Raw genomic sequence first — 57,671 nt, 5'->3', positions numbered from 1 at the left:
GTCATTGAAGTTGCTATTGACGCTTATAATCGTATTGATATGCTCTTTAATAATGCTGGTTTATATAAAATAGATTCTATTTTCTCACGTCAACAAGAGAACGATTCCAATGTACTTTGTATTAATGGCGTTTTGATAGAAATAAAACAATTGACGTCATCTTTTATGAAACATCAAGAAGAAGTAATGCTAACTGATTTACCTATTTTCGGTATTATTAGTACAAAAGAACAGTCATTTCATACAGTAGGAACCCTAGTATAATAGTAGAAAACCGCCCAAAATACATATGTGGACGGTTTTTTTGTATCTGTATGACGTAAAGAAAAGTGATGCTTTATCGAATACGTTTTTCTGTCGTACTATCAAAGAAATGTGCCTTATTCATATCGAATGCAAGTTTGATTTGATCACCATGTGTAAAGGTATGTCTTGCATCCAGACGGGCTGCAAAATCTTGATTTCCAAGTTTCATATATAAAATAGATTCTGCACCTAATAGTTCAGCAACTTCAATTTGAGTTGTAAATGTTGTACCTTGTGAAGCTTCTAAAAATAAAAGTTCGTCATGGATATCTTCTGGACGTATCCCCAATACAATTTCTTGATTCACATAACCTTGTTCGTGTAATAACTTCATTTTGCCTTCAGATACTTTGATTTTTACCTTATCATCTATAACAAAGTATTGTTCTGTTAATTTACCATGGAAGAAATTCATTGCAGGTGAGCCAATAAATCCACCAACAAAAATATTTTCCGGTGTTTCATATACTTCTTTTGGTGAACCGATTTGTTGAATTTTTCCATCTTTCATAACGACAAGGCGTGAAGCCATTGTCATCGCTTCTGTTTGATCATGTGTTACATAAATTGTTGTTGTCCCAAGTCTTTGATGCAGTTTAGAAATTTCTGAGCGCATCGCTACACGTAATTTTGCATCTAAATTTGATAATGGCTCGTCCATTAAGAAAATTTTTGCGTCACGAACGATAGCACGACCTAACGCAACACGTTGGCGTTGTCCACCAGATAATGCTTTTGGTTTTCGATTTAAATATTCCGAAAGTCCTAGAATTTGAGCCGCATCCTTTACGCGGCGGTCAATTTCGTCTTTTGGGATTTTACGAAGTTTTAATCCAAATGCCATGTTGTCATAAACGCTCATATGTGGATAGAGTGCATAGTTTTGAAAAACCATTGCAATATCGCGATCTTTTGGAGGAACATCATTCATTACCTTACCATCAATAGAAAATTCCCCTTTTGAAATGTCTTCAAGTCCAGCTACCATTCGTAATGTTGTCGATTTTCCACAGCCAGATGGACCAACGAAAACGATAAACTCTTTATCTTGAATATGTAAATTGAAGTCTGTTACTGCTGTTACGTTATTATCATAAATTTTATAAATATTTTCTAACTTTAGTTCTGCCATGACTTTTCCTCCTAGAAAAATTATGCAAACGTTTTCTTTGAGTTCATTATAAACGAATGTATTTAAAAAATAAATAAAAATGATACAAAAAAATAAAACGTTTTCATAAAGGGGGGGATATTTAATAGATAAAGCCTCTTCTCTGTGAAAATTGGCTAAATTAAAATAGAAAAATGTAAGCGCTGTTTTCATTTGTTTTAAAATCTGTTATCATTCATTAATGAAAACGTTTGCGCCTGGATTTTTCGATTTAAAAATGAAATGGGGTAGCATGATGGAAAAACAATGGTGGAAAGAAAGTGTTGTATATCAAATTTATCCACGTAGCTTTATGGATAGTAATGGTGATGGAATTGGTGACCTTCGCGGAATCATTTCAAAGCTTGATTATTTACAAAACTTAGGTATAGATGTAATTTGGTTATCACCAGTCTATGAATCTCCCAATGATGATAATGGCTATGATATTAGTGATTATCGTAATATTATGGATGAGTTTGGAACAATGAACGATTGGGACGACTTATTAAGTAAAATGCATCAACGTGATATGAAATTAATGATGGATTTAGTTGTTAACCATACTTCTGATGAACATAATTGGTTCATCGAATCTCGTAAGTCAAAAGATAACCCGTATCGAGATTACTATATTTGGCGTCCTGGGAAAGATGGAAAAGAGCCAAATAACTGGGAAGCGGCTTTTAGTGGATCTGCTTGGCAGTATGATGAAGCGACAGATGAATATTATTTACATTTATTCTCTAAAAAGCAACCAGATTTAAATTGGGATAATGAAATAGTGCGAAAAGATGTTTATGAGATGATGGAGTTTTGGCTTGAAAAAGGAATCGATGGTTTTCGTATGGATGTGATTAATTTTATTTCTAAAACAGAGGGATTACCAACTGTGAAAACGGAGAAAGAAGGTTATGTATCAGGCCATCAATACTTTATGAATGGACCAAATATTCATGCATACTTACATGAAATGAATCAGAAAGTATTGTCGAAATACGATATTATGACTGTTGGTGAAATGCCGGGTGTAACAACAGAGGAGGCTAAACTGTATACAGCTGAAGAACGTCAAGAATTACAAATGGTATTTCAGTTTGAACATATGGATTTAGATTCTGGAAAAGGAGGAAAATGGGACGTAAAGCCATGCTCACTCTTAACGTTAAAGCGTAATTTAACAAAATGGCAGAAAGCGTTGGAACAAACAGGATGGAATAGTTTGTATTGGAACAATCATGACCAGCCCCGTGTTGTCTCACGCTTTGGTAACGATAAAACATACCGCATAGAATCAGCGAAAATGTTAGCGACGGTACTTCATATGATGAAAGGTACTCCTTATATTTACCAAGGAGAAGAAATTGGGATGACAAATGTTCACTTTGATTCGATTGATGAGTACCGAGATATTGAAACGCTGAATATGTACCGTGAAAAAGTAATAGAGCGTGGTGAAGATGAAGAAAAAGTAATGCAATCGATTTATATAAAAGGGCGAGATAATGCTAGAACACCAATGCAATGGGATGATGGAAAGCACGCTGGATTTACAGCTGGAGAACCATGGATTGCATTAAATTCTAATTATAAAGAAATTAATGTGACACAAGCGTTGCAGGATAAAAATTCTACTTTTTATTACTATAAAAAATTAATTGAACTTCGTAAAAAACATGAAATCATTGTGTATGGAACATATGATTTAATTTTTGAAGAACATCCATCTGTTTTTGCCTATATGCGGACATGGAAAGATGAGAAAGTACTTGTCATTGCGAACTTTACTGAGAATGAGTGTGTATTTGAAATACCAGAAGAGGTAAATTATAATAGTTCAGAATTATTGATACACAATTATGATGTGCAAAATGAAACAATTAAGAGTATCGATTTACAGCCATATGAAGCGAGGGTATACAAGTTAAAATAATGAAAAGCCTTGGGTCAGAAATGACACAAGGCTTTTATATTTTACCATTTCAAAATTGAAAATCCATATGGTGGAAGTGTAACCTGTAATGAGTCTGCTTCTGCTGAAAATTCTTCGTTTGTATATAAATTTACAATTTTTTTACCGGCGATATCAAAAGGTATAGGAGCTGAAATTTCTTGGTTTGTTGGATTTAAAACAAAAAATATCGTTTCTTCTCCGTATGTTTTCGTATAAGAAATGTAACCTTGTTCATCGTTTACTTCAATACATTGGAATAATCCATGTCCACCAAATGCTTTATATTGTCTTCGTAATGAAATTAATCTTTGTATATGCTTAAATAATACTGTATCTTGCTTATCTTCATCCCAGACCATACATTTCCGGCACCCAGGATCCATTCCGCCATCCATACCGATTTCATCACCGTAATAAACGCATGGTGAACCGATGAAAGAAAGGTGGAATAAATAAAGTAGTTTTACTTTATTTTTATTTCCTTTACAGGTTGTTAAAATTCTCGGTGTATCATGGCTGTCTAATAGATGAAAAGCAGCTTCGTTTACGTTCATGGAATAGGAGTGAAGAGAAGCTGTAATTTGTTCCATAAATTCACTTGCCTCAATTGTTTCGTTTGCAAAGTAAGAATGCAGAGCATTTGTAACAGGATAGCTCATGACGGCATCGAATTGATCACCTTGTAACCATGGCTGAGCATCATGCCAAATCTCTCCTAAAATATAGACTTCAGGGTTAATTGCTTTTATTTCACTACGGAATTCTCTCCAAAAGCTATGATCAACTTCGTTTGCTACATCGAGGCGCCAGCCATCAATGTGAAACTCTCGTACCCAATAACGCCCTACTTTGAGTAAGTATTCTTTTACATCTGGATGGGCTGTATTTAATTTAGGCATATATGGTGTAAAGGCGAAGGTATCGTAGTTCGGAAGTGGCTCTGTTACAATTGGAAATTCGTGAATATGAAACCAGTTGGTATAGCGAGATTGCTTTCCTTTTTTGAGAACATCTTGAAATTTATCAAAGAAATATCCGCTATGATTAAAAACGGCATCTAGCATTACTTTTATACCTCGCTTGTGGCAGGCGTTAACAAGTTTTTTAAAAGTTTCCTTCGTCCCAAATTGCGGATCAATTTCCATGTAATCAATTGTGTCATATTTGTGATTAGAGTGTGCTGTAAAGATTGGAGTGAAGTAGATTCCGGAAATACCAAGTTTTACAAGGTAATCAAGGTGCTGGATAACTCCAGCGAAATTTCCGCCAAAAAAGTTAGTAGTTGTTGGATCAGTGCTCCCCCAAGGAAGAGTATCAGCTGGATTACATGAAGGATCTCCATTAGCAAAACGTTCTGGGAAAATTTGATACCACACTGTATCTTTTATCCATGAAGGAGTTCTAAAAACATCCTGTTCATGAATAAATGGAAAGCAAAAAAAGTTGCCAACATCATCATTAGGTGTTTCAGGGAAAAAGCCGCGTTCTGTATAGACGATCGTTTCTGTATTATTTTTTAGTTCAAATCCATATCGTAAGCGCTTAAAGTTCGGTTCGATTGAAACGAACCAATAATCAAATAAATCTGTTGAGCCGCTCTTTTTCATCGGTATGTTTGCTGTGATCCACTTTCCATCTTGCCATTCATAAGGATCGCCATGAATGAGTGAGGCGATATCTACATCATTTTTTTTTGTGCGCAATCGAATATGGAGCGTTTTTTCATCGTAAGCGTATGCGTAATTATCTTTCGGTCTATGGTATATTGCTTCTTTAAACATATAGAAAATCCCCCTTTGATATCTCGATAAATAATAATATATTGCAAACGATTGCTTTTTATATAACTTCAATATTGCTTATAAGAGTAGTATTCATTTTATATAAAGTCAATGGATATAAAGAAAGACTTCATGAATTTTTTGAAAAATACATAAAGAAAATATTTGCAAAATATATAAAAGAATGTATAATGATAGACAAATAGCGCAAACGTTTTCATAGATTAGAAGATTGTTTGCGCTTCTATAAAACTTGTAAGTGCAAACGTTTTCATTTTAGTCGATTATTACATATAACTTAGGGAGGTTTTGAGGGTGAAGAAAGCATTATCATTATTAACAGTTTCAGCTTTGACAATTGGTATGTTATCGGCATGTGGTCCGAAAGATTCAGGAAAAAAGGAAGCGAGTAAAGAGAAGAAAGATTATGACCTTCTTGTTTGGGAAGATCTGAAAAAAGGTCCTGCATTAGAACCAGCAGTAAAAAGCTTTGAAAAAAAATATAATGTAAAAGTAAAAGTGGCCGAAATTCAAATGACAGATCAAACAAAAAAACTACGTTTGGATGGTCCAGCAGGTACCGGACCTGATGTTGTAACATTACCGCATGATCATATTGGAAATGTTGTTACTGAAGGGTTAATTGATGAAGTAAAGGTTGATGATGCTGTAAAGAGCAAATTTACCGATTTATCTATAGAAGCTCAAACATATAAAGGGAAATTATATGGTTTGCCAAAGGCGATCGAAACACCTGTATTTATTTATAATAAAAAGCTTATGCCAAAGGCACCAGAAACAATGGATGAATTATATAATTTCTCGAAAGATTTCACAAAAGATGGTAAGTACGGATTTTTAGCACTAGGAGATAATTTATATTTTGCAAATGCATTTATGGCTGGTATGGGAGGGTATGTATTTGGTGAGAAAGATGGAAAACCGAATACAGCCGATATCGGATTAAATAGTAGTGGCGCGGTACAAGGGATGGAATATATTCAAAAATGGTACAAGGAGAACTTGTTCCCAAAAGGTATTATTGGTGAGTCTGGTGGGGCAGCTGCAGATGGATTGTTTAATGAAGGAAAAGCTGCATCCATTATGAATGGTCCATGGGCATTTCAAGCTATGGAGAAAAACGGAATTGATTATGGTGTAGCACCGATGCCAAAATTACCAAATGGTCAACCGATGAAAACTTTTGTTGGTGTAAAAGGATGGCATGTAACAAGCTTTTCAAAAAATAAAGATTTAGCAACGAAATTTGTTGATTGGGTAACAAATGAAGAAAATGCAAAAATTCGTTATGAAAAATCAAAAGAAATTCCGCCTGTAAAATCATTAATGGAAGATCCAATGATTAAAGACAGTGAAGCTGCAAAAGCAATAACGAAACAGGCTGAGACAGGTATTCCAATGCCGAATATTTCAGAAATGCAAGAAGTATGGGAGCCTGCAAGATTTGCATTAGAGTTACTTGCAGCTGGAAAACAAGAACCAAAACCAGCACTTGATGAAGCTGTGAAACAAATTAAAGGAAACATTGAAGCAAACCATAGTAAGCAAAAATAAGACGGAATTCGTATCTCTTATAAAGAAGGGATACGAATTCTCCTCCTTCCAAGGGGAAGAAAAAAGGGGGAAGAAATATGCAAGCATCCATTGAACCAATGCAAGAGGTAAATGGTTCAAAATACCGCAAAACAGCCGCGATGTTGTCAATCATTCCAGGCGTTGGTCAAATATACAATAAACAATATGTAAAAGCTCTTATCTTTCTTGTATTAACAGGTTCATTTATCGTAGCATTTGCGGATTTGTTAAATATGGGATTGTGGGGAATTGTTACACTTGGTACAGAGGTTCCTCGGGATCATTCTATCTTTCTATTAGTAGAAGGGATTTTAGCACTAATTGTTATTGCGTTTGGACTAGGAATATATGCTTTTAATTTATATGATGCCTATCAAAATGGGAAAAAACGTGATATAGGAATACCGTTAAATTCTGTGAAAGAACAATACCGTAATTTATTAGATCAAGGTTTTCCATATTTGATGGTTTCTCCGGGATTTCTGTTATTGATTTTTGTAGTTGTGTTTCCAATTATTTTCGTATTCTTAATTGGATTTACAAACTATGATTTATATCATTCTCCACCAGCGAAATTAGTCGAGTGGGTTAGTTTTAAAAACTTTACTGATATTTTCACATTACCAATGTGGAGGGATACATTCTTAAGTGTATTCTCTTGGACTGTGATTTGGACATTTGTCGCGACTACTTTACAAGTAGCACTTGGAATTTTCTTAGCAATATTAGTGAATCAGCCTGGTATTAAAGGGAAAGCAGTGATTCGTACAATCTTTATTTTACCGTGGGCAGTTCCAGCATTCGTATCCATCCTTGTCTTTGCTGGTATGTTCAATGAATCATTTGGAGCAATTAATAATCAAGTGTTAGCGCTATTTGGAATTGAAAAAATTGCTTGGATGACAGATCCATTTTGGGCAAAAATTGCTTTGATTTTTATTCAAACATGGCTTGGTTTCCCATTTATTTTTGCAATGACAACAGGTATACTGCAATCGATTCCAGGGGAATTGTATGAAGCTGCTACAGTAGATGGAGCAACGGCATGGCAACAATTTCGTAAAATTACATTGCCGCTTGTTCTATATGCAACAGCACCAATCTTAATTACACAATATACATTTAACTTTAATAATTTCAGTATTATTTACCTATTTAATGGCGGGGGGCCTGCTGTTTCGGGACAAAATGCAGGTGGAACAGATATTTTAATTTCCTGGATCTATAAATTAACAATGACATCAGCGCAATACGGAAAAGCAGCGGCACTTACGATGATTTTATCGTTAATTGTTATTTCTGTGGCGTTATGGCAATTTAAAAGAACAAAATCATTCCAAGAAGAGGATATGATGTAAATGAATATAAAACGACAGAAGATGTTACGTCTTTCATTAAGTTATTTCGTCATTTTCATAATGTGTGTCATTATTTTCTATCCATTACTATGGATTGTTGGTTCATCGTTTAATCCAGGAGATAGTTTATCAGGATCAAGTATTATTCCGAAAAATGCAACGCTAGATCATTATCGAGACCTACTTAATCTTGATAAGAGTAATTATTTACTTTGGTACAAAAATACACTGAAAGTTAGTGTATTGACGATGATCTTCTCAGTACTATCCATTAGTTTCACCGCTTATGCTTTTTCAAGATATCGTTTTGTCGGAAGAAAGAATGGATTATTAACGTTTTTAATTCTACAAATGATACCGAATTTTTCAGCGTTAATCGCACTCTATGTATTAGCGCAGTTGACAGGATTAATTGATACGCATCTAGCGTTAATCTTAATTTATGTGGGCGGAGCAATTCCAATGAATACGTGGCTTATGAAGGGTTACTTTGATACGATTCCAAAAGAATTAGATGAGTCGGCTCGTATGGACGGGGCAGGGCACTTCCGGATTTTTTGGCAAATTATTATGCCGCTCGCAAAACCAATTGTGGCAGTTGTAGCTTTATTTACCTTTATTGGTCCGTTTACAGATTTTATTTTAGCAAGTATCATTTTACGGACACCAGAAAACTATACATTAGCTGTTGGATTATATGAAATGGTAGCGAAGAAATTTGGTAATGAATTTACAACATTTGCAGCGGGTTCCGTATTAATTGCTATACCGATTTCAATTTTGTTCTTATCATTGCAAAAATATTTTATTTCTGGTTTAACAGCTGGAGGTACGAAAGGATGAAAATGGGACATTATGTCCCATTTCTCTTTTTTAGGGAGAATTTCGATTCATATGACATTGTAAGGGGAAAGATGTGAAAAAAATAGTATATTATAGTATAGGAAAATAAGCTTGTATCCCTTACAATACATGAAGAGGGAGAATATTAGTTTACATTAATATAATTTTTTGAGGAATGAAATAAAGTAATGGCGGCTTTCGTTTTCTCCTACTACCTGTAGAACTGCAGGATAAAAATAGATATGAATGAAGAATTAGAAGAGAGGAGGAGATTTTATGACAGTTACAATTAAAGATGTAGCGAAAAAGGCAAATGTTGCGCCTTCCACTGTGTCTCGTGTAATTGCTGATAATCCAAGTATAAGTGAAAAAACAAAGCGCCGTGTCCGTAAAGTAATGAGTGAACTAGGGTATCATCCAAATTTAAATGCGAGAAGCCTTGCGAATCAAACAACAAAAACAATCGGTCTTGTTATGCCGAGTTCTGCAAGTAAAGCATTTCAAAATCCATTTTTCCCAGAAGTAATTCGAGGGATTAGCTCGTTTGCACATGTCGAAGGTTATGCGTTGTATATGTCAACTGGTGAAACAGAAGAGGAGATTTTTAATGGCGTTGTGAAGATGGTACAGGGTCGTCAAATCGGCGGAATTATTCTTCTTTATTCACGTGAGAACGATCGTATTATTCAATATTTACATGAACAAAATTTCCCATTTGTTTTAATTGGAAAACCATACGAAAGAAAAGATGAAATTACATATGTAGATAACGATAACTATACAGCTGCAAGAGAAGTAGCGGAATACTTAATTTCACTTGGCCATAAACAGATAGCGTTTATTGGCGGTGGTTCTGATTTACTTGTTACGAAAGATCGTTTAGCTGGAATGAGCGATGCTTTAAAACTAGCTGACATTATGTTGCCAGATGAATATATTTTACATTTTGATTTTTCAAGAGAGGGTGGTCAGCAGGCTGTAGAAGAGTTAATGGGACTTGAAAAGCCGCCGACGGCAATTATGGCAACAGATGATTTAATCGGTCTTGGGGTGTTAAGTGCGCTTGCCAAAAAAGGGCTTGCTGTACCAAAAAATGTTTCAATCGTGAGCTTTAATAATGCTTTATTATCTGAAATTGCGAGCCCGCCGCTTACAACTGTTGATGTGAATATTTATCAATTAGGGTATGAGGCTGCAAAAGCGTTAGTTGATAAGGTGGAGCATTCCGAGTCCACTTCAAAATGCATTATTATTCCGCATAAATTACTGAAGCGCCAAACTTGTGATCATTATGCGTAAAAAGCTAAGAGTGTTATCTCTTAGCTTTTTGTTTTAAAAATTCTTCTAAACGATCGCAGCCTTCTTTTAGTGTTTCCATACTATAAGCGTATGAAAGACGAATATACCCTTCACCATACTCTGAAAATGCTGTTCCTGGAACAACAGCGAGTCTAGCTTCTTTAACAAGATCAATGGCAAAATCAAATGATGAGGATGTAAGATTTCCAACGTATGGGAATAAATAAAAGGCACCAGTTGGTTTCTCAACAGTTAAGCCCATTTGAATCAGTCTGTTGTATACGTAATCACGGCGTTTTTTATATTGATGACGCATCATTCGCGGTGCATCTTTTGCTGCTGTTAACGCTTCGATTGCAGCGTATTGTGCGATTGAAGTTGCACATGTAACGTTGTATTGATGAACTTTCAAAATATGCCCTGTTAAATAGCTTGGAGCAAATAAAAGACCGATGCGCCAGCCTGTCATTGAATGTGATTTTGATAGTCCATTAATGACGATTGTTTTATTACGCATTTCTGGAAAATGAGCGATGGATGTATGACTATCTTCATATACAAGCTCACTATAAATTTCATCAGAAAGAACGAAAATGTTTTTATCTTTTAAAACAGATACAATATCTGTTAGTTCTTCTTTTGACAGTGTAACACCAGTCGGATTAGAAGGATAAGGTAAAACGATGCATCTTGTTTGATCTGTAATTGCATTTTGAATCGCTTCTGCTGTTAATCGAAATCCAGTTTCACGAACATCTACAAACACAGGGATTGCCCCGCACAGTCTAATAATGGGTTCATAGCCTGGATAAATAGGAGCTGGTAAAATAACTTCTGTTCCAGGTTCTAAAATAGTACGAAATGTAACATCGATCGCTTCACTAGCACCGATTGTAACGATGGTTTCGTTTTCAGGTGAATAGTGTAAATCGTAATTTTCCTTTAGAAAATGACAAGCTGCATTGCGTAATTCTAATAGGCCGGCGTTGTGTGTATAGCTCGTATAGTTTTCTGTAATCGCTCGTTTAGCAGCTTCTTTGACTAAAGAATGAGTTGGAAAATCAGGTTGTCCAATTGTTAAAGAAATGAGATTATCATAGTTTTGAATCATATTAGAGAATTGACGAATACCGGAAATTTGGATATCCTTCACTCTAGGATTAATGAATTGTTCCATTTTGTCTCCCTTTCTTCCGTTTACAAAATTTCTTTTATTTTATCATAAATTTTATATTTTCGCTTTGGAGCGCAAAAAAAAAAGCCGCTTAAAGCGACTTTTTAATACCCATATTCCCAATCTATTTCATCTTCATTCCAAAGAACTGAAGAAACTTTTCCAAGGTGTACCACAGATTCATTCACAGCGCATGTGCAATTTTCTTCCCCAGCTTTGTCTTGCAATTCTTCGTATACTGATTTATCCACATTTTCGAGAACGACCAAATTCTCCTCTTTTAAAACAAGCGTAGTTCCTGTCATAGTTATCATCCTCCTACTAAAATAATAATCACTTCTTTGTACACGTAGATAGTATGGATTATATGCTGTATGTTATTATGGTTGTCTGTTTATTGGACTATGTTTTATTTTATTTGTTAACCCGTATTCATTGTATACTGCATCATGGTAGTTTGGTACAGGGTTTACAATCATTTCGGAAAGTTGTAACATTTCTTAACGTTTATTCACAAATAATTTACAAATATGTTAAGAAAAATCTAAATTTTAAAACAAAAGAAACTGTAAAATGATATAATCATATCAAAATACATATAGGGGATGAGAGGCTATGGAGCTAATTCGTGACTTAATGATCCAAGTCGCGATCATTATTTTGCCACTGTTTTTATATGAAGCGATTCGTCTAAACCGTTATCAAGATATGCTTCCAAAGCCCAATCGCTACTTTATTATGTTCTTATCTAGTATTACGCTTGTTCTCTCTATGACGTATCCGATTTGTTTTGTCGATGCTTGTAGTTACAATTTCCATGCGATTCCGATTATGAGTGCTTTTTTGTATGGTGGGATTGTAGGGATTATCCCAGCTTGTATTTTTATTGTATACGAATGGTTTTTGAATGGTTTACAGTGGTTTCGGATAATAGAAGTTTTATGTCTTGCAATCATTCCTTTCCTGCTATCAAAAAAGTGGTCTGTTTTTCCGAGAGAAAAAAAACTTATTGTGGCCTTTATTATTTCATCTTTGTATGTTCTTGTCGGTTTAGTGTGTAGTATGTTTGGGATTTTACTGAGAGTAGGCTTTACGCCACCTATGTCGCATTTGTATAGTGGATACATATTTGCTTCCTTTATTATGGTTATGACAATGGTATTTCAAGTGTATTTAACAGAGTATTTAAATGAAAATGCATTGTTACGTACAGAAATGCAAAAATCTGAAAAGTTAAACATTATAAGCGAGCTAGCGGCAAGTGTAGCACATGAGGTGCGAAATCCCCTCACAGTTGTTCGAGGGTTTATTCAGCTATTAGAGAGTACAGAAGATATGAAGAATAAGGACTATATGCGTCTTGTACTAGCTGAGCTTGATCGGGCCGAACAAATTATTTCGGATTACTTAAATTTAGCTAGACCGCAAATTGAAAAAAAGGAACATATATGTTTATCAGCGCAGCTCATAGAAATGACTACTTTAATGTCTTCATTTGCGGCTATGCAAGGCGTTTATTTACAAGTTGAAATTTCTGAGAGCCTTTATACGATTGGTGATAAGACAAAGTTAAAGCAAGCGATTATGAATATCGTTAAAAATGGAATTGAAGCGATTCAAGAAAACAAAGGGTATTTAAAAGTAACCGCCATTCAAAAAGATGATGTGATTATAGTGCGAGTAAAAGATAGTGGCGTTGGAATGACGAAAGAACAGCTAGCAAGGCTTGGACAACCGTATTATTCATTAAAAGAAAAAGGAACGGGTCTAGGGCTTATGGTTACCTTTAGTATTTTACAAGCACATAATGGTACGCTGGAATATAAAAGCGAGAGTGGAAAAGGAACGGAAGCAATTATTACATTACCAGCAGTTAGAAATAAGGAATAAAAGTTACCGATATAAGGTAACTTTTTTATTTATCTATATAAATTCAAGTTGAAAAAACGACATAAACTCCTTCGTTTTAGTTGGGAGAGAGGATCCAGCCATGCATAGAAGCGGTCAGAGCCTTTTCCTGCCCCATGCCAAGTAAAAATAGAAAGAGAAAACAACTAACGGTTACTTTTTCTGCTTCGCGTGAGCGACTTATATGTCGTAAAACTAAAATAGATTTATATACGTGAAAATGAAAGGCTTGTAAAGCTTCTACCTTGGATGATGAAAAGCTAACGATGAAGGTTTTATTCATTTGTTTTTTCTGGTTTGACTCGAATAAATAAATTTTTAAATGATTGAAATAAGCTTTGCTCCTTTGAGGCGGCGATTAGTCGTTTTGTTTCTTGAATTTCACGAATGACTTGCATAAGCTGTGCATCTCGATTGTTGTCTTTATTGTAAACGTGATTGACAAGCTTGTTCATTTTTTCTTCTTGCTTTGATTCACGCTTATACATATGATTCATCAATAAGTCCATTTTTTCTTTTTGTAGGGCATCTGTTTGAGCTGCGTGATCAATAAGCTCTTGCAGCATTTCTTCTTGTGTACCTTCTTTTACATAAACTTGTTGCATTAATTCATCTAGTTTTTCATCTTTTAAGCGGTTTTGTGTAATTAAGGTAGAGTTTTGATGAATAATTGCTTCGTTTAATTGGGCGAGCATCTCAAGTTTTAACATGAATTCTTCAAAGTTTCGGTCTTCTTCTTTCGCATGTACTTCTTGATTTTGTTTTAACATCGGTACAGGTGGACTGTCTTTTTCTTTTAAAATGATAGGAATTGTTTCTGTAATATCTTCTTGTAAAGTGGCTGCTCGTTCGTGAATTGATTTTAAAAGCTTCATATCATCCATTTTATATATACGAGCATCAGCAGTTTTTGCAATCATATAACCATGTTGTTCTAAAAGTTGACTATATTTTCGAACTATATGTTTCGGGATTCCTGTTTTATTTGTAACATCCTTCGTTTTATATGTCGCCTCCATAACATTTCCTCCCCAAAAAGTATCGTATATACAAATTCCATCTTTTATTTAGACTTCCTTTGAAAAAGAATGTCGGAAGTCTAGAAGTTTTCTACATGATTAGCAAAAAGTTGCATAAAAATGAATGTTTTTGGCGTAAAGGGGAGGAAGGGATAAAATAATGTCTGAAAACATATATGGAGGAAGTTTGTTATAATAGCCTAGGAAAAGAAATTGGGTCGAAAAACGGAGGTACATATATGAAACAATTAAAAGGCATTATCATTTCGATTATTGCTATTCTTTCTATTTTAGTTGCTGTCTATGAAGCGTTTATACCAACAGAACCAAAGAGTAAGAAAGAAGTTACATATGATCAAGTTCTAGAATTTCCAAAAGAACGTTATCCAGAGACGGGGAAACATATAGCAGATGCGATTAAAGAAGGGCATTCTAAAGTATGTACGATTGATCGAAGTGGTGCAGCTGATAGAAGAAAGTTGTCTCTAGCTCCATATCCAGCAAAAAAAGGGTACGATCGTGATGAATGGCCAATGGCAATGTGCAAAGAAGGTGGAAAAGATGCGCATATTGAATATATTAACCCTGCTGATAATAGAGGCGCAGGTTCATGGGTGGGAAATAAGCTAGATAAGTACCCAGATGGGACACGTGTGAAGTTTGAGGTTAAGTAGTAGAAGGGAATGGTGCTTGTGGAATTAACAATTTCCTACTCACAATTAATCGTGATGAATTATGATGGGGAACAGCCTTATGTAGACTGGACGAATGAAGATTTTGAGAGGGGATACGCTGAAGCAGAAGGAGTAATTATTTTTGAGGCACTTTCTGATTATACGTGTGAAATCAAAGCAACAGTTGGGAAGCGTATTGAGAAAGAAGAGACAATGAGAACGATATCAGTCCCTTTTAGGGTGGGGGACGAAGGAGTTTTTGTAAGGAGTATTCTTTCTGACAAATTTCCCATTTCAATTCCAAAAGGTGATTATCTGTTGGTACTACAAGCAATACCGCTTGAGGAACCAACAGATGATGAATTGTACAAGATACAATATGAATTGTTTTTTGAAAAGAAAGAGTAAAAAAAAGGCCACGGTATCGTGGCTTTTTCTTTTAAACTTCGTTACAATGAAGAACGGAAGAAGGTGTAAATATACGCCAAGTTTGCGGCGTAATCTTATCATTTATTGGATCGGCTGCTTTTCAACATCGTGCGGATTAAGTTTGGTTATTCTATTTGTGTTTCTTTATATAGAAGAACTAGGAATTGATGATGTGAATAAATTAGCGTAATTGTCAGGAAGTTCATTTTATTTTTATTTGTACCACCTTGTTATTGGCGATGAACGCTAGTTGAAATATAGAATAAGGGTATCCTTTTAAAGGACACTCTTATTTCCTTATGCGTTTGTTTTTAGAAGAGAGCGGGCCTCTTTAGCAGCTTGAACCATATGCTCTAAAGCAGGTATAACTTCTTCTGTTCTTCTTGTTTTTAAACCACAGTCTGGGTTAATCCAGAAGTATTTTGGATCACATACTTTTAAGGATTGTTCTACAATTGTATACATTTCATTTTTACTTGGAACACGAGGGCTATGAATATCATAAACTCCTAAACCAATCCCTTTTTCATATGTTGTATGTTCTAATGTATGAATGAATTCACCATGACTTCTTGATGTTTCGATAGAAATAACATCGGCATCTAATGCACGAATTGCATCTACGATATCTTCGAAGTTACTGTAACACATATGTGTGTGAATTTGTGTTTCATTCGCTACAGAAGAAGTTGCTAGAAGGAATGATTGAACAGCCCATGTAATATATGTGTTCCAATCTTTTTCTTTTAGCGGCATTCCTTCGCGAAGTGCTGGTTCATCGACTTGAATAACACGGATACCGGAAGATTCAAGCAATTTAATTTCATGACGAAGTGCTAATGCGATTTGGTAAGAAACTTCTTTTCGTGAAATATCATTCCGAACGAATGACCAGTTTAGAATGGTCACAGGACCTGTTAACATGCCTTTTACAACTTTATCTGTAAGGCCCTGGGCATATGCGGTTTCTTTAATTGTCATCCCATTAATAAAGGCAACATCACCATAGATTACAGGTGGTTTTACACAGCGGGAACCGTATGATTGAACCCAACCATTCTTAGTGAAAGAGAAACCAGCAAGTCTTTCGCCAAAGTATTCTACCATATCAGTTCGCTCAAATTCACCATGAACGAGCACATCAAGGCCGATTTCTTCTTGATATCGAATCCATTTTTCAGTTTCTTTTTCAATAAATTGTTCATATTGTTCATTTGTAATGTCACCGCTTCGCCATTGTTTACGCGTTTGACGAACTTCAGTAGTTTGCGGGAAGCTACCGATTGTTGTTGTTGGAAGTAGCGGTAACTGTAATGCTTCTTGTTGCAAAGCATAACGTTGTTCAAATGGAAGAGGACGAGAGAAATCTTCTTCTTTAAGAGTTGCTCTTGCTGTTTGTACATCTTCACGATTACGTGCAGCTGAAGATCGAATTGCTTCATGAGCGCTACGGTAAGTAGCTAATTCCGTACTAACACTTTCTGCACCCTCAGAAAGCGCGCGTTTAATAAGTGTAAGTTCTTCTAATTTTTGATTTGCAAATGCAAGGGCATCAAATAGTTCTGTTGATAAGTGTGTTTCTTCCGTTTTATCAATTGGAGTATGTAATAAGCTACATGAAGGCTGAACGATCCACTCTTTCGGTGTAATGTGACCTTGTAATGTTTTAAATAAAGAAAGGACTTCGTCAAGATCAGCTCTCCAAATGTTACGGCCATCTATACAACCGACTGCTAAAATTTTATCGGATGGGAATCCATACTCTAAAACTGTGTTTACATTACCTTCTTTACCGTGAACAAAGTCCAATCCAATGCCGGATACAGGGAATGTAATAATTTCTTCATAGTTCTCTTCTACACTATCAAAATAAGTTTGTAAGATAAGAATTGCATTTGGAACGCTTTTACGAATTGTCGCGTAAAGTTCTTTCGCCTCTACTATTTCTTCTTTTGTTAAAGATGCAAAAATTGGTTCATCAATTTGGATGAGTTTTGCACCAGCTTCGTGTAATTCAGTTAATAGCTGTACATAAGGAGCAACTAGTTGATTTAAAATAGTAGCAAATTGCTCTTGTTTATATCCTTTTGCTAATTTTAAGAATGTATAAGGTCCTAATATAACTGGTTTTCCATCAACGCCTAATTCTTGTTTTGCTTCTTCGTATAAGCGAAGTGGTCGATTGTCTTTTAAAGAAATCTCCAATCCTTCTTCATATTCTGGAACAATATAATGATAGTTTGTGTTAAACCATTTTGTCATTTCGGAAGCCACGTGATCTTTAGAGCCACGTGCCATTGCAAAATATACATCAAGATAAGAAGTGCACTCTGAAAAACGAGATGGAATAAAGCCAAGCATGTAGGCTGTGTCCAGCACATGATCATAATATGTAAAGTCGCCAATTGGAACTAAATTGATTCCTTTTTCTTGCTGAGCTTTCACATGTTGAAGAAGAATTTCTTTCATTGTTGTTGAAAATTGCTGCTCATCAATCTTATTTGACCAAAAAGCTTCCAACGTTTTTTTCCATTCTCTGTGTAACCCAATTCGTGGATACCCTAAATTACTTGTTTGAATTGCCATTTAAAATTCCTCCCTAATTGAAAGTAAGCATTTCCGTTTACTCGGAAATGCATGTAACGAAAAGTATAAAGGTACAGAAAATAGCCCTCTCTTCTCGTTCATAACACCTAATCATCATCCGTGAGTCTATCAGTGTTGTTAAAATAGGCAGGTCTCCTGGCTTATGCTTCATATGACTTCTTTCACCTTCCCGTTTTCACAGTGGTATAGAAAAGAAGTCTCTGCACTTACAGTGGCGGGACCGCGTTGGAATTTCACCAAACTTCCCTTTTCAACACGAACTCAGAAATGTCGTGTACCTATTTTCCTTTTGAAAGGAATTTAACAAGCGAATATGATATTGAAACAAATTCTAACATAATTTTTTGAATTTTGTCTACTGTTTTAAAATAAGAATATTTATAAAAACATAATTTTCACCATTATGAAAATTATGATTTTATAAATGGGATGGAATCAAAGGTTCTATGTTTGTTTTCAACATGAATGATGAGGATTTATGTCTAAATAAGAGAGAAGAAATAATAAAGAGCATAAGGCGGTGGATGGTAGGGAGAATGATCAGTGAGGAAAATCCCCACTGATAAAGTGTCAATTTACATTCATTCCTATTTCTGAAAGGCGACCAGCACTTGCATCTTTATGGAGTTCATTTAACCAACGTAATTCAACAGTAATATGTTCAATAACACTGTTGAAAATATAAAGCTGTGCACGCGGAACATTTTCCTTGCTATGTTCGTATATGGATTGCATCGTATGTAAATATTGAATTGTGTCATCTCTCTTTTTTTCTAAAATAGGAATGATTGTTTTTTCATCACCAAAGTGAGAGAAGGATAGTGCTGAATAGATTGGTTTATATATTTGGTTTTTTGCCTCGAATTGCTTTAAAAGCAGTGTATGGAAAAATTCTCTTCCAGTTTCAGTTATATGGAAAATTGTCTTATCTGGTCGATTGGTATCTCGTACAACATTTGTAACCGCAATTGCCCCTTGTTTCTCCAATTGTTCAAAGGCGTAATAGAGGGATCCTTTTGCGTATTTAATATAACAATTCATTTGTCGTTCTTTCATTATATGCTGCACTTCATATGGATGTTTATCTCCTTCGAGTAGCAAGCCGAGAATGACTAATTTCATGCTCACGCTGTCTCAACTCCTGTAATATAAACTTTATACATATTATAAACGGTATATCTCTTTATCGAAAGAGATATACCGTTTCATTTTGGTGTGTATTAACTTACCTGTTTCTGTTTTTTCTTTGTTCCCGTTAAGAGACGTTCTTTACCCATCAGTATAATACAGATAATACTTAGAACAGCTGGGATAAGCGCCCAGCAAAATGTATCGGCAATAGATGTCCCAAGTGCTTGTTTAATTCCATCCAATATTTGAGGTGGAATTTTTTCAGTAGCATGTGGTGACAATAAAAAGCTTGTGTCTCCACCTGTTGGTACCATTTTTTCTAATTCTGGAGGGAAAACAGCTTTTAATTTATCAGTGAAAATCTGATTTTGAATCGTACCGAAAATTGTCACACCAAGAGTCATTCCAAGAGAACGGAAGAAAGAGTTTGTTGATGTAGCAGAGCCGCGATCTCTCATTTCTAAATTGTGAATAGAAGACATACTTAAAATAGAGAATGAGAAGCCAACTCCAAGCCCAGTTAGAATCATAAAGGTTGTTACGAGTGTACGTGATGTTTCTAGTGTTAATGTGCCAAGTGAATAAATCCCAAGTACAAAGAAAATTCCAGATACGATCATAATGTTACGGTAACTTGTTCGAGACGCCAATTGTCCACCTACTTGACTTCCGACTACAGAACCGACCATCATTGGTGTTAAAATTAATCCTGCATTAGATGCTGAACCGCCAAGAACGCCTTGGACAAAGATTGGAATGTAAACTGTACAAATAATAAAAGTTGCTCCATAGAAAAAGGCAACACCTTGGCTCGCTGCAAATAAGCGCTTTTTAAATAAATGGAAAGAAATAATTGGCTCTGTTGCTCGTCTTTCTACGAAGAAGAAGATAATAAGCATAATAGCAAAAGTAGCAAATAAGCCAAGAATCATATTAGAATTCCAAGCATATTCCTTACCACCAAGTTCTAGAGCAAACATTAAGCAAACAATGCTTATTACAAGTGTAATGGCACCAGCCCAATCGATTTTTTGTTTTCTATATTGTAGAGATTCTTTGTAGTACTTCGAGATGAAGAAGAAGGAAATAAGCCCTAATGGAATATTGATATAAAAGACCCAGTGCCAACTTATATAATCAGTAATATAAGCCCCTAATAAAGGACCGAATACGCTTGATGTTCCAAAAACTGCTCCAAATAGTCCAGTCATTTTCCCTCGTTTTTCCGGCGGGAATATATCATACATGATTGTGAATGCAATTGGCATTAAAGCGCCGCCACCAATTCCTTGAATCGCTCTATAGATACTTAACTGTTCAATACTTGCTGCTGTACCGCAAAGAATAGAACCAAGCAAAAAGAGAAGCAATCCACCGATATAAAAACGTTTACGTCCATACATATCAGATAATTTCCCAAAAATCGGCATCCCTGCCATTGTTGCTACCATATAAGCTGATGTGACCCAAACAAATTTATCAAATCCTCCTAGGTCTCCAACAATTGTCGCCATGGCAGTGGCAACGATTGTATTATCCATTGCTGCCATTAAAATACCAAGTAACAATCCGGCAACAACAAACTTTGTTTTACTTACTTTGTTTTGAGATGCTTGTTCTTGCAAACATACCCCTCCTTTTATATAAGATCAACTGTTCTGTAGGAAAATCTTATTAGTAGTTCGTACTTTAGCATGTCTTTATGTATGACTATAATTTCACTATTCCTTTTATAAGAGAAGATAGTGCCATAAAGAATAGAAAGCATAAATCATATTATAGTCAAATTTGACTAAAAGGCAAATTTTTTTATTTTATCCCGCTATTTTGGGGCAGTAATATTCCCACCTCAAGATTTAGCGAAAGCTCAGAGGTTAGGTGAGAGCTAATAATCAGTGGGGGATGAAGAAAATCTCTACTGAATTAAAGTTTCACTTTATAGCTTTTAATATTGAAGAAACAAAAGGAATCTAGCGAATGAAGGAGTGTATAGCTATTTAAAATGGTTTTTTAATCACGTCGTCGAATAAGATAAAGAAGAAAGATAAAAATGTTGAAGACGTGTATTTTTATTGGAATAAATAGGGGAATGTTTTAAGGTGAACGAATTGGAGAAGGGTAGTTTATTATTTAGGAGAGCAGAATAAATTTGTACAGATAATACCATCTGGAATGAGGTGAATTGTGATTGTGAAAATGTGGGAAATAAGTCTAGATAAAGAATTGTTTCCGTTGTCTTTACAACCTGTTATGTGGATGGAAGGTGGTTCTAAAGAAGTTACGAGCAAACAGTCTAATCCAAATGTAGCGGTAACATTACAAATTCGCAGTAAAAAAGAAAAGTGTTTTTCACAAGAAGTTGTTTATGATGTACATGAAATTCTTTTTATTCAATTAGAAGTTGAAAACATAGGAAGCGAAGAAATTTCTTGCGTAATCGTTAGTCATATGATTCGTGATCATTTTGCATATATCCCTAATACATTACAAACGAGTAAAGGGACGGGAGAGTTTTTATTCCAACTTGTAAGGTGGAGGATTGATGAATTACTACCAGGTGAAAAAGCTCAATTAATCTGTCAGGTGAAAGCATCACGTATACAAATCCCGTCTCATATTTCGTTACGTGCTACATACACATTTCAGCAGAAGGGCCGATTATATGGACCACTTCAAACAAAAGAAGCAATATTGATACAACAATAAAAAGGAGCCCCGGGAAGTGGGTTCCTTTTTTAATGCAAATTATGCTTCTTTAGTAATTCTTTTTGTTCCAGGCCTTTTTTTCCTACATAGTTATTTTTATATCCGAAGTATAAAATAAATAAGAAAGAAGCAACATTTATGATAGCATCAATTTGGTCATTTGTAATAAAAGAAAGCCCGAATGATTCAAATAATAGTTTTAATGATAAGAGAAATCCGGCTAAAAAACGAATGACGTCTGAAATATTTTCTCTTTGTAACATCTTTTTCTCCTTTCGGTAATGGATATATATATTATAAATACAAATTGAAAGACCGACATAAAACCTTTTTTTAGGTGGTAGAGAGCATCTGGCCATGCAGACCCTTTTCCTGCCCCATGCCAAGTTAAAACAAAGAGAGAAAACAAGTAGCGGTCACTTTTCGTTCTTCATAGCATCGATTTATATGTTGGAAAATCAAAATAGATATATACTATATATATGAAATAGAAAAGAAAATGAATACAAGTTTAAGAGAGAAAATGTACGAAAAATACGTACATTTTTGTTTTGTAAAAAAATATTATTGATATAGAAGCATACAGTATGATTAGTAATGCAAGATGTATAGATGCTCAATCCTTTTTGCTTTACTTATAATTTATATTATATAAAAGGTATTCAGTTATTATTTTAGACGGTAACTTATCCAGGAGAGCGAAAATCATTAGAAGAGCTATGAAATAAAGTGAGAACTCAATCGTATAACATAGAGATTAAAAAAATAGAGAATTATAAAAGTTTTTTCGTAACAATTTCATCTCTTTTGTTACAAAAAAATGATTTTTTGTAACAAAAGTCTTTAAAAATAGATTTAAACATCATATAATTGTAATGGATGTGTCAATACATTTTGCACAATGTTTTTTTATTTAAAAGTGTAGGGAAAACAATCTCTACACTTTTCCTTTTGAGGGAACAAAAAGAATATTTGTAAATTGTTGCAAGTAAACCTTTACACTGTGTAAAATGAACAAGAAAAGATTGATAGAAAGAGAGAAGGGGAATGGTAGAATGATAGACGTGAGGAGCCGACGATCACCTTTGATCAGGTGGCTAGTTATAATTGCTATTGCAATTAGTGCTATCGCGGCGGGGTTTTTCATATTTCAATCCTTTACATCACCTGCAAGAGCTGTAGCCACTCAGGTAAACCCAATCCAGCTTGCTAGTGAACAGGTAAAAGTTGAGTTGGATAAAAAAGCACCGGTGAAATTTAATGGGGAAGTACATAAAGTGGCATACTTAACTTTTGATGATGGGCCGAGTGAATTTCAAAAAGAAATTTTAGATATCTTAAAGAAAAATGAAATAAAAGGAACATTTTTCATGATTGGTGGAAACATCCCTTCTCATACAGAGAGTGTGAAACGTTTAGTAAAGGAAGGACATTATCCAGGTGTTCATAGCATGACACATGATTATGCCAAACTGTATAAACAAGGACAGTTTGTAGAAGAGATGAAACAAGCGCAGAAAATTGTGAAAGATGTTACAGGGATGGAACCTAAGCTTGTTCGTTGCCCGTACGGAAGTATGCCAGGGCTTAATCAAGCATTGCGGGACCAAATGGCAACAGTAAATATGAAAGAATGGGACTGGACTATTGATTCTTTAGATTGGAAATTACCAGGGAATCCGAATGGTGTAGTACAAAATGTCATTTCAGGGGCTAAACAAGAACGTGAAGTCATTTTAATGCATGAAAAAAAACAAACTGTACAAGCATTGCAAACAATTATTGATGATCTTCGTAAAAAAGGGTATGAGTTTGAAGTGTATGAAGAAGCTGCTCATTTTCCATTAAATTTTTGGCATGATGATCGTATATAAGTAGGAGGAAAAAAAGTTGAAATATAATAAAATAGCAATTGTAGCGGCTTTATCTATGACATTATTAGCTGGTTGTTTCGGACCAAAACCAGAAGAGGAATTATATGTAGCATTTGAAAATGCTGCGAAGCAAGAAAAGCCAATGTTTGAAGACGCGAAAAAATTAGAGGCATTAGAAAAAGAAGGCCAAACATTATACGGTCAAATCGTGCAAGAAGGAAAAGATAATAATCAAGCTGCGAAAGAAAAATTAGATCAAGCAATGAAAAATACAGCAGAACGTGGAAAAGTAATTGATAAAGAAAAAGAAGCATTAAACAAAGCACAAGAAGAAGTGAAATCGGTTGATAAATATGTGAAAAAAATCGAGAATGGTAAGTTAAAAGAACAAGCAGACAAAGTAAAGAATACTTACGAAAAACGATATGAGTCTTTTAAGAAGATGTATGACAACTATAGTAAATCATTAAAGTTAGAAAAAGAATTATTCACAATGCTTCAAGATAAAGGAGCAAAATTAAAAGATATTAGTGAGAAAGTAAAAACGGTGAACCAATCTTATAAAGATATTGATGCTGAAAAAGATAAGTTCAACGAATATACAAAATCATATAATACAGAAAAAGTAGCATTTTATAAACAAGCGAACATTAAAATAAAAGAAGAGAAGAAATAAAGCAGGTTGGCCATTATGGCCAAGCCTGCTTTATTTCTTTGTATACGTACGCCGATACCAAGGAATTGGTTCGCTTAATTTTTTTTCCTGTTTTAGCGCTTCCGGCCCAATAAAATCTTGAAGCGTTTTTTTTGCCACTGCTAAAGAAAGAGTTGTTTTGGGGTTTCTATAGGAAGATTCAAGGCTACCGAGATGTGGGAGAGTACTGAAATCATCTTTTGTAGGAGGGATATGGAAAAAATAGTCACCTAACCGAACGAGAACATCTGATTGTTGCTGACTAAAACGTGGATTCCTAGAGAAATGTAATCCTTCTTTTATTGCTTTCTTTTCACTAATTAAACGTTCTAAAGCAATCTTTTTCAACCAATATAAATATTTAGGATTTGTAGCAGCTTTGGCATGCCGGTTCACAATGAAAATAGATTGAGCTAATTGATCAATAGAATATTGTTTGTGTGATTGAGACTGTGGTTGTGAAGGTTTCATAGTGGGACCCCTTTCTAGTTTTTCAATATTATAGCATAAATAAAAGTAGTTTTTATTATATACAAAAAATGATTGTATACATTTTCAATATTAAAGCAATATTGTTACAAAAAACAACTATTTTGTATAATAGTGATAGGAATGATTTCTAGAAATTTGATAATGAAAGAGTGAGAAGTGTGAAAGATATATTGAAACAGCAATATGCCATTATTGATATTGGTTCAAATACAATGCGATTGGTGATTTATGAAAAACAAAATGGAGGCTTTTATAAGGAAGTTGAAAATACAAAGGTTGTTGCACGATTAAGAAATTATCTAATAGATGGTGTGTTAATACAAGAAGGGATGGATATACTGCTGCAAACATTACTTCAATTTCAAGAAAGTACAAGGTTTCACGGATTACATAATGTGCTTTGTGTTGCGACAGCAACAATTAGACAAGCAAAGAATCAAGAAGAAATAAAAAAACTTGTAGAAGGAAAAACTGATTTTGTGCTTAGGGTATTATCTCAATATGAAGAAGCACGCTATGGTTACTTAGCTGTGATGAATTCAACTTCTTTTACAGAAGGAGTTACTGTCGACATAGGTGGGGGAAGTACAGAGGTTACATATTTTCGGGACCGAGAAATTGTAGAATATTATAGCTTTCCTTTTGGAGCGCTTTCTTTAAAACAACAATTTATTCATCGTGAGACACCAACCACAGAAGAATTAGAAGAATTAAGAAGATATCTATGGTATCAATTTCAAACGTTACCTTGGTTAAAGGAAAAAAGACTACCCCTTATTGCTATAGGTGGGAGTGCTCGAAATATGGTGAAAATTCATCAAAATGCAATTTCTTATCCGATAGCAGGTTTGCATTTATATAAAATGAAGGAAGCAGATATAAGGGATGTGAGAGAGGAACTAGAAAGTCTTTCTTTTACAGAATTACAGAAGTTAGATGGGTTAGCAAAAGATCGAGCTGATACAATTATTCCAGCGATAGAAGTATTTTATATGCTAACAAATATTATACAAGCCCCATCATTTGTATTAAGCAGAAAAGGGTTACGAGAAGGTGTTTTCTATGAGGAACTTACAAAAAAATTAGGTATTTCTTATTATCCAAATGTAGTAGAGGAAAGTTTACACTTATTGTCCTATGAATATGAAATGGATATGAAATTTGTCGTTCAACTTATTAAGCAAGGAACGTTAATTTGTACACAACTTGAAGAGTCTGAAATTATTTCTTTTTCAGAAAAAGATTGGGGTATATTTTATCAAGCTGCCAAAGTATTTAATATCGGGAAATACATAGATACAGAAGCAAGCCGTCTGCATACATTCTATTTATTGGCGAATAAAACAATCGACGGCATGATACATAAAGAACGTATTAGACTTGCACTCATCGCATCTTATAAGTCGAAAATGCTATTTAAACAGCACTTAACACCATTTGAAGGTTGGTTTGATAAGAGTGAACAGAAAAAAATTCGATTGTTAGGGGCAGTTTTACAATTTTCAGCTGCTTTAAATGTGAGACAAAGGGCGCTTATTGAAAAGATTAACGTGGAAAAAAATAAAGAGAAGCTTGTATTCCACATTGTTTGTAAACAATCAGCTTTAGCAGAAAAGGTACAAGCAGAAAAGCAGAAAAAGCAGTTAGAAAAAGTATTGAAGATGAATATTGATTTAATATTTGAAGAGGAATATTAAGTTGTACGGATGTCTTTACAGAAGTTTTACACTTCGATAAATTGGAATTTGTTACAATAAATGTAACTAAATTATATTGAAAAAGTTTCAAGGGAAGTGTGAGGGGAATTGGAATTGATGAAGGAAAGCTCTGTAAATTTGAATGATACTGCTTACTATAATAACCGTGAATTAAGCTGGCTTGCTTTTAATGAACGTGTGTTACAAGAGGCACAAGATGAAAGTAATCCACTTTTAGAAAGATTAAAGTTTATTAGTATTTTTAGTTCAAATTTGGATGAATTTTTTATGGTACGTGTTGCTGGATTAAAAGATCAAGTAAAAGCGGGCTTCAATCAACCAGAAAATAAGGCTGGATTAACACCAAAACAGCAGCTAAATAAAATTGCTACGAAAGCTCATGAATTGATGACAGTTCAGTATAATACATTTAAAAATACTGTGCTGCCAGCGCTTGGAATGGAAGGTATTGAGCCGTTAACATTTCAAGATTTAACGAAAGAGCAACGTGAGTTTATTGAAGAATATTTTGACGAACAAATTTTCCCAGTCTTAACACCTGTAGCGATAGATGCATATCGTCCGTTTCCGATGCTTTTAAATAAAAGTTTAAACTTAGCTACTATTCTCTATGATGAGAAACAGGTAGAGGAAGAGAACAGAACAAAGCTTGGTATTGTCCAAGTACCTTCATTACTCGAGCGTTTTATTTTTTTGCCAAGTGAAGATCAAAAACATAAATTTATTTTATTAGAAGACGTAATTAGTAGTTTTACTCATAAATTATTTACAGGATATAAAGTATCCTCGGTCACTCGTTTTCGTATTACGCGTAATGCGGATTTGACAATACATGAAGAGGGTGCACGTGATTTATTGAAAGTAATTGAAAAAGAGTTAAAAAAACGTAAGTGGGGGACGGCTGTTCGTTTAGAAATTGGAAAAGAACAAGTAGATGAAAGAGTTTTAGCTTTATTATATGAAGTGTTAGAGGTAAAGGATGAAGATGTATATATGATGGAGGGACCATTAGATTTAACATGTTTATTTTCCTTATACAAAAAATTAGCACCTTTATATGAACATCTTGTTTATCCAGCTCTTATTCCGCAACCGCCTCAAGATTTAGACGATGAAGAAGATGTATTTGAGAAAGCAATTGAGCACGATATTTTATTGCATCATCCATTTGAATCTTTTCAGCCAGTTGTTGATTTTGTGCGTGATGCGGCAGATGACCCGAATGTGCTGGCTATAAAACAAACGTTATATCGTGTAAGTGGAGATTCTCCGATTATTCAGGCATTAAAGACCGCAGCGGAGAAGGGGAAACAAGTAACAGTGCTTGTTGAATTAAAGGCTCGTTTTGATGAAGAAAATAATGTCCATTGGGCAAAGGAACTTGAACAAGCGGGTTGCCACGTTATTTATGGTGTAAGTCATTTGAAAACACATAGTAAAATTACACTTGTTGTACGAAGAAAAAACGGAAAAATTGAAAGATTTGTACATTTAGGGACAGGAAACTATAATGATGCGACTGCAAAGCTATATACAGATTTTGGCTATATTACATCCCGGAAAGATTTTGGAGTAGATGCAACAAATTTCTTTAATTATTTGAGCGGTTATACAACGAAACCTCATTTTCATCATTTGTCAGTGGCTCCTTTTGATATACGCCAGCAATTTATGGAGCTAATAGATGAAGAGATTCGCTATCATAAGCAATATGGTAATGGACACATTATTGCTAAGATGAATTCATTAACAGATAAACCGTTGATTCAAAAGTTGTATGAGGCATCACAGGCTGGAGTGAAGGTGGAACTTATCGTGAGAGGAACATGTTGCTTACGCCCTGGTATTCAAAATGTAAGTGAAAATATTAGGGTGATTAGTCTCGTTGGGCGCTACTTAGAACACAGCCGTATCTATTATTTCCATCATAATGGAGATGAAAAAATTTATTTATCTTCCGCTGACTGGATGACAAGGAATATGGAAAAGCGAGTAGAAATATCTTTTCCAATTCTAGGCCTTGAAATGAAGGCAAGAATAAACAATATTACAGCTTGTTTTAGCAGATAATGTAAAAACGCGTGAACAAAACAAAGATGGTGAATACTATTATGTAATCAATAATAGTTCGCAAGAGATTGATAGCCAAGTGAAATTATTTAAGATGGCTTATCAAAATACTGATGTAGAGTAATGTTTTGTATATATGAAATAGTTAATAATAACTTATGAGTAAGTACCTAGTACTAAGATTATAAGGATATTATATATGAATACAAATTGAAAAAAACGACATAACTCCTTTTTTTAGGTGGGAGAGAGCATCCAGGTATGCATAGGAGCGGTCAATCCCACTTCCTGCTCCGTGCAACGGTAAAACAAAGAGAGAAAACGAATGCAGATCACTTTTTGTTCTGTATAGTAGCGGATTATATATTGGAAAATCAAAATGGATTCATATAGAAAAATGATCAAATAAAATTTCAATTAATAGAAATGAATGAAAAAAGCCTCTTATATAAATAAGGGGCTTTTTCATAGTTTTTGTTTATATCAATAATAATACGGCTGGCATGGCCCTCCGTAACAAGGAAACGGTGTTGGCGGATATGGAGGATAGTAAGATGGTCTAGGACCGAATGCTAATGCTCCGCCAAGTAGGCCGCCAGCAAGTCCTGCTAAGAATGGAACACCGAAGAAGGGTAAGAAGCGTGAGTCACTTACTGGGCCAATGGGTCCTGAACGAACTAGATAGGGCTGAGGATATGGGTACATGTAAAAACCTCCTTTATTGGACTCATTGTTATCATATGGTGAAAAAGCATGGATGAGCGAGTACAAGAAAGGATATATGAGAAAATAGGCAATTATAGGTTACAGGTGCTGAAGGGTGAATACTGTAATTTCAGGCCTGGACAAAAAACGAAATGGAACACGTGTCCTTCCAAGACCGCGATTTACATAAAGGAGTAATTCTTGAATATGATAAAATCCCTCAATGTAATGTTTTGCTAGTGCTGGGGTAATGATCGCTCCTAAAAAGGGAAGTTGTACTTGTCCACCATGACTATGTCCAGAAAGTTGGAGGTTTACTGGGAAGTTTGCAATTTTAGGTGCTATATCAGGTTCATGTACAAGCACAATTGTATATAGCTCTTTTTGCACATGGTGTAATGTTACCTCGATTTCTGGTTTACCAAGAAGCATGTCATCGATTCCGAAAATAGAAATTTCACTATTATCGAATAAACGAATACGTTTTTCGGTATTTTGTAATACTTCAAAACCTGCATCACTCATAATTTGACTATAGTATTCGGTTCCATACCCACCATGATCATGGTTTCCATAGATTGCAAATTTACCAAAGGGTGCACGAATATTTCGCAAAATTGAAGAAACAAAGGGAGTTTCGCTATATGTTTGGTAGTCATCGATTAAATCACCAGTAAAAAGGACAATATCAGGCGCAGCACTATTTATTTTTGAAACGATTGTTGAAAGGTGCTGGAGAGAAAAATAGTATCCTAAATGTAAATCACTAAATTGGACGATTTTCATACCGTGAAAGTTTTTGGGAATAAGTGGAGAACGAAGGGTATGATGTGTGAAAGAAAGAAAGTTCGGCTCTATATATTTTGCATAGTAATAACCGAGACCAGCTGTAATACAAGTATAGAGACAAGTGCGTATTCCTGTTTTTATAAAGTTTCTTCTCGTTATTTGTTTCATAGGAATATGAGCGAACCTATAGTATACAAAAGGAAGTTTATAAGATATACAGGCAAATCATTATAGGTCACTTGGCTCTCCTTTCCGTTTATTTCTTGTTCTAGAATTATATTTTGAGATATCGAAAAGTAGTATATATAAATACAAATTGAAAAACCGACAAAAACCTAATCTTTAGGTGGGAGAGAGCATCCGGCCATGCATAGAGGCAGTCAGATTTTTTTCCTGCCCCATGCTAAGTGAAAACAAAGAGAGAAAACCAGTGCGGGTCACTTTTTGTTCTGCATAGCAGTGGATTATATGTCGAAAAACCAAAATGGATTTATATAGATTATAAGAAATATGGCAATGAAAGTGATTTACTTATCTAAAGATATCAGAAAAATTTAAAAATATAAAGATTTCTATGAAATAAAGTGGTAAAATGAATGTGTATTCATTTTTAGGGAGGGGAAATTTTGAAAGAAAAAGTAGCGATTATAACAGGTGGTTCAAGCGGAATGGGAAAAGGGATGGCAGCTCGTTTTGCAAAGGAAGGAGCACGCGTTGTTATTACAGGGCGTACACAAGAAAAGCTGGAAGAAGCGAAAAAGGAGATTGAGCAATTTTCAGGACAAGTATTGACAGTACAAATGGATGTTCGAAATATAGAAGATATAAAAAATATGATTGAATATGTTGATGAAAAATTTGGACGCATTGATATTTTAGTAAATAATGCAGCAGGTAATTTTATTTGTCCTGCGGAGGATTTATCGATTAATGGTTGGAATGCGGTTATTAATATTGTGCTTAACGGAACTTTTTATTGTAGTCAAGCAGTAGGGAAGTATTGGATTGAGAAGGGCATAAAAGGAAATATCATTAATATGGTAGCAACGTATGCATGGGATGCAGGACCGGGTGTCATTCATTCTGCTGCGGCGAAAGCAGGTGTGTTGGCAATGACAAAAACGCTCGCTGTTGAGTGGGGGCGTAAATATGGTATTCGCGTCAATGCAATTGCTCCTGGACCAATTGAACGAACAGGTGGTGCGGATAAATTATGGATTTCAGAAGAGGCAGCCAATCGTACACTGCAAAGCGTCCCGCTTGGTCGGCTTGGTACGCCAGAAGAAATTGCGGGTTTAGCTTTTTATTTATGCTCTGATGAGGCAGCGTACATAAATGGAACGTGTATGACAATGGATGGTGGACAGCATTTGCATCAGTATCCATTTTAAAGGGATTATATAAAGTGAAACGTGGGGATTACTGCCCATGAATATGAGGTAAAATGTGACGGATTTGTGACATATGAAAGAAAAGTGTTTACAACAGGTTTTTTATAAGGTATATTTAAGACCTCTTTTTTCTTCATAGTAGAATTGCTAATTCCCCTTAGCATTTTACCCCTCTAATCCCTTCAGGAAAACTGAAGGGATTTTTTATTATTTTTCTATACATACCGTGTTATAATTTTTGAAAAGTAAAGGGAGGGAAACATTTTGGTAGATGCATTAGATGTGATGAGTAATTTAGATAAAGTCCTTCCTTATTATCAAGCTATTTTTAGTGCTGATGAGCATACAGTAATTGGATATGAGGTAGTAGGACGTATCCAAACGGAAGAAGGGATACAAAGTCTTTCTTCTTTTTTTCATGATGATTCCATTCCAGGTGAATTTCAACTAGAGGCGGATAATGTCATAGTAGAAAAAGCATTAGAACGTTACTTGGAAACAGATCAAAAATTTTTATTGTTTATACATCGGGGTGCGAACATATTAATGAATGATGAAGATGAAAGTTTACTTCATTTGCTGTTAATGTATGAAAAAAAAGGATTGAACTTAGGGAATATCGTTTTAGAAATAACAGAGCATGATTGTAAGGAAGATATAGAACAATTTAATCACTTACTTATGTATTACCGTACATATGGCATTCAAATTTCAATTAATAAAGTAGGGACAGGTACGAGTAATCTAGAACGAATTAGTGTGCTGGCACCTGATATTTTAAAGGTGGACTTAACGAATTTAAGACAAACTGCACTTTTACAATCTTATCAAGATATTTTATATTCTTTGTCTTTATTAGCAAGAAGAATTGGTGCGACATTATTATATGAAGAAATTGATGCTTTTTACCAACTGCAATACGCTTGGAAAAATGGTGGAAGATATTATCAAGGGGATTATTTAAAAAAATGTTTACCTGATTTTATTGAAGCGGATATTTTAAAAGAACGTCTTGGTAATGAATGTCATCAATTTATTCAACATGAAAAGAAAAAACTACAAAAAATTTATCAATTAACGGAAACATTGCGTAATCAAGTTGGGAATGTTTTATCTAAGCAGAAAAAGAATGAAGACGTTAATGATTGGTTATTGCATTTTAGTCAACATGTATCGCATTATAGTTTTCGAATCTTTATTTGTAATGAAGACGGCTTTCAGCAATCAGGAAACATTATGAAAAAAGATGGTGAATGGATTGTTATGCCAGAGTATTATATGAAAAATTGGAGCTGGCGTCCGTATTTTTTAGAAAATATAATGAAAATGAGATTTGAAAATAAAGCAAGACTCTCTGATTTATATGCAGATATAGAAACAGGAGAGATGGTACGAACATTTTCCTTTCCAATTGACGATGAACATTTTTTATTTATTGATTTGTCCTATGAATTTTTATACGAAGAAGATGTTTTATTTTAATGCGCGAAGCAATTCGTGCATTTTTTTGTTTGTTTTTAGCATAAATTGGTAATAGTGAAAAAGATGGCAAAAATGCTGTCTATCATTGTAAAGATTTTACGAACGAAACCATCCCTTTCTTTACATAATCATTGTTACAATGAATACTACAAAGACAAGCTCTGTTAAAGGAAGGTGAAAAAAATGAGAAAATATGGAATTTGGTTTGTTCTATTTTTATGTGTTGCCTTTCTAGTTGGGTATAGTGTTACAACGGTTCTTGGTAAAGAAGAAATAAAAGTGGATCGAAAAGAAGTGTTTACAACCATTCAAAAGGGATATGAGGTACAATTTTCAATTCGTGGGAAGCATTTATCAATGGGGAAGATGTATGATGCACTATCACCTTATTTTACAAATAACTTTCTTCAAGTTTTTACAGATGAAAATAGTAACGGTGACAAACAAAGTGGTGAACATTTACTTCCTACAAAAGAAGCTCCTTTTTCTTTTACTTCTCAAACAAAGTTAGCATTTGACGAAGAACATGGGCTTTTATACGTATATGAATGGGTGAAAAATGAACAATATCAAATTATCACGTTGCAAAAGGAAGAAGGGAAATGGAAATTAGCTGGTTATCATGAGAGTCAGGAGCTTTTAATAGAAATGAAAAAATTACAAGAGTTGAAAGAACAGGAATAGGTGAATCATTGCCTATTCCTGTTCTAGATTTAGTAACTGTTGTAATTTTTCAATTTGAAAACCAGAGACAACTTCCCCATCAATGACAACGGTTGGAGTTGAGTATGAGTTATAGTCATATAAAAGACGGTCGCGAGCAGCGGTATCCTTTTTGACATCAAATTCTTTGTATGTTATGTTGTTGTGTTTTAAGAATTCTTTTACAATGGTACATGGTGGGCAATCTGGTTGTGTATAAACCTCTATTTTTTTCATTATAAATCCTCCTCTTTTTCTGCTTTTTATTATATTCCGCAGCTACAAAAACCGCAATAAAGGAAAAAAAAGATTTCCTTTCCGCTTTTTACTTCTTTTTTCGACAAATTTTAGTTGAGTTTCTCGTCAAGAAGCTTTATCCTAGAGTGTGGAACATTTTTTCTGTTATGACGGATAGAATGAGTATAGCTGTAAAACCTATTGGTAGGAAGATTAGAGAAAGGGGAGATTTCATGTCTCTACTCCAAGGAATTTTAACTCGACTTGTTAGTCTACAAGAACAAGCTGAAAGCGGTGAAGTAGCACAACGCTATTTTGAAGTGAACGGTGAACGCAAATGTAGCGTGAAATTTTTCGATAAAAGTGAAATGTATGAGTTAGAAGTGTATCAGCAAGGCGAAAAGCCACAAGTGTATCAATTCGATAACATTGATATGGTTGCAATTGAGATCTACGATATTATTTCTTGATACATACAAAAAAGGTACCGCGAGAAGCGGTACCTTTTTTGGTGATTTTAATAATAACTTCATTCTTCATTAATGGGTAGTAAGAGGATAAGGAATTAAAGAAGATATGTGGAGATAACGATTTGTAAAAGCTTGATGGAAGTTTCACTTTATATGTATAAGATTTTTTGGTTCTTCCTACACTGGTATTAAAAGTTTGAAGGGAATGTGGAGTGTGGAACGATTACCAATTGTTGTTTGTCCAAAATGTCATATGTCATTTGAAATTGTTCATGTGCTAACAGCTCAGTCTAATCAGAATGTAATTTATACTTGTCCAGCATGTAAGTATTCCATCCGAAATATAGAAACAAGTAAAGGATAATAAAGTCATATTTTCCTCTTTTGTCCCATACAATGAGAATGCAAAAAGTCTGTCTAATCGAAGGGACGTGACTATGTGGACGGTGAGCATCCATTTTATAATGTATCAGAGAGGAATATGAATTTTGAAACGGTTTTCTCACGCATCTGTAATTTTATTAAAAGAGATCCACGCAATTTATATCGACTGTCTATTGGAACTGATTCACAAGCACATCAAAAAGATACTCGTTTTATTACGGCAGTGCACATTCATCGTGTTGGGAAAGGAGCATGGGGATGTTTAAAACATAAAGCAGTACATAAAAGACCACCTACCTTACGTGAGAAAATATATTTAGAAACACAGTTTAGTCAAGAAGTCGCCTGTTTGTTTACACCGGAACATATAAGGCGGATATGGGAGATTTTACATCCATACGCTCATGAAGGAGCTGGATTTGTAATGGAAATTCACTTGGATATAGGAAATAATGGATTAACAAAAGAATTTATTTCGGATATGACAATGAAGGTGAAGGCGATGGGGCTGACTGCAAAAATTAAACCTGATGCTTATGCAGCTTTTAGTTATGCAAATCGATATACAAAGTAAAAAACTGAATTTTTTATCTATTAAACTAAGCGAATATTTTATATAATAAATAATAAGAAAAAAGCATAAGGAGAGGAGTATATGCAGACGGAAGTTACTTTAACAAACGAAGAAAAAAGCTTGCTGTTAGATATTTTATTTCGTCAAAACTACGCTACTGAAATTCTAGCTGTTGAGCTTACAGATATTGAAATTGGTTTAAAAAAAGCTGATATTTCCCAATATAGAAGAATTACAAGGTTATTTAATCGATTAAAAAATGAAGGATACTAAGAGCTACCAGAAAGGTAGTCTTTTTTTTGTGTTCTATGGTAAAATAAACTGTGTATCATTATTTTTTGTTGTAATAAATAAGGACAAAATAATAATATGAAAACGCTATCATAAGATATGAGTAGAAATGGGAAATAAAGTGAAACTTTTAGCTGTGGATATGATTAACTTCGAACAGTAAGGTTCTTATGAATAGTCTATTGGAGATCATGTTAGCAGGAAAAAGGGAGAAAAAGTGGGGGATATAAAATGATTAGTATTCCGAAAGATGAGTTTCAACAAGTTCTTGTAAAGGATTTAATGATTTCATCAGAAAAAGTTGCACATGTTCAAATTGGAAATAGCTTAGAACATGCTTTACTTGTTCTTGTAAAGTCTGGATATTCTGCGATTCCTGTTTTAGATCCCATGTATAAATTGCATGGATTAATAAGTACTGCGATGATTTTGGATGGTATTTTAGGGTTAGAACGCATTGAATTTGAAAAGCTTGAGGATATGAAAGTGGAGAATGTAATGAAAAAGGACATTCCGAATCTTGGACTTGAAGATTCATTTGCTAAAGCGTTAGAAATGACAATTGATCATCCATTTATTTGTGCTGTAAACAATGACGGGTACTTTGAAGGAATTTTAACAAGGCGTGCTATTTTAAAATTGTTGAACAAAAAAGTAAGACAGTATAATCGATAAAGAAGGGTAAGCGACTTCGAATAAAAAAGAAGTCGCTTTTTTATCATGCGTCTCTTTTCCATTGTGTATAGGGAACAGCGTCAACAAGTATAAAAGGTTAAGTGAAATGTCAATTTATCCAAGCTTCTTGAAAATAAAAAATAAATATCGCATGTTAGAGAATAGTGCAACATATATATTGAGGTTAGATGTAAGATAAGGAAAGAGGGAGAAAGTTGCAAATTGATGATTTTCAAATGATGGTTGTTTTAGCACAGGAATCCAATATGAGAAAAGCTGCGGAGCGCTTATTCGTTTCACAACCTGCACTCAGTCAACGATTACAATCAATGGAAAAACAGTGGGGAATGAAATTTTTTATCCGTTCTCAAAAAGGCCTGACAATTACACCAGAAGGGGAAAAAGTGGCCAATTATGCGAAAGATATGTTGCAAAGGGAAGAGGCAATTAAAAGTGAATTAGCAATCTATCGTACGGAAACATATGGGACATTAAAGATAGCTGTGGCATCTGTGATTGGCCAATATTGGTTACCACCTGTTTTAAAGCGGTTTGTACAAAAATATCCATTTGTTAAAATTTCCCTTTTCACGGGATGGAGTAGTGAAGTACAGAAGCAATTCTATGAAGGGGATGTTCATGTAGCTATACTACGAGGGAAACAAGAATATAAAGGGTATAAACAGCAATTATTTGAGGATGAGCTGTATTTAGTTGACACAGAAATTAAAGATATTTCTATGTTGAAAGATACAAACAGACCGTTTATACAATTTAAAAGCGATTCCACATACTATGGACAAATACAAAATTGGTGGTATAGTTTATTTTCTAATCCTCCTAAACGAACGATTGTAGTTGATCAAATTGAAACATGTAAGCAGCTCGTTTTAAATGGAATTGGTTATGCGCTGTTGCCTTCTACTGTGTTAAAAGAAGTAAGAGAAAAGACATATAAAACGCCTGTTCAATTGACTCGAGAAACGTGGTTATTGACAAGCGATTCTGCAAGGCAACTTAAGCAAGTGCAAGCATTTTTAGATATTATAGAAGAAATTCAAATGGAAAAATAAGATTATTGTCTTGCTAGTAGCTCTTTCGTTTGGTAGAGTAACATTATAAATGGATTTAGGAGGCAACAAGCATGAAAATGATGGATGCAAACGAAATTATTTCGTTTATTCAAAAAAGCGAGAAGAAAACTCCTGTAAAGGTATACATAAAAGGGGATTTAAAAGAAGTAACATTCCCTGAAACAGTACAAGCATTTGTAAATAAAAAATCTGGTGTTTTATTTGGAGAATGGTCTGAGATTAAGACAATTCTTGAAGACAATAAAAAGCACGTTGTAGATTACGTTGTTGAAAACGACCGTCGTAATTCTGCTATTCCAATGCTTGATTTAAAAGGTATTAAAGCTCGTATTGAACCAGGTGCAATTATTCGTGACCATGTTGAAATCGGTGATAATGCAGTTATTATGATGAATGCAACGATTAATATCGGTGCAGTAATCGGTGAAGGTTCAATGATTGATATGAATGCAGTGCTTGGCGGACGTGCTACAGTAGGTAAAAACTGTCACGTTGGTGCTGGGGCAGTACTTGCAGGTGTGATCGAACCACCTTCTGCAAAACCAGTTATCGTTGAAGATGACGTTGTAATTGGTGCAAATGTAGTTGTCCTAGAAGGTGTTACAGTTGGTAAAGGCGCGGTTGTTGCAGCAGGTGCAGTTGTAACGGAAGATGTACCGCCATATACAGTGGTTGCAGGAACACCAGCTCGTGTTATTAAAGAAATTGATGAAAAGACAAAAGCAAAAACAGAAATTAAACAAGAACTTCGTCAATTAAACCCAGAAAAATAAAGAACAAAAGCGTAAGGGCAAATAAGCTCTTACGCTTTTTATAAAGTGAAACTTTTACGGGCAGTTGATCACCCACCTAACTTCTTTGCTTTCGCTGAATTTTGAGTTGGAGGTCTTACTGCCCGCGAATAGCGAGATAAATGGTGGTGGAGACATGGCAGTCAGTAAATTTGTACAAATTCGTAGGGATTTACATAAGATTCCGGAGTTAGGGTTTAAGGAATGGAAAACACAACAATATATTTTAGATTATATTTATACTCTTCCTAAGGAATATATTGAAGTTAAAACATGGAAAACCGGCGTAATCGTTAAAGTGAATGGCAGAAATCCAAGGAAAACGATTGGTTATCGTGCAGATATTGATGGTTTACCGATTTCAGAGGAAACCGGGTATGAATTCGCTTCTATTCATGAAGGAATGATGCATGCATGTGGTCATGATATGCATGCTACAATCGGATTAGGACTCTTAACAGCGGTTGTAAATGACAGGATAGATGATAACCTTGTAGTTATTTTTCAACCGGCGGAGGAAGGACCAGGTGGCGCTTTACCTATGTTAGGAAGCGAAGAACTACAAGAGTGGAAGCCTGATATCATTCTAGGTCTTCATATCGCACCAGAGTATCCAGTGGGGACAATCGCAACAAAAGAAGGATTACTATTTGCAAATACATCGGAACTATATATTGATTTAAAAGGAAAAGGTGGACATGCAGCATATCCACATACTGCGAACGATATGATCGTTGCGGCAAGTCATCTTGTTACACAGCTTCAATCGGTTGTTAGTCGTAATGTGAATCCACTTGATAGTGCGGTTATTACAATTGGCAAAATTACAGGTGGTACAGTCCAAAACATTATTGCAGAAAAGTCTCGCCTAGAAGGGACAATTCGAACACTATCAGTTGAATCGATGAGACGAGTGAAGAGCAGAATAGAAGCGATTGTCACAGGTATCGAAGCAGCATTTCAATGTGAAGCTGTTATTGATTATGGAGCAATGTATCATCAAGTATATAATCATGAAGAGTTAACGCAAGAGTTTATGATGTTTGCATCTGAGCAAACGAATATGAATGTTGTTACATGTACAGAGGCGATGACAGGAGAAGATTTCGGGTATATGCTTCGTGATATCCCAGGATTTATGTTTTGGCTTGGGGTAGACTCAGAATATGGTTTACATCATGCAAAGCTACAACCGAAAGAAGAGGCAATCGAACAAACCATTTCGTTTTTAAATCAATATGTAAAATGGAAAGGGAACAGGGGTTAAAGCCTGTTCTTTTTATGTGGAAAATTATAATTTATGATGCATTTTTTTTGTAATTCTAACACAATACTTTATAATGGTAGGTGGAGGAACAAGTTGTTAGTAAGTTATTTTATAATAATTATCAAATAAAATTGACTAAAAACTAATTCCTCTTATATAATACAAGAGTAGACAATATATGATAAAAAATTTACGGAGGTTGATACATATGGCAGAACGTATGGTAGCAAAACAAGCGCCACGCTTTGAAATGGACGCTGTTATGCCAAACAAAGAATTTGGTAAAGTAAGTCTTGAAGAGGTTATGAAACAGGACAAATGGACGGTACTTTTCTTCTATCCAATGGACTTCACTTTCGTATGTCCAACAGAAATTATCGCACTTTCTGATCGTTATGATGAGTTCGAAGATTTAGATGCAGAAGTAATTGGTGTATCTACTGATACAATTCACACTCACTTAGCTTGGATTAACACTGACCGTACGAAAAACGGTTTAGGTGAATTAAAATACCCTCTAGCTGCTGATACAAACCATGTAGTATCTCGTGACTACGGTGTATTACTTGAAGAAGAAGGTATCGCACTTCGTGGTTTATTCATCATTAGCCCAGAAGGCGAATTAATGTACCAAGTTGTACATCACAACAACATTGGCCGTGAAGTTGACGAAGTAATTCGTGTTCTTCAAGCTCTTCAAACTGGTGGACTTTGCCCAGCAAACTGGAAACCAGGTCAAGCAACTTTAAACGTTTAATTTTATTGTGAAATATAGCAGGGTCTAACAATATTTTGTTAGGCCTTTCTCTACATTCGTAAGGGGGGAAAATCATGAAATTACGTCAACCAATGCCTTCTTTAGACGGTGCAACAACAGTGTTAAATGGAGAAGTAGTACGTGAATCACTAATTGGCGAAAAGCCAACACTTATTCATTTCTGGTCAGTTAGTTGTCACTTATGTAAAGAAGCAATGCCAGATATTAATAAATTCCGTGATGAATATAAAGAGCAATTAAATGTTGTTGCAGTTCATATGCCACGTTCAGAAGAAGATTTAAATCTTGAGCAAGTGGAAGCAGTTGCAAAAGAGCACGGAATATCCCAACCGATTTTGGTGGATAACCAACACAAGATTGCCGATGCATTTGAAAATCAATATGTACCAGCGTATTATGTATTTGATAAAAATGGTGTGCTTCGTCATTTCCAAGCAGGTGGAAGTGGAATGAAAATGCTAACAAAACGAGTAAATCGTGTGTTAGATGAAGCGAAAAAAGAAGCTGAATAAGATGGGAAGCTTTCTCTTTACATGCTAGATGGCTTGGAAGGAGAAGTTTCTTTTGATATGTGCAAAGCCTCCTTTTCATTAGGAGGTTTTTGTTTTATTACGCTATTCATGGGTGGTAAGAGCTCCACCTCAACATGCAGCGAAAGTAAAGAAGGTAGGTGGGGGGGAAGAAACCTCCATTGATTAAAATTTCACTTTATAAATAGTAGGATAAATGAGAAATGGGACGTGTACATACTAATTTAGAAATAAAAATCTTACTGAAGGAAATGGAACTGTATGTTTTAGTTTACTTTTTATGCGATAAATGTGTAAAATCAATGTGATATATAGAAAAAAGGGTGGGGAATCAGGTGCAGATTGGCAGTGCAATCTTATGTTTCTTTTTATACGCATATGTTATTATTGCAGCAGTTTATTTCGGGATAAGTTTTTACGCATATCGCTTAACGAATAAACGAGGATATGAAGAAACATATAAATGGGTGAAAGGTTATTTATCACCAGTATTAGAGATTATGAATGGATTCGTTCTTTTTTTATTTATTGGTCTAATTGCCTTTTCGACAAGTCTAGTTGGAAATAAGACAACATTATTTGTAATTGGTGTCACTATTTTTATGCTTTTAGGAATTCGAATAGGAAATGCTGTGTTTTGGAATGAAAGGAAAATTGACGGATGGACAGGTATGCTGATTCCAAGTATGTTAGCAGCTATTGTTACGAATATAGAACATGAATATAATCAGTTACATTTTTGGTTAATCATCGTATTAACAATTCTTTCTGTCCTGTATATAAGTACAGCATTTTTAACGTATTGCGCAAATGAAAAAGGTGATTTTAATGGGATTCGATTTTTTCGGAGTCGAGCGTTATTTTGGAGTGTTCCCACGATGTTAGTCATTGGAATCATTGCACTTGTTGTAAATGGATATAACTTTGCAGGATGGCAAGTGTTTTTAGAGACCTGGTGGATATTTATTATTTCATTTTGTGCATTTTTAGGAGCAACTCATTATTTATTTCATCAACAGCATTATAAATGGGCGCTCTTATTTGCTTTTACACAGCTCTTATTTGCCTTTTTTGGTCAAGAAACATTATTATTTGTGTTTCAAACGTTTAGTTCGTTTGGAAATATTTTTGTTTTTGGTATGCTCATTTGTATTATTGCATTTTATTTGCAGCAGTATTTCTATATACAAAAGCAAAAATAAGTATACGTTGATTACTAGTCTTTGTGGCGAATGTAAAGTATGCTACAATAAAAGTAGACAGGACTTGATGTTATTGGAGGAATTCATGTGAGTGAGAAAGAGAAAGAATTTGCTGTCATCGGACTTGGACGTTTTGGAGGCAGTATTTGTCGTGAATTAGCTCAATTAGGTATGGAAGTAATGGCAATTGATTCTGATGAAGACAAGATAAATGAATTTGCAAATATTGCTTCGCATGCAGTGATTGCAGATTCAACAGATGAAATGGTCTTAAAGAGCCTTGGAATTCGCAATTTCGATCATGTAGTTGTTGCGATTGGTGACAATTTAAATGCGAGTATTTTAACGACTCTTATTTTAAAAGAATTAGGCGTAAAAAATATTACTGTTAAGGCTCAAAATGATTATCATGAAAAAGTGTTAACTAAAATAGGGGCAGATCATATTGTCCATCCTGAACGCGATATGGGAAAACGAATTGCGAATAATATTGCTTCAAGTAACGTATTAGATTACTTAGAGCTTTCAGATGAGCATAGTATTGTAGAAATTATCGCAAATAAAAAAATTGATGGCCACTCTTTAATTGAACTAGATATTCGTGCGAAGTTTGGATTAAACATTGTGGCAATTAAGCGAGGGAAGGAAGTTATTGTTTCTCCTCGAGCTACAGAAAATATTCAATCAGGAGATATTTTAATTGTAATTGGTCATGATGATGAAGTGAATCGCTTTAAGCACTTCTTACGATAGGATATAATGTGAAATAAAAAAGGACAATGCTCGCAGCAAGCATTGTCCTTTTTTTATATTTCCATAATGATTGGTAAAATCATTGGACGGCGTTTTGTTTTTTCATACAAGAATGGTGCTAATGTATCTGTAATCTCATTTTTAATTTCAGACCATTGTGTTGTCTTTCGCTCCATTACTTTTTCTAAATGAGTAGTAATTAAAGTTTGTGCATCGTTGATTAAATCGCTACTCTCACGCATATAAACGAATCCACGAGAGATAATATCAGGTCCTGCTGCAACTTTAAATTCTTTCATATCAATGCTGACAACTACGATAACAAGTCCTTCTTCAGAAAGAATACGACGGTCGCGTAATACAATGTTACCAATATCACCAATGCCGTTTCCATCAATATAAACAGAGCCGGATGGGATTTTTCCAGCAACGTTTGCTTCATCTGAACGTAAGGCAAGAACATCACCATTGTCCATAATGAAGCAATTTTCTTCTGGAATACCACAATCGTTTGCCAATTTCATATGCATACGTTGCATGCGAAATTCACCATGAATTGGCATAAAGTATTTAGGTTTAATGAGACGTAGCATTAACTTCTGTTCTTCTTGTCCACCATGTCCACTTGTGTGAATGTTTGAAAGTTTACCATGAATAACATCAGCACCAGCACGGTATAACATATTAATTGTACGGCTTACGCTAACTGTATTCCCTGGAATTGGTGAAGAAGAGAAAACAACTGTATCACCAGGGATAATTTGAATTTGACGATGTGTACCGTTAGCAATACGAGAGAGTGCTGCCATTGGTTCCCCTTGACTACCTGTGCATAAAATAACAACTTTATTAGCTGGTAGGCGATTTAGTTGAGACGCTTCTATAAATGTATCTTTTGGACAACGAATATAACCAAGATTATGACCAATCTCAATTGCTGCTTCCATGCTTCGGCCAAATACAGCTACTTTACGATTGTTTTCAACAGCAGCTTCTACAACTTGTTGTAAACGATGAATATTGGACGCGAAAGTTGCAAAGATAATACGTCCTTCCACTTTGCGGAAAATATCTTGAATGCTATCACCGACGCGGCGTTCAGACATTGTAAAGTTAGGTACTTCACTATTGGTACTATCAGATAAGAGACAAAGGACACCGTCTTTACCGATTTCTGCCATTTTCGTTAAATCTGCTGGTTCCCCTACTGGTGTGAAATCAAATTTAAAGTCTCCCGTATGAACAATTTGCCCTTGCGGTGTTTTCACAACAACTCCATATGAATCTGGAATACTGTGCGTCGTACGGAAGAAGGAAACAGATGTCTTTTTGAATTTAATAACATCGTCTTCTTGAATTTCGTAAAGTTTTGCTTTACGAAGTAATCCGTGCTCTTCTAACTTGTTTTTAATTAAGGCGATTGCCAATTTCCCACCATAAATTGGGATGTTCACTTGGCGTAATAAATAAGGGATTCCACCGATATGATCTTCGTGACCATGTGTGATAAATAACCCTTTAATTTTATCTTCGTTTCGTACAAAATAAGTGTAATCAGGAATCACGTAATCGATTCCGAGAAGTTCGTCTTCTGGAAATTTAATTCCAGCATCAATTATAATAATTTCATCTTGAAATTGGACAGCATATGTATTTTTGCCGATTTCACCGAGTCCACCAAGAGCAAAAACGGCCGCCTGATCATTTTTTAGGAATTTCATAAATTATACGATCTCCGTTAATGTTAAATCAGCATTTTGCTTTTCGTATTCAAGATGAGCGCCAGTAACAGATTGGACAAACTCAATATTATATGCGAACTTTTGTAATTTTGTACGAACGTCTCTTTCAGATTCCGCTTCTAAATATAAAACTTTTGTATTTTCACGTACTGGAACCTCAGTCATTTTTTCTTGATAGAATACTTTAAAAATCATTGGGAAAACCTCTCCTTGTCTATGTTTTGCATTATCTGTTACCTATTATAAAGCAAATAGTCATGATTTTCATGTTTTTTCGAATGAGAATGAAGAAAAAGCCCGAAATGGGCACGATTTAAGCCATGGTCTTTTTACGGACTAAATCGTTTAAATATCGTTTTAACTTTTTCTTCAGCTTCTTCAGCATGATTACTCCTTCCTTTCCTTATTTCAAACATGCATACTTATTTTTTGTTTAGTCAGTAGTAACTCTTCATCTCTACATACTAGGAAATCATAGAAGAGAAATGAGGGAAGTGCTGTCCGGATATTCAAGGGTTTTATTGGCTCGTGCAGATGTAATCTTATGTTACGTTTTTGGCTCTCACAGGCAGTATGCCCCCCAGTTATGAATATAGTATGAGATAGATTAGAAAAGAAAATTCATTCAAACAAACATCAATGTTCTTTTGATAGTATATGCATATTGTGCGAATAAGGTTAGGAAGTGAACGCTTTCTTCACAGATGTTTAATATGTTATACTTTTTTTTAGGATTTGAAAAGAAATAGTCAAGGTAGGAACATAGAAGGGCTAGAAAGGGTTTTGAAAATGAATGATAAAATCGTCTTTTTTGATATTGATGGAACATTACTAGATCATGATAAAAAAATTCCGCAATCTACAAGAGAAGCCGTGCGTATGTTGCAAGAAAAAGGAGTACATGTGGCAATTGCGACAGGGCGTGCGCCTTTCATGTTTGAAGATATTCGTAATGAACTTAATATTCATAATTATGTTAGTTTTAATGGCCAATATGTTGTATTTGAAGATGAGGTTATATTTAAAAATCCGCTACATTCTAATACGTTACATACATTTACAAGATTTGCAAAGCAAGAGGGATACCCGCTTGTTTATTTAGATCATAAGGATATGAAGGCAACAGTAGAATATCATGATTATGTAAAAGAAAGTTTCGGAAGTTTGGAGTTTGAACATCCAGTATATGAACCAGGTTTTTATGAAAATCGTGATATTTATCAAACGCTTCTTTTTTGCCAAGCAGGTGAAGAAGAAAAGTTTCTTCATGATTATCCAGATTTTCACTTTATTCGTTGGCATGCATATTCGATGGACATTATCCCAAATGGTGGTTCAAAAGCAAAGGGAATTGAAAAGTTTATTGAGAAATTAGGATTTAAACGTGAACAGGTCTATGCTTTTGGAGATGGGTTAAATGATTTAGAGATGATTGAAGCGGTAGGAACAGGTATTGTGATGGGGAATGGTCATGAGGATTTGAAAAAACTTGCTAATTATGTGACGAAAGATGTTAGTGAAGATGGGATTCTTCACGGCTTACAGTGGGCTCATTTATTGTAACAAAAGAGTATGGGAACCATTTCATTATAAAAAAGCAGGAGCTAAAGCTTCTGCTTTTTTGTTATTTTATCTTTCGAATGGTTTTGCATCATCAGGGGATGCAAAAGGGTTTTCTTGATTAATGTGGTCATAGAACATTACGCCGTTTAAATGATCAATTTCATGTTGAAATACAATCGCTGGTAACCCTTTTAAACGTAATTTTACTTCTTCACCATCGATAGTAGTCGCTTTAACTGTGATTCGTGTGTAACGCGGAACGTAGCCGGGAACTTCACGATCTACAGATAGGCACCCTTCGCCGCCCGATAAGTATGTACGTTCAACGGAGTGACTAATAATTTTTGGATTGAATAAAGCATAGCTGTATAATGTCTCATTTGTATCAGTAACATGAACAGCAATCATTCTTTTTGAAATGCCAATTTGTGGTGCAGCAATCCCGATTCCTGGACGTAAATTATATTTTTCAACCATTTCAGGGTGTTGACTGTTTATTACAAGTTCGATCATTTCTTTAAGAGTACGTATATCTTCTTCACTTGCTGGCAGAGGTACTTCTTCTGCTACTGCTCGTAGAATGGGATTTCCTTCACGAATTACATCATTCATTGTAAGCATTCACAATCTCTCCTTTCTCCTTTAGTCTACCAAAGGAGCTGAAAAAAGTCATGATAAAGTACATAGCCTCTATATATAATTGGAGAGAATTAAGAGTATGCCGGGTGCGGCACTTTCTTCATCAGAGTTCGTTTAGTAAAAAGAAAAGACGGCATAGCCGCCTGTTTCTTTCTATAGTTGTTTTGTTTTACATTAACGAATGCAAGCAGCACCAACGATAATTAAAAGGATAAACAATACAACGATTAAGGCAAAGCCGCGTCCGGATCCTCCTCCGCAAGAACCTCCATAGCCATAGGAAGGATATGAACAAGTTGGATAGCAATATGTGTATCCGTACATGAGATGACCTCCTTTATCATTTCCCGCTAACACTGCGGTTATTATAATGTATGGGAGAGTGATTAGGAGTGTATAGACATTCGCCTAGAAAAGGAAGAAGCGATTGCATATTTTTGTTGTAAAGAGAGAAAAACTAAGAAGAATTAATCGTTTACATATTATTCTACGATGAAAAGATGGTTAAAAAGGGAATAATATAACAGTAGGTTATTGCTTACTAATACAGATGTGAAAATGAAAACACCTATGTACAGTGGAAACCTCAATGTTATTCATAAAAAAAACGTAACCAAAGTAATTGACATCGTGATTAGAATAGTTGTAAACTAAAAAACGTGATCAAGATTGTATTAATATGTTTCTGAAAAAACATTAGTACAGATTGTTAGGTACACAAAATTATTCTCAACCGGCGAGGTTTCCTGTCGGTTTACATGGTTGCGTTTTCTTTCTAGCTAGTTGCTAGTGAAAGCGTTTCAGAATATGGTTCAAGAGAGGAAGAGGTGAACGGAATGGGTACTAAAACAAAAAAGACCCTATTTAATGTTGATGAGCAAATGAAAGCTATCGCAGCTCAATTTGAAACATTACAAATTTTAAATGAAAAAGGCGAAGTTGTGAATGAAGCAGCAATGCCTGAATTAACTGATGATCAATTAAAAGAATTAATGCGCCGTATGGTGTATACTCGCGTACTAGATCAACGTTCTATTTCTTTAAACCGTCAAGGACGTTTAGGTTTCTACGCACCAACAGCTGGACAAGAAGCTTCTCAATTAGCAAGTCATTTCGCACTTGAAGCAGAAGACTTCATCTTACCAGGATATCGTGACGTTCCACAATTAGTATGGCATGGTTTACCATTATACCAAGCATTCTTATTCTCTCGTGGACACTTCATGGGTAACCAAATGCCTGAAAATGTAAATGCACTTGCTCCACAAATCATCATCGGTGCGCAAATTATCCAAACTGCTGGTGTTGCGTTAGGTATGAAATTACGTGGTAAAAAATCTGTTGCAATTACTTACACAGGTGACGGCGGTGCTTCTCAAGGTGACTTCTACGAAGGTATGAACTTTGCAGGTGCATTCAAAGCTCCAGCAATCTTCGTTGTTCAAAACAACCGTTATGCAATTTCTACTCCAGTAGAAAAACAATCTGCAGCAAAAACTGTAGCGCAAAAAGCAGTAGCAGCAGGTATTTACGGAATTCAAGTAGACGGTATGGACCCATTAGCTGTATACGCAGCAACTGCTTTTGCTCGTGAGCGCGCAGTAAATGGCGAAGGTCCTACTTTAATCGAGACTTTAACATTCCGTTATGGTCCACATACAATGGCTGGTGATGACCCAACTCGTTACCGTACAAAAGATATCGAAAACGAATGGGAACAAAAAGATCCAATCGTACGCTTCCGTGCATTCTTAGAAAACAAAGGCCTATGGTCTCAAGAAGTAGAAGAAAAGGTAATCGAAGAAGCTAAAGAAGATATCAAACAAGCAATTGCTAAGGCTGACCAAGCTCCAAAACAAAAAGTAACTGATTTAATGGAAATCATGTACGAAAAAATGCCTTACAACTTAGCTGAACAATATGAAATTTACAAAGAAAAGGAGTCGAAGTAAGCCATGGCTCAAATGACAATGATTCAAGCGATCACTGATGCTTTACGCGTTGAAATGAAAAATGATCCTAACGTACTTGTGTTTGGTGAAGACGTTGGTGTAAACGGCGGTGTATTCCGTGCTACTGAAGGTTTACAAGCTGAATTCGGTGAAGACCGTGTAATGGATACTCCACTTGCAGAGTCCGGTATTGGTGGACTTGCAGTTGGACTTGCACTTGAAGGATTCCGTCCAGTTCCAGAAATCCAATTCTTCGGTTTCGTTTATGAAGTAATGGATTCAATTTCTGGTCAATTAGCTCGTATGCGTTACCGTTCTGGTGGACGTTGGACTGCTCCAGTAACAGTTCGTTCTCCATTCGGTGGTGGCGTTCATACTCCAGAACTACACGCTGATAGCTTAGAAGGATTAGTGGCTCAACAACCTGGTCTAAAAGTTGTTATTCCATCTACTCCATACGATGCAAAAGGTCTTTTAATCTCTGCGATTCGTGACAACGATCCAGTTATCTACTTAGAGCATATGAAATTGTACCGTTCATTCCGTCAAGAAGTACCAGAAGGCGAATACACAATTGACTTAGGTAAAGCTGATGTGAAACGCGAAGGTACAGATGTATCTGTTATCGCATATGGTGCGATGGTACACGCTGCATTAAAAGCTGCTGAAGAACTTGAAAAAGAAGGTATCTCTTTAGAGGTTGTTGACTTACGTACAGTTCAACCATTAGATATCGAAACAATCATTGCTTCTGTTGAAAAAACAGGCCGCGTAGTTGTTGTTCAAGAAGCTCAAAAACAAGCAGGTATTGCAGCAAACGTTGTAGCGGAAATTAACGACCGTGCTATCTTAAACTTAGAAGCTCCAGTTGTACGTGTTGCAGCTGCTGATACAGTATTCCCATTCTCTCAAGCTGAGAGCGTATGGTTACCAAACCATAAAGATATTGTTGAAGCTGTTAACAAAGTAATGAACTTCTAATTTTAGTTTTTCATGTGCAAAAGAAATCAGCACATGCTGATTTCTTTTGTGCTTATTCCATAATAATGATATGAATCAGGGGGCTGAATTCCGTGGCATTTGAATTTAAACTACCAGATATCGGTGAAGGTATCCACGAAGGTGAAATCGTAAAATGGTTTATTAAACCAGGCGATGAAGTAAACGAAGACGACGTACTTCTTGAAGTACAAAATGATAAAGCAGTTGTAGAGATCCCTTCTCCAGTTAAAGGTAAAGTACTTGAAGTACTTGTAGAAGAAGGTACAGTTGCAGTAGTAGGAGATACTTTAATTAAGTTTGATGCTCCTGGATACGAAAACCTTAAATTTAAAGGTGACGACCATGACGATGCTCCAAAAGCAGAGGAAGCAAAAGCAGAAGCTCCTGCAGCAGAAGCTACTCCAGCAGCAGCTGAAGAAATAAACGAGCGCGTAATTGCTATGCCATCTGTACGTAAGTACGCTCGTGAAAAAGGTGTAGACATTCATAAAGTAGCTGGCTCTGGTAAAAATGGCCGCGTTGTAAAAGCTGACATCGATGCATTTGCAAATGGTGGACAAGCAGTAGTAGCAACTGCAGCTCCAGCAGTAGAAGCTCCAGCAGCAGCGAAAGAAGAAGCACCAAAAGCACAACCAATTCCAGCTGGTGAATACCCAGAAACTCGTGAGAAAATGAGCGGTATCCGTAAAGCGATTGCAAAAGCAATGGTTAACTCTAAACACACAGCTCCTCACGTAACATTAATGGACGAAGTAGATGTAACAGAACTTGTTGCTCATCGTAAAAAGTTCAAAGCTGTTGCAGCTGACAAAGGTATTAAATTAACTTACCTTCCATACGTTGTAAAAGCTTTAACATCTGCATTACGTGAATACCCAATGTTGAACACTTCTTTAGATGATGCATCTTCAGAAATCGTTCATAAACATTACTTCAACATCGGTATCGCAGCTGATACAGACAAAGGTCTATTGGTACCAGTTGTTAAAGATACAGATCGTAAATCTATCTTCACAATCTCTAACGAGATCAATGAGCTTGCTGGTAAAGCACGTGACGGTCGTCTAGCTCCAGCAGAAATGAAAGGTGCTTCTTGCACAATCACAAACATTGGTTCTGCAGGTGGACAATGGTTCACTCCAGTTATTAATCACCCGGAAGTAGCAATCCTTGGTATTGGCCGTATCGCTGAGAAACCAGTTGTGAAAAACGGTGAAATCGTTGCAGCTCCAGTATTAGCATTATCTCTAAGCTTTGACCATCGTTTAATTGACGGCGCAACTGCTCAAAAAGCATTAAACCAAATTAAACGTTTATTGAACGACCCACAATTATTAGTAATGGAGGCGTAATAACAATGGTAGTAGGAGATTTCCCAATTGAATTAGATACAGTCGTTGTTGGTGCAGGTCCTGGTGGATATGTTGCAGCAATTCGTGCAGCACAATTAGGTCAAAAGGTAGCAATTATTGAAAAAGCTAACCTTGGTGGCGTATGCTTAAACGTTGGATGTATTCCTTCTAAAGCATTAATCAATGCAGGTCATCGTTATGAGAATGCAAAACATTCTGATGACATGGGTATCATTGCTGAGAACGTAACAGTTGACTTCACAAAAGTTCAAGAATGGAAAAACGGCGTAGTTAAGAAATTAACTGGCGGTGTTGAAGGCCTTCTTAAAGGTAACAAAGTTGAAATCATTCGCGGTGAGGCTTACTTCGTAGATGCTAACACATTACGTGTAATGACTGAAGATGCAGCTCAAACTTATACGTTTAAAAATGCTGTTCTTGCAACTGGTTCTACACCAATCGAAATTCCTGGATTCAAATACTCTAAACGTGTTATCAACTCTACAGGTGCTTTAAGCTTACCTGAAATTCCTAAAAAACTTGTTGTAATCGGCGGCGGTTACATCGGTATGGAATTAGGAACTGCATATGCTAACTTCGGTACTGAAGTTACTGTAGTAGAAGCTGGCGATGAAATTTTAGCTGGTTTCGAAAAAGCAATGAGCACAGTTGTTAAACGTGCTCTTCAGAAAAAAGGTAACGTAAACATCCATACAAAAGCTATGGCTAAAGGCGTTGAAGAAACTGAAAACGGCGTAAAAGTTAGCTTCGAAGTTAAAGGCGAAGTACAAACTGTAGAAGCAGATTATGTATTAGTAACTGTAGGTCGTCGTCCAAACACTCAAGAAATCGGTCTTGAGCAAGTTGGAGTTAAAATGACTGACCGCGGTATCATCGAAATCGATGAGCAATGCCGTACAAACGTACCAAACATCTATGCAATCGGTGATATCGTTCCTGGACCACCATTAGCTCACAAAGCTTCTTACGAAGGTAAAGTAGCTGTGGAAGCAATTAGTGGACATGCATCAGCTATCGATTACATCGGAATTCCTGCAGTATGCTTCACTGATCCAGAATTAGCATCTGTTGGTTACACTAAGAAACAAGCTCAAGAAGCTGGAATGGAAGTAGCGGTTTCTAAATTCCCATTCGCTGCAAACGGCCGTGCATTATCATTAAACAGCACAGACGGTTTCGTACAACTTGTAACTCGTAAAGAAGATGGTCTTCTTGTAGGTGCGCAAGTTGCAGGTGCAGGCGCTTCTGATATTATCTCTGAGATTGGTTTAGCTATCGAAGCTGGAATGACAGCAGAAGATATCGCTCAAACAATCCATGCTCACCCAACATTAGGTGAAATCACAATGGAAGCAGCGGAAGTTGCTCTTGGAATGCCAATTCACATTGTAAAATAATATGAAGTAGATAAAAAATCACTTTCTAGATATTAGAAGGTGGTTTTTTATTTTTTATGTTAGGTAAGCTTTTTTAATCTCCATGCTGGAAGGAAATAAAGTTATTAGGATGAGATAGAGGATTGAATTGGAGGAAAGAATAATATTATTAATAGAAGTTACATTTTATCTTCCCATTCGTAGATAGTAGTGTAGTAACCCACATTTAATGAAAGCAAAGAAGCTGTCAAGATAAGTGATCTATAAAATCTAAGTTCTCGAGGACTGAATAAAATTTCAGTGTATTATAGAAAAAATAAAAACAACAAATAAGAGGTGATTCTTCGTCACCTCTTATTTGCTGTTTTTTATTGTTCATTTTTAAATTGGTACATTTCTGGGCTTATACTAGCGTCATTATACAGGAATAGTATGACATCAGGATTTAATTCTTTTAGATCTTTTATTATATTTTTACTAGCTGCAAATCGTGGATCGATAAATGTTATTTGTTCAAAATGTTGAGCAAATAAGGGATATGTTGCATCAGCATAAGAATCTTTGATAACTACAGCATGTAATTTGTTTTTTGCTTTCGAATTTAGAATATTAATTTGTGCATAGTCTGTTTGATAGACCGCTGCATAATTTGGTGCAGGTTGTTTTTTATCCTTTGCAAAGAATTCTTTCATTGGTACTTTAGTTGCTTGCTCAGATATAGGCCCAATATATACGGTGTAATCATCCCAAGCATTTGGATTTTGCTTTAATTGTACATAAGGGATTTGTTCAGGAGTTTTTATTAAATTATACAGTTGTTTATTCCAACTTCCAATAAAATCTCCATTAGGTCTTTCAGTAATGAATTTATAATTATCTCGATTTACTTTATCATCTTTATATATCTTTGAGTGATCAGATATATAATTCATTGCATATTCATATCCATAAAACGCACCTTTCATATTCCAATGATGGTCTGTTTTAAAGTATAAACTTTCTAACTGTTCACGGCTAAACTCTTTTTGGAAGAATGGCAGAACATCAATAACAGGAAAGTTTATATTATTTAATGCTTGTACAAGGTAATCGCGATGTTTTTGGTCATATCCACGATCTACGTATGGTGGATATCTATATGAAAATGTCGTTAGTTTACTTGGTGCTAACATAAAATAAAACTCAGTTTTTGGAAACTGATTTCTTAAATTATCTAATTCATTTACAGATTGCTTCATTTGTTCACGTTCGTCAGTTTTTGTTGGTTCAGATAAAATAAAACCATCGTTTGCAACATATTTTTGATTTATAAATGTTCGGTTGAAGTGCATTTGTAAATTTGTATATGTTTTAATAAAGAAATCTCGAACTGCAATATGATCTGTAAAGTGTAACTCGGTATCTTTGAAGTATTTTCCTGATTTTAAACCATCTTTAGTTAAGACAGGATCAATAGCTAGATCCCTATTTTCAAAATTAGAAAAGGTTTTTTTATCCAAGTAAATAATTTTTCCAGTCCATATACACATTCCGAAAATAACAATTAAAAATCCTGTAATTAATATACGGTTGTTTAAATTTTTCATAGCTACCCCTCCTTTAAAAGCGGAAGTAAATAAATGGATTATACGTTGCATTTGTTAAATACATCATAACGATTATTAGCACACTTAAATAATAAAGTGGAGATAAAATTACTATCCTTTTTGTTGAAAGCATAGTTTTCAGCCAAGAAAAAATTGGAGCTGAAGTAACAATTGCCAGGAGAAAAATTCCCCAATAGTTCATGACATAGAAGTAACTCTTAATGTCTGTTAATGGTCCATTTATTCCAAACATTGTTTGGAGAAATTCAAAACAGTAAGCAAAATTATCAGCTCGGAAGAAAACCCATCCAATGATTACTAAAAACATAACGTATACATGTTGGACCGGGCGCCACATATTTTGTAACACTTTCTCAAAACCGGCTTTTTCTAAAGCAATGAGACATCCGTAATAAATTCCCCAAATCATAAATGTCCAACTAGCTCCATGCCAAAAACCTGTTAGTGCCCATACGATAAAAAGATTACGATAGACTTTCCAGCTGGATACTCGGTTTCCTCCAAGTGGAATATAGACATAATCGCGGAACCACGAACCAAGTGAAATGTGCCAACGACGCCAAAATTCAGAAATGGATTTTGAAATATATGGATAATTGAAATTCTCTAGAAAATCAAATCCAAACATTTTTCCTAATCCAATTGCCATATCACTATACCCAGAAAAATCAAAATAGATTTGTAGTGTATAAGCGATAGCACCAATCCAAGCGGTAGAAACACTCATGGTTGCTGGATCCATGGCGAAAATTTCATCGGCAATAGCGCCTAATTGATTAGCGATTAACACTTTTTTTCCTAATCCGATGATAAAACGTCGAACTCCTTCAGAGAATTTATCGGCATCAACTGTTCGGGTGTGTAGTTGATGAGAAATTGTATTATAACGAACGATTGGCCCAGCAACTAATTGAGGGAAAACAGTAAAGTACAATGCGAGATCAAAAATATTACGCTGAGCATCTACTTTCTTCTTATATATATCAATGATATAACTCATAGCGTGGAAAGTAAAAAAGGAAATACCAATCGGCAATGGAATCTTTTCTAATACAATGTTTGTATGAAACATTGTATTTATATTATCGATTAAGAAATTAGCATATTTAAAATAACCTAAAATAGCTGTGTTTATAATAATAGCTAAAGTTAAGAGCGTTTTTCTACTAAGTATAGTTGCTCTTTCTTTGGCAAGCCAAATACCAAACCAATAGTTTATAAAAATAGAAAAGAGCATGAGAAATACATATATTGGTTCTCCCCACGCATAAAATAATAAGCTAAATAATAGAAGAACAATATTTTGCAATTCTTTGCGAACAGTGTAATATACAAATAACACTGCAGGTAAAAACAAACATAAGAATAAGAGGTTACTAAATACCATTTATGTTAAGTCCTTTCTGTAAGTTTATAGGCAGTCAGTAAAATATTATATCACAATTATAGAAATATAAAGAGTTTAATCTTGCTATAATTATCTGTTTAATGGAAGTTCTTTGCTCTCATATGTAAAATCTTTTTTAAAAGAAGAAGCATCCTAGCTGTCCTTTAGATTTGGGACAGCTAGGATGCTTCTTACGTATATTATGTAATGATTTTTTTGAAATGCCCATATATATTGTAATAAACTAGGACATATGAAAGGGGGCAACGACTTGAAAATATCACTTGTTTCGATCTTTCATTTTATTATATGGGGCGGGTTTTCATTAGTGTTATTATTATCAAATCGTGATAAAGTACATTACAAAGTATTACTTTTTTTTATATTTTTTTATTTAGCTTATGTTATTGCACATTTTATGTTGCACTCCAGAAAAGAGGCAGTTTGTTGCACCATTGGAAATAGTATGTTCTTTTTTTTCATTAAATATCTCTTTTTCACAGGTTAGCGTTTATAAAAATACATTGTTCTTCCATTAAATAACCTTAATTCACCTTCTAATTTCTTGGCTAAAAAACGGCAGAATTCATTCGCTTTTCCTTTATCTCCAAATGTGGCAGTAGAAGGTAAGGAGATTTGAACGAAAGCTTGCTCGTTTTCTATTCCAACCCCCACATAAATAGAATTATATCGATCATGACTAGATTTTAGCTCAAGTGTAGTATCAGACGTATCAAGTATTTCGTATGGAAATGCCACGTTAGTATATGCATAGCTAACTTGCACACCGGTTTGGGAAGTAATTTCTTTATAATAACGAAAAAGTTGTTTTACATCTTCTAATGAGATAGCCTGTTGTTTAGATTTAGGTACAAGTTTAATAAATGCATGTTGCATAAAGATTTTCCTCCTGACGTAATATATATATTTATTTTAACACTGTTGTAAATTTTTTGACAATTAAAAAGGGATCATTCCTCGTTTTGTTTAATATATACAAGTAGAAAGTGTTGTGAAGAAAGGAGGGAGTAAATGTTTGAAAAATTGTATGATGAGCATGAAAGTGTGAAGGTACGATTTCTAGGATTTATGACACATGAGAACCGTTATGACTTTGGGGTCATTTATACAAATATGTTTTTTGGGAAACCTCTTGTCGTGTGCATGCAAACAGGGAGAGCAACTCTACTAGGACAAGATGATGTAGATAATGTTCAACATTTACAACAGGTCTTTAAATTACAATCGGAGGAGGAGGCGGATGATTTAGCACAGTTCTTTAAGTTTCTTGTACCACCTACTTCTTTACATGCTGAATATGAAGAATAAACAAAAGGGAACAGTCGTACTTATTAAGATATGACTGTTTTTTTGTTATTGTCTCATACTAATGTAAAATAAAATTTTTAATGTGTTATACTAAAAACCTATTGACGTAAAAAGTATAACATATTAAAATAAAGACAGAAAGTTAAGCGGTTACAAAAGTTTTTGGGATTATAAACTTAGGGGGAAATAAAAAATGGGAACAATCGTATGTCAAGATTGTGAAAGTACAATTGCACACTTCGAGGATGAGAAAGTAACGGTACTTTACGGGAAATGTGAATTTTGCGGATGTGATCACAAGGAGCATACAAAAGCCCAATAATATATAGGAATCTTGCAGCTGAAAAAGTTTTTAGGACCATAAACTTAGGGGGAAATGAAAAATGGGAACAATCGTATGTCAAGTTTGTGAAGGAACAATTGCACACTTTGAAGATGAAAAAACAACAGTACTTTATGGGAAATGTGGATCTCATTGTGAATGTGATCATAAAGAACATACAAAAGCCCAGTAATATATAGGAAGTTTATGAATATAAAGATTTGAAACTATAAATGAAACTCAGGGGGAAATAAAAAATGGGAACAATTGTATGTCAAGCTTGTGAAGGAACAATCGCACACTTTGAAGATGAAAAAACAACAGTACTTTATGGGAAATGTGGATCTTGCGGATGTGATCACAAGGAGCATACAAAAGCCCAATAATTAAAAAGGCGCCTGCACATTGAAGTGACCCCTGTCAAGTAGACTGTATTCAAAAAGCACAACTAAGTAACCTGAGTTCTATATTTATATGGACT

General features: G+C 35.0%; 58 protein-coding genes, 1 pseudogene and 1 riboswitch (1 of these 60 running past the window's edge). Of the genes and pseudogenes, 39 read left to right on the top strand and 20 right to left on the bottom strand.

Annotated features, from left to right (window positions below; translation table 11 throughout):
- Positions 1-264 carry the 3' portion of an SDR family NAD(P)-dependent oxidoreductase gene (locus tag JDS96_RS16320; protein WP_199667397.1) on the top strand. It extends 246 nt beyond the left edge of the window, so 264 of the gene's 510 nt are visible here — the last part of the coding sequence; its start codon lies beyond the left edge, outside the window; the stop codon is at positions 262-264.
- Between the two features lie 73 nt (positions 265-337).
- On the opposite strand, the gene JDS96_RS16315 is transcribed toward JDS96_RS16320, so the two are convergent.
- Positions 338-1,438: an ABC transporter ATP-binding protein gene (locus JDS96_RS16315; RefSeq protein WP_199667395.1), complete on the bottom strand. Its 1,101-nt coding sequence runs from the start codon at positions 1,436-1,438 to the stop codon at positions 338-340.
- Positions 1,439-1,712: 274 nt separating this feature from the next.
- On the opposite strand from JDS96_RS16315, the gene JDS96_RS16310 reads away from it, so the two are divergent.
- A complete protein-coding gene (locus tag JDS96_RS16310) occupies positions 1,713-3,389 on the top strand; it encodes a glycoside hydrolase family 13 protein (protein WP_199667393.1) in 1,677 nt (558 codons plus the stop codon).
- A 41-nt stretch (positions 3,390-3,430) separates the two neighbouring features.
- Here the strand turns inward: JDS96_RS16310 and JDS96_RS16305 are convergent, their stop codons facing one another.
- On the bottom strand, positions 3,431-5,191 hold the full coding sequence (locus JDS96_RS16305) for an alpha-glycosidase (protein ID WP_199667392.1): 1,761 nt from the start codon (positions 5,189-5,191) through the stop codon (positions 3,431-3,433).
- Positions 5,192-5,506: 315 nt separating this feature from the next.
- Here JDS96_RS16305 and JDS96_RS16300 point away from each other — a divergent pair, with 315 nt between their 5' ends.
- The 4 genes from JDS96_RS16300 to malR all read left to right on the top strand — a co-directional run bounded on the left by JDS96_RS16300 (position 5,507) and on the right by malR (position 10,287).
- Positions 5,507-6,766: a sugar ABC transporter substrate-binding protein gene (locus JDS96_RS16300; RefSeq protein ID WP_199667390.1), complete on the top strand. Its 1,260-nt coding sequence runs from the start codon at positions 5,507-5,509 to the stop codon at positions 6,764-6,766.
- 77 nt (positions 6,767-6,843) lie between these two features.
- A complete protein-coding gene (locus JDS96_RS16295) occupies positions 6,844-8,145 on the top strand; it encodes a sugar ABC transporter permease (protein WP_006095830.1) in 1,302 nt (433 codons plus the stop codon).
- On the top strand, positions 8,146-8,988 hold the full coding sequence (malD, locus tag JDS96_RS16290; RefSeq protein WP_016116108.1) for a maltosaccharide ABC transporter permease MalD: 843 nt from the start codon (positions 8,146-8,148) through the stop codon (positions 8,986-8,988).
- A gap of 276 nt (positions 8,989-9,264) precedes the next feature.
- Positions 9,265-10,287: a maltose operon transcriptional repressor MalR gene (malR, locus tag JDS96_RS16285; RefSeq protein WP_003199897.1), complete on the top strand. Its 1,023-nt coding sequence runs from the start codon at positions 9,265-9,267 to the stop codon at positions 10,285-10,287.
- 13 nt (positions 10,288-10,300) lie between these two features.
- Here the strand turns inward: malR and JDS96_RS16280 are convergent, their stop codons facing one another.
- Both JDS96_RS16280 and JDS96_RS16275 read right to left on the bottom strand, forming a co-directional pair.
- A complete protein-coding gene (locus JDS96_RS16280; protein ID WP_199667388.1) occupies positions 10,301-11,464 on the bottom strand; it encodes an aminotransferase A in 1,164 nt (387 codons plus the stop codon).
- 101 nt (positions 11,465-11,565) lie between these two features.
- Positions 11,566-11,766, bottom strand: coding sequence for a hypothetical protein (locus JDS96_RS16275; protein WP_003199899.1), 201 nt, complete (start codon positions 11,764-11,766; stop codon positions 11,566-11,568).
- 310 nt (positions 11,767-12,076) lie between these two features.
- Here JDS96_RS16275 and JDS96_RS16270 point away from each other — a divergent pair, with 310 nt between their 5' ends.
- Positions 12,077-13,351, top strand: a complete 1,275-nt coding sequence (locus JDS96_RS16270; RefSeq protein WP_199667386.1) for a sensor histidine kinase — start codon at positions 12,077-12,079, stop codon at positions 13,349-13,351.
- A 293-nt stretch (positions 13,352-13,644) separates the two neighbouring features.
- Here JDS96_RS16270 and JDS96_RS16265 read toward each other — a convergent pair whose 3' ends face one another.
- The gene (locus tag JDS96_RS16265) at positions 13,645-14,388 is read right to left on the bottom strand and encodes a DUF3967 domain-containing protein (RefSeq protein ID WP_003199901.1); all 744 of its coding nucleotides are present in this window, start codon (positions 14,386-14,388) and stop codon (positions 13,645-13,647) included.
- 239 nt (positions 14,389-14,627) lie between these two features.
- Here JDS96_RS16265 and nucA point away from each other — a divergent pair, with 239 nt between their 5' ends.
- Together nucA and comJ are read left to right on the top strand one after the other, a co-directional pair.
- On the top strand, positions 14,628-15,062 hold the full coding sequence (gene nucA, locus JDS96_RS16260; protein ID WP_029426887.1) for a DNA-entry nuclease: 435 nt from the start codon (positions 14,628-14,630) through the stop codon (positions 15,060-15,062).
- 18 nt (positions 15,063-15,080) lie between these two features.
- Positions 15,081-15,470, top strand: a complete 390-nt coding sequence (gene comJ, locus JDS96_RS16255) for a competence protein ComJ (RefSeq protein ID WP_098148787.1) — start codon at positions 15,081-15,083, stop codon at positions 15,468-15,470.
- 318 nt (positions 15,471-15,788) lie between these two features.
- Here comJ and metE read toward each other — a convergent pair whose 3' ends face one another.
- From metE to JDS96_RS16240, 3 genes are all read right to left on the bottom strand, one after another.
- Positions 15,789-18,077, bottom strand: coding sequence for a 5-methyltetrahydropteroyltriglutamate--homocysteine S-methyltransferase (gene metE, locus JDS96_RS16250; RefSeq protein ID WP_199667384.1), 2,289 nt, complete (start codon positions 18,075-18,077; stop codon positions 15,789-15,791).
- Positions 18,078-18,206: 129 nt separating this feature from the next.
- Positions 18,207-18,395, bottom strand: a riboswitch (cobalamin riboswitch).
- 273 nt (positions 18,396-18,668) lie between these two features.
- Positions 18,669-19,226 carry a PadR family transcriptional regulator gene (locus JDS96_RS16245; RefSeq protein WP_199667383.1) on the bottom strand — a complete coding sequence of 186 codons (558 nt, stop codon included), beginning with the start codon at positions 19,224-19,226 and terminating at the stop codon, positions 18,669-18,671.
- A 92-nt stretch (positions 19,227-19,318) separates the two neighbouring features.
- Positions 19,319-20,854 carry an MDR family MFS transporter gene (locus tag JDS96_RS16240; protein WP_199667382.1) on the bottom strand — a complete coding sequence of 512 codons (1,536 nt, stop codon included), beginning with the start codon at positions 20,852-20,854 and terminating at the stop codon, positions 19,319-19,321.
- A gap of 565 nt (positions 20,855-21,419) precedes the next feature.
- Here JDS96_RS16240 and JDS96_RS16235 point away from each other — a divergent pair.
- Positions 21,420-21,935: a hypothetical protein gene (locus JDS96_RS16235; RefSeq protein WP_199667404.1), complete on the top strand. Its 516-nt coding sequence runs from the start codon at positions 21,420-21,422 to the stop codon at positions 21,933-21,935.
- Between the two features lie 29 nt (positions 21,936-21,964).
- On the opposite strand, the gene JDS96_RS16230 is transcribed toward JDS96_RS16235, so the two are convergent.
- Complete coding sequence (locus JDS96_RS16230; protein WP_003199911.1) at positions 21,965-22,198, bottom strand: phage holin; 234 nt, start codon at positions 22,196-22,198, stop codon at positions 21,965-21,967.
- A 792-nt stretch (positions 22,199-22,990) separates the two neighbouring features.
- Between JDS96_RS16230 and JDS96_RS16225 the strand changes: the two genes are divergently transcribed.
- Together JDS96_RS16225 and JDS96_RS16220 are read left to right on the top strand one after the other, a co-directional pair.
- Positions 22,991-23,809, top strand: a complete 819-nt coding sequence (locus tag JDS96_RS16225) for a peptidoglycan-N-acetylglucosamine deacetylase (protein WP_199667380.1) — start codon at positions 22,991-22,993, stop codon at positions 23,807-23,809.
- 55 nt (positions 23,810-23,864) lie between these two features.
- Positions 23,865-24,485: a YkyA family protein gene (locus tag JDS96_RS16220; protein ID WP_050774439.1), complete on the top strand. Its 621-nt coding sequence runs from the start codon at positions 23,865-23,867 to the stop codon at positions 24,483-24,485.
- Positions 24,486-24,515: 30 nt separating this feature from the next.
- Here the strand turns inward: JDS96_RS16220 and JDS96_RS16215 are convergent, their stop codons facing one another.
- Positions 24,516-24,974, bottom strand: coding sequence for a YkyB family protein (locus tag JDS96_RS16215; RefSeq protein ID WP_018764794.1), 459 nt, complete (start codon positions 24,972-24,974; stop codon positions 24,516-24,518).
- A 179-nt stretch (positions 24,975-25,153) separates the two neighbouring features.
- Between JDS96_RS16215 and JDS96_RS16210 the strand changes: the two genes are divergently transcribed.
- Together JDS96_RS16210 and JDS96_RS16205 are read left to right on the top strand one after the other, a co-directional pair.
- Positions 25,154-26,692 carry a Ppx/GppA family phosphatase gene (locus tag JDS96_RS16210; RefSeq protein WP_199667378.1) on the top strand — a complete coding sequence of 513 codons (1,539 nt, stop codon included), beginning with the start codon at positions 25,154-25,156 and terminating at the stop codon, positions 26,690-26,692.
- A gap of 108 nt (positions 26,693-26,800) precedes the next feature.
- A pseudogene (locus JDS96_RS16205) lies at positions 26,801-28,907 on the top strand (RNA degradosome polyphosphate kinase).
- Positions 28,908-29,266: 359 nt separating this feature from the next.
- On the opposite strand, the gene JDS96_RS16200 reads toward JDS96_RS16205, so the two are convergent.
- Together JDS96_RS16200 and JDS96_RS16195 are read right to left on the bottom strand one after the other, a co-directional pair.
- Entirely contained in the window at positions 29,267-29,488 is a 222-nt protein-coding gene (locus JDS96_RS16200; RefSeq protein ID WP_003208297.1) for a hypothetical protein, read from the bottom strand.
- A gap of 99 nt (positions 29,489-29,587) precedes the next feature.
- A complete protein-coding gene (locus tag JDS96_RS16195; RefSeq protein ID WP_006095819.1) occupies positions 29,588-30,445 on the bottom strand; it encodes a metallophosphoesterase in 858 nt (285 codons plus the stop codon).
- Positions 30,446-30,903: 458 nt separating this feature from the next.
- Between JDS96_RS16195 and fadH the strand changes: the two genes are divergently transcribed.
- The 3 genes from fadH to JDS96_RS16180 all read left to right on the top strand — a co-directional run bounded on the left by fadH (position 30,904) and on the right by JDS96_RS16180 (position 33,834).
- Positions 30,904-31,668, top strand: a complete 765-nt coding sequence (gene fadH, locus JDS96_RS16190) for a 2,4-dienoyl-CoA reductase (protein WP_003199919.1) — start codon at positions 30,904-30,906, stop codon at positions 31,666-31,668.
- Positions 31,669-31,932: 264 nt separating this feature from the next.
- Positions 31,933-33,150: an EAL domain-containing protein gene (locus JDS96_RS16185; protein WP_003199920.1), complete on the top strand. Its 1,218-nt coding sequence runs from the start codon at positions 31,933-31,935 to the stop codon at positions 33,148-33,150.
- A gap of 183 nt (positions 33,151-33,333) precedes the next feature.
- Entirely contained in the window at positions 33,334-33,834 is a 501-nt protein-coding gene (locus JDS96_RS16180; RefSeq protein WP_003199921.1) for a DUF3993 domain-containing protein, read from the top strand.
- A 12-nt stretch (positions 33,835-33,846) separates the two neighbouring features.
- On the opposite strand, the gene JDS96_RS16175 is transcribed toward JDS96_RS16180, so the two are convergent.
- Entirely contained in the window at positions 33,847-34,089 is a 243-nt protein-coding gene (locus tag JDS96_RS16175) for a glutaredoxin family protein (RefSeq protein WP_006095818.1), read from the bottom strand.
- A 233-nt stretch (positions 34,090-34,322) separates the two neighbouring features.
- Here JDS96_RS16175 and JDS96_RS16170 point away from each other — a divergent pair, with 233 nt between their 5' ends.
- The 12 genes from JDS96_RS16170 (at position 34,323) to JDS96_RS16115 (ending at position 42,898) form a co-directional block, all read left to right on the top strand.
- A complete protein-coding gene (locus tag JDS96_RS16170; protein ID WP_000055151.1) occupies positions 34,323-34,559 on the top strand; it encodes a YkuJ family protein in 237 nt (78 codons plus the stop codon).
- Between the two features lie 214 nt (positions 34,560-34,773).
- Complete coding sequence (locus JDS96_RS16165) at positions 34,774-34,923, top strand: hypothetical protein (protein WP_199667376.1); 150 nt, start codon at positions 34,774-34,776, stop codon at positions 34,921-34,923.
- A 75-nt stretch (positions 34,924-34,998) separates the two neighbouring features.
- The gene (locus JDS96_RS16160; RefSeq protein WP_003199924.1) at positions 34,999-35,517 is read left to right on the top strand and encodes a ribonuclease H-like YkuK family protein; all 519 of its coding nucleotides are present in this window, start codon (positions 34,999-35,001) and stop codon (positions 35,515-35,517) included.
- Positions 35,518-35,598: 81 nt separating this feature from the next.
- Positions 35,599-35,790, top strand: coding sequence for an antirepressor AbbA (gene abbA / locus JDS96_RS16155; protein ID WP_003199925.1), 192 nt, complete (start codon positions 35,599-35,601; stop codon positions 35,788-35,790).
- 249 nt (positions 35,791-36,039) lie between these two features.
- Entirely contained in the window at positions 36,040-36,483 is a 444-nt protein-coding gene (gene cbpB / locus JDS96_RS16150; protein WP_003199926.1) for a cyclic-di-AMP-binding protein CbpB, read from the top strand.
- Between the two features lie 215 nt (positions 36,484-36,698).
- Positions 36,699-37,556, top strand: a complete 858-nt coding sequence (locus tag JDS96_RS16145; protein WP_003199927.1) for a LysR family transcriptional regulator — start codon at positions 36,699-36,701, stop codon at positions 37,554-37,556.
- Positions 37,557-37,627: 71 nt separating this feature from the next.
- Complete coding sequence (gene dapD, locus JDS96_RS16140; RefSeq protein WP_003199928.1) at positions 37,628-38,350, top strand: 2,3,4,5-tetrahydropyridine-2,6-dicarboxylate N-acetyltransferase; 723 nt, start codon at positions 37,628-37,630, stop codon at positions 38,348-38,350.
- Between the two features lie 154 nt (positions 38,351-38,504).
- Positions 38,505-39,635, top strand: coding sequence for an N-acetyldiaminopimelate deacetylase (locus tag JDS96_RS16135; protein WP_199667374.1), 1,131 nt, complete (start codon positions 38,505-38,507; stop codon positions 39,633-39,635).
- 208 nt (positions 39,636-39,843) lie between these two features.
- A complete protein-coding gene (locus tag JDS96_RS16130) occupies positions 39,844-40,392 on the top strand; it encodes a peroxiredoxin (RefSeq protein WP_003199933.1) in 549 nt (182 codons plus the stop codon).
- Positions 40,393-40,466: 74 nt separating this feature from the next.
- Positions 40,467-40,925 carry a TlpA disulfide reductase family protein gene (locus JDS96_RS16125; protein ID WP_003208302.1) on the top strand — a complete coding sequence of 153 codons (459 nt, stop codon included), beginning with the start codon at positions 40,467-40,469 and terminating at the stop codon, positions 40,923-40,925.
- Between the two features lie 353 nt (positions 40,926-41,278).
- Positions 41,279-42,145, top strand: coding sequence for a cytochrome d ubiquinol oxidase subunit II (locus JDS96_RS16120; protein ID WP_016116081.1), 867 nt, complete (start codon positions 41,279-41,281; stop codon positions 42,143-42,145).
- 87 nt (positions 42,146-42,232) lie between these two features.
- Positions 42,233-42,898 (top strand): potassium channel family protein, encoded by a 666-nt coding sequence (locus tag JDS96_RS16115; RefSeq protein ID WP_003199938.1) that lies wholly within the window; start codon positions 42,233-42,235, stop codon positions 42,896-42,898.
- Between the two features lie 53 nt (positions 42,899-42,951).
- Here JDS96_RS16115 and rnjA read toward each other — a convergent pair whose 3' ends face one another.
- Positions 42,952-44,619, bottom strand: coding sequence for a ribonuclease J1 (rnjA, locus tag JDS96_RS16110; RefSeq protein ID WP_003199940.1), 1,668 nt, complete (start codon positions 44,617-44,619; stop codon positions 42,952-42,954).
- 3 nt (positions 44,620-44,622) lie between these two features.
- On the bottom strand, positions 44,623-44,835 hold the full coding sequence (locus JDS96_RS16105; RefSeq protein ID WP_003199941.1) for a DNA-dependent RNA polymerase subunit epsilon: 213 nt from the start codon (positions 44,833-44,835) through the stop codon (positions 44,623-44,625).
- Positions 44,836-45,429: 594 nt separating this feature from the next.
- Here JDS96_RS16105 and JDS96_RS16100 point away from each other — a divergent pair.
- Positions 45,430-46,203 (top strand): Cof-type HAD-IIB family hydrolase, encoded by a 774-nt coding sequence (locus tag JDS96_RS16100; RefSeq protein ID WP_018764788.1) that lies wholly within the window; start codon positions 45,430-45,432, stop codon positions 46,201-46,203.
- Between the two features lie 66 nt (positions 46,204-46,269).
- Here the strand turns inward: JDS96_RS16100 and def are convergent, their stop codons facing one another.
- Together def and JDS96_RS16090 are read right to left on the bottom strand one after the other, a co-directional pair.
- Entirely contained in the window at positions 46,270-46,824 is a 555-nt protein-coding gene (def, locus tag JDS96_RS16095; RefSeq protein WP_003199945.1) for a peptide deformylase, read from the bottom strand.
- A gap of 192 nt (positions 46,825-47,016) precedes the next feature.
- On the bottom strand, positions 47,017-47,166 hold the full coding sequence (locus JDS96_RS16090) for a YjcZ family sporulation protein (RefSeq protein ID WP_018764787.1): 150 nt from the start codon (positions 47,164-47,166) through the stop codon (positions 47,017-47,019).
- A 512-nt stretch (positions 47,167-47,678) separates the two neighbouring features.
- On the opposite strand from JDS96_RS16090, the gene pdhA reads away from it, so the two are divergent.
- From pdhA to lpdA, 4 genes are all read left to right on the top strand, one after another.
- Positions 47,679-48,794, top strand: a complete 1,116-nt coding sequence (pdhA, locus tag JDS96_RS16085) for a pyruvate dehydrogenase E1 component subunit alpha (protein WP_000536894.1) — start codon at positions 47,679-47,681, stop codon at positions 48,792-48,794.
- Between the two features lie 3 nt (positions 48,795-48,797).
- Positions 48,798-49,775, top strand: coding sequence for a pyruvate dehydrogenase complex E1 component subunit beta (pdhB, locus tag JDS96_RS16080; protein ID WP_003199951.1), 978 nt, complete (start codon positions 48,798-48,800; stop codon positions 49,773-49,775).
- A gap of 92 nt (positions 49,776-49,867) precedes the next feature.
- Complete coding sequence (gene pdhC, locus JDS96_RS16075; protein WP_199667372.1) at positions 49,868-51,148, top strand: pyruvate dehydrogenase complex dihydrolipoyllysine-residue acetyltransferase; 1,281 nt, start codon at positions 49,868-49,870, stop codon at positions 51,146-51,148.
- 5 nt (positions 51,149-51,153) lie between these two features.
- Complete coding sequence (lpdA, locus tag JDS96_RS16070) at positions 51,154-52,566, top strand: dihydrolipoyl dehydrogenase (protein ID WP_003208305.1); 1,413 nt, start codon at positions 51,154-51,156, stop codon at positions 52,564-52,566.
- Positions 52,567-52,913: 347 nt separating this feature from the next.
- Here lpdA and JDS96_RS16065 read toward each other — a convergent pair whose 3' ends face one another.
- On the bottom strand, positions 52,914-54,131 hold the full coding sequence (locus tag JDS96_RS16065; protein ID WP_199667370.1) for an alginate O-acetyltransferase AlgX-related protein: 1,218 nt from the start codon (positions 54,129-54,131) through the stop codon (positions 52,914-52,916).
- Between the two features lie 13 nt (positions 54,132-54,144).
- Positions 54,145-55,539: an MBOAT family O-acyltransferase gene (locus tag JDS96_RS16060; protein WP_003199957.1), complete on the bottom strand. Its 1,395-nt coding sequence runs from the start codon at positions 55,537-55,539 to the stop codon at positions 54,145-54,147.
- A gap of 271 nt (positions 55,540-55,810) precedes the next feature.
- On the opposite strand from JDS96_RS16060, the gene JDS96_RS16055 reads away from it, so the two are divergent.
- Positions 55,811-56,047, top strand: coding sequence for a hypothetical protein (locus JDS96_RS16055; protein WP_199667368.1), 237 nt, complete (start codon positions 55,811-55,813; stop codon positions 56,045-56,047).
- On the opposite strand, the gene JDS96_RS16050 is transcribed toward JDS96_RS16055, so the two are convergent.
- Positions 56,044-56,436 (bottom strand): DUF1885 family protein, encoded by a 393-nt coding sequence (locus JDS96_RS16050; protein WP_006095812.1) that lies wholly within the window; start codon positions 56,434-56,436, stop codon positions 56,044-56,046. The genes JDS96_RS16055 and JDS96_RS16050 overlap by 4 nt on opposite strands.
- Before the next feature lie 135 nt (positions 56,437-56,571).
- On the opposite strand from JDS96_RS16050, the gene JDS96_RS16045 reads away from it, so the two are divergent.
- From JDS96_RS16045 to JDS96_RS16030, 4 genes are all read left to right on the top strand, one after another.
- A complete protein-coding gene (locus tag JDS96_RS16045) occupies positions 56,572-56,868 on the top strand; it encodes a DUF3055 domain-containing protein (protein WP_003199960.1) in 297 nt (98 codons plus the stop codon).
- Between the two features lie 193 nt (positions 56,869-57,061).
- A complete protein-coding gene (locus JDS96_RS16040; RefSeq protein ID WP_003199961.1) occupies positions 57,062-57,190 on the top strand; it encodes a GapA-binding peptide SR1P in 129 nt (42 codons plus the stop codon).
- 61 nt (positions 57,191-57,251) lie between these two features.
- Entirely contained in the window at positions 57,252-57,383 is a 132-nt protein-coding gene (locus tag JDS96_RS16035) for a GapA-binding peptide SR1P (RefSeq protein WP_006095811.1), read from the top strand.
- Between the two features lie 64 nt (positions 57,384-57,447).
- Positions 57,448-57,576, top strand: a complete 129-nt coding sequence (locus JDS96_RS16030) for a GapA-binding peptide SR1P (protein WP_006095810.1) — start codon at positions 57,448-57,450, stop codon at positions 57,574-57,576.
- Positions 57,577-57,671: the final 95 nt, after the last annotated feature.

The sequence above is a fragment of the Bacillus cereus group sp. N21 genome, from assembly GCF_016483395.1.
GTDB classification, from domain to species: Bacteria; Bacillota; Bacilli; order Bacillales; family Bacillaceae_G; genus Bacillus_A; species Bacillus_A pseudomycoides.
The sequence above is the reverse complement of the archived record's forward strand: the minus strand, read 5'-3'. Positions and strand labels throughout refer to the sequence as shown.

Bases quoted from the DNA above. Each gene is read 5' to 3' on its own strand.
- JDS96_RS16315 (WP_199667395.1), bottom strand. From the start codon at position 1,438: ATGGCAGAACTAAAGTTAGAAAATATTTATAAAATTTATGATAATAAC.
- JDS96_RS16310 (WP_199667393.1), top strand. From the start codon at position 1,713: ATGGAAAAACAATGGTGGAAAGAAAGTGTTGTATATCAAATTTATCCA.
- JDS96_RS16305 (WP_199667392.1), bottom strand. From the start codon at position 5,191: ATGTTTAAAGAAGCAATATACCATAGACCGAAAGATAATTACGCATAC.
- JDS96_RS16295 (WP_006095830.1), top strand. From the start codon at position 6,844: ATGCAAGCATCCATTGAACCAATGCAAGAGGTAAATGGTTCAAAATAC.
- malD (WP_016116108.1), top strand. From the start codon at position 8,146: ATGAATATAAAACGACAGAAGATGTTACGTCTTTCATTAAGTTATTTC.
- malR (WP_003199897.1), top strand. From the start codon at position 9,265: ATGACAGTTACAATTAAAGATGTAGCGAAAAAGGCAAATGTTGCGCCT.
- JDS96_RS16280 (WP_199667388.1), bottom strand. From the start codon at position 11,464: ATGGAACAATTCATTAATCCTAGAGTGAAGGATATCCAAATTTCCGGT.
- JDS96_RS16275 (WP_003199899.1), bottom strand. From the start codon at position 11,766: ATGACAGGAACTACGCTTGTTTTAAAAGAGGAGAATTTGGTCGTTCTC.
- JDS96_RS16270 (WP_199667386.1), top strand. From the start codon at position 12,077: ATGGAGCTAATTCGTGACTTAATGATCCAAGTCGCGATCATTATTTTG.
- JDS96_RS16265 (WP_003199901.1), bottom strand. From the start codon at position 14,388: ATGGAGGCGACATATAAAACGAAGGATGTTACAAATAAAACAGGAATC.
- nucA (WP_029426887.1), top strand. From the start codon at position 14,628: ATGAAACAATTAAAAGGCATTATCATTTCGATTATTGCTATTCTTTCT.
- metE (WP_199667384.1), bottom strand. From the start codon at position 18,077: ATGGCAATTCAAACAAGTAATTTAGGGTATCCACGAATTGGGTTACAC.
- JDS96_RS16230 (WP_003199911.1), bottom strand. From the start codon at position 22,198: ATGTTACAAAGAGAAAATATTTCAGACGTCATTCGTTTTTTAGCCGGA.
- JDS96_RS16225 (WP_199667380.1), top strand. From the start codon at position 22,991: ATGATAGACGTGAGGAGCCGACGATCACCTTTGATCAGGTGGCTAGTT.
- JDS96_RS16220 (WP_050774439.1), top strand. From the start codon at position 23,865: ATGACATTATTAGCTGGTTGTTTCGGACCAAAACCAGAAGAGGAATTA.
- JDS96_RS16215 (WP_018764794.1), bottom strand. From the start codon at position 24,974: ATGAAACCTTCACAACCACAGTCTCAATCACACAAACAATATTCTATT.
- JDS96_RS16200 (WP_003208297.1), bottom strand. From the start codon at position 29,488: ATGTACCCATATCCTCAGCCCTATCTAGTTCGTTCAGGACCCATTGGC.
- JDS96_RS16195 (WP_006095819.1), bottom strand. From the start codon at position 30,445: ATGAAACAAATAACGAGAAGAAACTTTATAAAAACAGGAATACGCACT.
- JDS96_RS16180 (WP_003199921.1), top strand. From the start codon at position 33,334: ATGAGAAAATATGGAATTTGGTTTGTTCTATTTTTATGTGTTGCCTTT.
- JDS96_RS16175 (WP_006095818.1), bottom strand. From the start codon at position 34,089: ATGAAAAAAATAGAGGTTTATACACAACCAGATTGCCCACCATGTACC.
- JDS96_RS16170 (WP_000055151.1), top strand. From the start codon at position 34,323: ATGTCTCTACTCCAAGGAATTTTAACTCGACTTGTTAGTCTACAAGAA.
- abbA (WP_003199925.1), top strand. From the start codon at position 35,599: ATGCAGACGGAAGTTACTTTAACAAACGAAGAAAAAAGCTTGCTGTTA.
- cbpB (WP_003199926.1), top strand. From the start codon at position 36,040: ATGATTAGTATTCCGAAAGATGAGTTTCAACAAGTTCTTGTAAAGGAT.
- dapD (WP_003199928.1), top strand. From the start codon at position 37,628: ATGAAAATGATGGATGCAAACGAAATTATTTCGTTTATTCAAAAAAGC.
- JDS96_RS16135 (WP_199667374.1), top strand. From the start codon at position 38,505: ATGGCAGTCAGTAAATTTGTACAAATTCGTAGGGATTTACATAAGATT.
- JDS96_RS16130 (WP_003199933.1), top strand. From the start codon at position 39,844: ATGGCAGAACGTATGGTAGCAAAACAAGCGCCACGCTTTGAAATGGAC.
- JDS96_RS16125 (WP_003208302.1), top strand. From the start codon at position 40,467: ATGAAATTACGTCAACCAATGCCTTCTTTAGACGGTGCAACAACAGTG.
- rnjA (WP_003199940.1), bottom strand. From the start codon at position 44,619: ATGAAATTCCTAAAAAATGATCAGGCGGCCGTTTTTGCTCTTGGTGGA.
- JDS96_RS16105 (WP_003199941.1), bottom strand. From the start codon at position 44,835: ATGATTTTTAAAGTATTCTATCAAGAAAAAATGACTGAGGTTCCAGTA.
- JDS96_RS16100 (WP_018764788.1), top strand. From the start codon at position 45,430: ATGAATGATAAAATCGTCTTTTTTGATATTGATGGAACATTACTAGAT.
- def (WP_003199945.1), bottom strand. From the start codon at position 46,824: ATGCTTACAATGAATGATGTAATTCGTGAAGGAAATCCCATTCTACGA.
- JDS96_RS16090 (WP_018764787.1), bottom strand. From the start codon at position 47,166: ATGTACGGATACACATATTGCTATCCAACTTGTTCATATCCTTCCTAT.
- pdhA (WP_000536894.1), top strand. From the start codon at position 47,679: ATGGGTACTAAAACAAAAAAGACCCTATTTAATGTTGATGAGCAAATG.
- pdhB (WP_003199951.1), top strand. From the start codon at position 48,798: ATGGCTCAAATGACAATGATTCAAGCGATCACTGATGCTTTACGCGTT.
- lpdA (WP_003208305.1), top strand. From the start codon at position 51,154: ATGGTAGTAGGAGATTTCCCAATTGAATTAGATACAGTCGTTGTTGGT.
- JDS96_RS16065 (WP_199667370.1), bottom strand. From the start codon at position 54,131: ATGAAAAATTTAAACAACCGTATATTAATTACAGGATTTTTAATTGTT.
- JDS96_RS16060 (WP_003199957.1), bottom strand. From the start codon at position 55,539: ATGGTATTTAGTAACCTCTTATTCTTATGTTTGTTTTTACCTGCAGTG.
- JDS96_RS16050 (WP_006095812.1), bottom strand. From the start codon at position 56,436: ATGCAACATGCATTTATTAAACTTGTACCTAAATCTAAACAACAGGCT.
- JDS96_RS16045 (WP_003199960.1), top strand. From the start codon at position 56,572: ATGTTTGAAAAATTGTATGATGAGCATGAAAGTGTGAAGGTACGATTT.
- JDS96_RS16040 (WP_003199961.1), top strand. From the start codon at position 57,062: ATGGGAACAATCGTATGTCAAGATTGTGAAAGTACAATTGCACACTTC.
- JDS96_RS16035 (WP_006095811.1), top strand. From the start codon at position 57,252: ATGGGAACAATCGTATGTCAAGTTTGTGAAGGAACAATTGCACACTTT.
- JDS96_RS16030 (WP_006095810.1), top strand. From the start codon at position 57,448: ATGGGAACAATTGTATGTCAAGCTTGTGAAGGAACAATCGCACACTTT.